The 42,624-nt window shown below is 64.7% G+C and carries 33 protein-coding genes and 3 pseudogenes; 10 read left to right on the top strand and 26 right to left on the bottom strand.

From position 1 onward, the window contains the following. Positions 1-706, top strand: a pseudogene (locus ACFPZ3_RS39885) (ISKra4 family transposase); the annotation flags it as partial. Between the two features lie 232 nt (positions 707-938). On the opposite strand, the gene ACFPZ3_RS39880 reads toward ACFPZ3_RS39885, so the two are convergent. From ACFPZ3_RS39880 to ACFPZ3_RS39825, 12 genes are read right to left on the bottom strand one after another with little or no spacing between them, the layout of a single operon-like run. Further along, positions 939-3,545, bottom strand: coding sequence for a LysM peptidoglycan-binding domain-containing protein (locus tag ACFPZ3_RS39880; protein WP_379519548.1), 2,607 nt, complete (start codon positions 3,543-3,545; stop codon positions 939-941). Next, the gene (locus ACFPZ3_RS39875; protein WP_379519547.1) at positions 3,542-3,964 is read right to left on the bottom strand and encodes a pilus assembly protein TadG-related protein; all 423 of its coding nucleotides are present in this window, start codon (positions 3,962-3,964) and stop codon (positions 3,542-3,544) included. Before ACFPZ3_RS39875 ends, ACFPZ3_RS39880 begins: the two co-directional genes overlap by 4 nt. After that, positions 3,961-4,365, bottom strand: a complete 405-nt coding sequence (locus ACFPZ3_RS39870) for a TadE/TadG family type IV pilus assembly protein (protein ID WP_379519546.1) — start codon at positions 4,363-4,365, stop codon at positions 3,961-3,963. The genes ACFPZ3_RS39875 and ACFPZ3_RS39870 overlap by 4 nt, the downstream gene beginning before the upstream one ends. 10 nt (positions 4,366-4,375) lie before the next feature. Beyond that, the gene (locus ACFPZ3_RS39865) at positions 4,376-4,756 is read right to left on the bottom strand and encodes a TadE/TadG family type IV pilus assembly protein (protein WP_379519545.1); all 381 of its coding nucleotides are present in this window, start codon (positions 4,754-4,756) and stop codon (positions 4,376-4,378) included. Continuing rightward, complete coding sequence (locus ACFPZ3_RS39860; RefSeq protein ID WP_379519544.1) at positions 4,753-4,974, bottom strand: hypothetical protein; 222 nt, start codon at positions 4,972-4,974, stop codon at positions 4,753-4,755. The genes ACFPZ3_RS39865 and ACFPZ3_RS39860 overlap by 4 nt, the downstream gene beginning before the upstream one ends. Then, on the bottom strand, positions 4,971-5,828 hold the full coding sequence (locus ACFPZ3_RS39855) for a type II secretion system F family protein (RefSeq protein WP_379519543.1): 858 nt from the start codon (positions 5,826-5,828) through the stop codon (positions 4,971-4,973). Before ACFPZ3_RS39855 ends, ACFPZ3_RS39860 begins: the two co-directional genes overlap by 4 nt. After that, positions 5,825-6,658, bottom strand: a complete 834-nt coding sequence (locus tag ACFPZ3_RS39850) for a type II secretion system F family protein (RefSeq protein ID WP_379519542.1) — start codon at positions 6,656-6,658, stop codon at positions 5,825-5,827. The genes ACFPZ3_RS39855 and ACFPZ3_RS39850 overlap by 4 nt, the downstream gene beginning before the upstream one ends. Continuing rightward, positions 6,655-7,968: a CpaF family protein gene (locus tag ACFPZ3_RS39845; protein ID WP_379519541.1), complete on the bottom strand. Its 1,314-nt coding sequence runs from the start codon at positions 7,966-7,968 to the stop codon at positions 6,655-6,657. Before ACFPZ3_RS39845 ends, ACFPZ3_RS39850 begins: the two co-directional genes overlap by 4 nt. Then, the gene (locus ACFPZ3_RS39840; protein ID WP_379519540.1) at positions 7,965-8,708 is read right to left on the bottom strand and encodes a MinD/ParA family ATP-binding protein; all 744 of its coding nucleotides are present in this window, start codon (positions 8,706-8,708) and stop codon (positions 7,965-7,967) included. Before ACFPZ3_RS39840 ends, ACFPZ3_RS39845 begins: the two co-directional genes overlap by 4 nt. 5 nt (positions 8,709-8,713) lie before the next feature. After that, complete coding sequence (locus tag ACFPZ3_RS39835) at positions 8,714-9,355, bottom strand: SAF domain-containing protein (RefSeq protein ID WP_379519539.1); 642 nt, start codon at positions 9,353-9,355, stop codon at positions 8,714-8,716. Positions 9,356-9,361: 6 nt separating this feature from the next. Further along, the gene (locus tag ACFPZ3_RS39830) at positions 9,362-10,174 is read right to left on the bottom strand and encodes a hypothetical protein (RefSeq protein ID WP_379519538.1); all 813 of its coding nucleotides are present in this window, start codon (positions 10,172-10,174) and stop codon (positions 9,362-9,364) included. Next, a complete protein-coding gene (locus ACFPZ3_RS39825) occupies positions 10,156-10,566 on the bottom strand; it encodes a hypothetical protein (protein WP_379519537.1) in 411 nt (136 codons plus the stop codon). Before ACFPZ3_RS39825 ends, ACFPZ3_RS39830 begins: the two co-directional genes overlap by 19 nt. Positions 10,567-11,441: 875 nt before the next feature. Here ACFPZ3_RS39825 and ACFPZ3_RS39820 point away from each other — a divergent pair. Continuing rightward, the gene (locus ACFPZ3_RS39820) at positions 11,442-11,684 is read left to right on the top strand and encodes a GntR family transcriptional regulator (RefSeq protein WP_379519536.1); all 243 of its coding nucleotides are present in this window, start codon (positions 11,442-11,444) and stop codon (positions 11,682-11,684) included. A 405-nt stretch (positions 11,685-12,089) separates the two neighbouring features. Then, entirely contained in the window at positions 12,090-12,584 is a 495-nt protein-coding gene (locus ACFPZ3_RS39815) for a hypothetical protein (protein WP_379519535.1), read from the top strand. Positions 12,585-12,886: 302 nt separating this feature from the next. Here ACFPZ3_RS39815 and ACFPZ3_RS39810 read toward each other — a convergent pair whose 3' ends face one another. The 8 genes and pseudogenes from ACFPZ3_RS39810 to darT form a co-directional block, all read right to left on the bottom strand. Further along, positions 12,887-14,695, bottom strand: coding sequence for a hypothetical protein (locus tag ACFPZ3_RS39810; protein ID WP_379519534.1), 1,809 nt, complete (start codon positions 14,693-14,695; stop codon positions 12,887-12,889). Between the two features lie 283 nt (positions 14,696-14,978). Beyond that, positions 14,979-15,230 (bottom strand): hypothetical protein, encoded by a 252-nt coding sequence (locus ACFPZ3_RS39805; RefSeq protein ID WP_379519533.1) that lies wholly within the window; start codon positions 15,228-15,230, stop codon positions 14,979-14,981. Beyond that, positions 15,230-15,730 (bottom strand): DUF2306 domain-containing protein, encoded by a 501-nt coding sequence (locus tag ACFPZ3_RS39800; RefSeq protein WP_379519532.1) that lies wholly within the window; start codon positions 15,728-15,730, stop codon positions 15,230-15,232. Before ACFPZ3_RS39800 ends, ACFPZ3_RS39805 begins: the two co-directional genes overlap by 1 nt. A 182-nt stretch (positions 15,731-15,912) precedes the next feature. Next, positions 15,913-16,602 carry a hypothetical protein gene (locus tag ACFPZ3_RS39795; protein WP_379519531.1) on the bottom strand — a complete coding sequence of 230 codons (690 nt, stop codon included), beginning with the start codon at positions 16,600-16,602 and terminating at the stop codon, positions 15,913-15,915. A gap of 123 nt (positions 16,603-16,725) precedes the next feature. Then, complete coding sequence (locus ACFPZ3_RS39790) at positions 16,726-19,350, bottom strand: winged helix-turn-helix domain-containing protein (RefSeq protein ID WP_379519530.1); 2,625 nt, start codon at positions 19,348-19,350, stop codon at positions 16,726-16,728. A 224-nt stretch (positions 19,351-19,574) separates the two neighbouring features. Next, a pseudogene (locus ACFPZ3_RS39785) lies at positions 19,575-19,694 on the bottom strand (transposase); the annotation flags it as partial. 350 nt (positions 19,695-20,044) lie between these two features. Then, positions 20,045-21,130, bottom strand: coding sequence for a type II toxin-antitoxin system antitoxin DNA ADP-ribosyl glycohydrolase DarG (gene darG, locus ACFPZ3_RS39780; protein ID WP_379519529.1), 1,086 nt, complete (start codon positions 21,128-21,130; stop codon positions 20,045-20,047). Positions 21,131-21,180: 50 nt separating this feature from the next. Next, positions 21,181-21,831 (bottom strand): type II toxin-antitoxin system toxin DNA ADP-ribosyl transferase DarT, encoded by a 651-nt coding sequence (darT, locus tag ACFPZ3_RS39775; protein ID WP_379519528.1) that lies wholly within the window; start codon positions 21,829-21,831, stop codon positions 21,181-21,183. A gap of 953 nt (positions 21,832-22,784) precedes the next feature. Between darT and ACFPZ3_RS39770 the strand changes: the two genes are divergently transcribed. Genes ACFPZ3_RS39770 through ACFPZ3_RS39760 form a run of 3 tightly spaced genes read left to right on the top strand, consistent with a single transcriptional unit; the run spans position 22,785 to position 29,283 of the window. Beyond that, positions 22,785-26,300, top strand: a complete 3,516-nt coding sequence (locus ACFPZ3_RS39770) for a DEAD/DEAH box helicase family protein (protein ID WP_379519527.1) — start codon at positions 22,785-22,787, stop codon at positions 26,298-26,300. After that, entirely contained in the window at positions 26,297-27,718 is a 1,422-nt protein-coding gene (locus tag ACFPZ3_RS39765) for a restriction endonuclease subunit S (RefSeq protein ID WP_379519526.1), read from the top strand. The genes ACFPZ3_RS39770 and ACFPZ3_RS39765 overlap by 4 nt, the downstream gene beginning before the upstream one ends. Continuing rightward, entirely contained in the window at positions 27,715-29,283 is a 1,569-nt protein-coding gene (locus tag ACFPZ3_RS39760; protein ID WP_379519525.1) for a class I SAM-dependent DNA methyltransferase, read from the top strand. The genes ACFPZ3_RS39765 and ACFPZ3_RS39760 overlap by 4 nt, the downstream gene beginning before the upstream one ends. Positions 29,284-29,804: 521 nt before the next feature. Here the strand turns inward: ACFPZ3_RS39760 and ACFPZ3_RS39755 are convergent. After that, positions 29,805-32,357 (bottom strand): AIPR family protein, encoded by a 2,553-nt coding sequence (locus ACFPZ3_RS39755; RefSeq protein WP_379519524.1) that lies wholly within the window; start codon positions 32,355-32,357, stop codon positions 29,805-29,807. A gap of 1,114 nt (positions 32,358-33,471) precedes the next feature. Here ACFPZ3_RS39755 and ACFPZ3_RS39750 point away from each other — a divergent pair. Continuing rightward, positions 33,472-34,083: an RNA polymerase sigma factor gene (locus tag ACFPZ3_RS39750; protein WP_379519523.1), complete on the top strand. Its 612-nt coding sequence runs from the start codon at positions 33,472-33,474 to the stop codon at positions 34,081-34,083. Between the two features lie 166 nt (positions 34,084-34,249). Here the strand turns inward: ACFPZ3_RS39750 and ACFPZ3_RS39745 are convergent, their stop codons facing one another. The 3 genes and pseudogenes from ACFPZ3_RS39745 to ACFPZ3_RS39735 form a co-directional block, all read right to left on the bottom strand. Further along, positions 34,250-38,137, bottom strand: coding sequence for an NACHT and WD repeat domain-containing protein (locus ACFPZ3_RS39745; RefSeq protein ID WP_379519522.1), 3,888 nt, complete (start codon positions 38,135-38,137; stop codon positions 34,250-34,252). A gap of 135 nt (positions 38,138-38,272) precedes the next feature. After that, positions 38,273-38,686 (bottom strand): hypothetical protein, encoded by a 414-nt coding sequence (locus ACFPZ3_RS39740; protein ID WP_379519521.1) that lies wholly within the window; start codon positions 38,684-38,686, stop codon positions 38,273-38,275. 183 nt (positions 38,687-38,869) lie between these two features. After that, positions 38,870-39,303: pseudogene (locus tag ACFPZ3_RS39735) on the bottom strand (cytochrome P450); the annotation flags it as partial. Between the two features lie 162 nt (positions 39,304-39,465). Between ACFPZ3_RS39735 and ACFPZ3_RS39730 the strand changes: the two are divergent. Next, on the top strand, positions 39,466-39,924 hold the full coding sequence (locus tag ACFPZ3_RS39730; protein WP_379519520.1) for a hypothetical protein: 459 nt from the start codon (positions 39,466-39,468) through the stop codon (positions 39,922-39,924). Between the two features lie 44 nt (positions 39,925-39,968). Beyond that, positions 39,969-40,316: a hypothetical protein gene (locus tag ACFPZ3_RS39725; protein ID WP_379519519.1), complete on the top strand. Its 348-nt coding sequence runs from the start codon at positions 39,969-39,971 to the stop codon at positions 40,314-40,316. Here the strand turns inward: ACFPZ3_RS39725 and ACFPZ3_RS39720 are convergent. After that, on the bottom strand, positions 40,282-40,599 hold the full coding sequence (locus ACFPZ3_RS39720; RefSeq protein ID WP_379519518.1) for an ATP-binding protein: 318 nt from the start codon (positions 40,597-40,599) through the stop codon (positions 40,282-40,284). The two genes, ACFPZ3_RS39725 and ACFPZ3_RS39720, sit on opposite strands and share 35 nt — an antisense overlap. A gap of 88 nt (positions 40,600-40,687) precedes the next feature. Continuing rightward, on the bottom strand, positions 40,688-41,746 hold the full coding sequence (locus tag ACFPZ3_RS39715; protein ID WP_379519517.1) for a DUF6461 domain-containing protein: 1,059 nt from the start codon (positions 41,744-41,746) through the stop codon (positions 40,688-40,690). 139 nt (positions 41,747-41,885) lie between these two features. Here ACFPZ3_RS39715 and ACFPZ3_RS39710 point away from each other — a divergent pair, with 139 nt between their 5' ends. Further along, complete coding sequence (locus tag ACFPZ3_RS39710; RefSeq protein WP_379519516.1) at positions 41,886-42,272, top strand: transposase; 387 nt, start codon at positions 41,886-41,888, stop codon at positions 42,270-42,272. Positions 42,273-42,624: the final 352 nt, after the last annotated feature.

Raw genomic sequence — 42,624 nt, 5'->3', positions numbered from 1 at the left:
CGAACGCAGCGGCGCCCGCCGGGTGCGGGCCGGGCCGCGCGCGTCCGGCAAGTGGATCTATGCCTCGGTCATCTGCCCGGCCGAGCAGGTGATCGCGGTGCTGTTCGACCAGGCCGAGGCCCGCGACAGCCTGCACGCGCGCACCTGGGTGGTGCTGGCCGACGGCGATCACCACCAGATCCAGCTGCTGCAGGCCGAGGCCGAACGCCGCCACACCCGCATCCATATCGTCTGCGATCTGATCCACGTGCTGGAATACCTCTGGCGCGCGGCTCGCTGCCTGCACACCGCCGACGACCCGGCCGCCGAGCAACGCGTCGCCGGCTGGGCGCTCGCCCTGCTGGCCGGCCGCCCCGAGGAGGTGATCGCCGATCTGACGGCCCGGACGACCAGCCGAGGCGACGCTCTGTCCGTCGCAGCCCGCTACCTGACCAGCCACCAAGCGTTCCTGCACTATGACCACGCGCTGGAGCAGGGCTGGCCGATCGCCACCGGCGTCGTGGAGGGAAGCGCCCGCTACCTGATCGGCGACCGCCTGGACATCACCGGAGCCCGGTGGGGACTGGCCGGAGCCGAGGCCATTCTGAAGCTCCGCGCCCTGATCGCCAACAGCGACCTCGACCAGTACTGGACCTTCCACGTCGACCGCGAGAACCAGCGCGTCCACCACAGCCGCCACCCGGACGAATACACCCTCAGCGCTTGATCGAACCAGTCACTGCAAAAGAGCTACACCCATCGGCTTTGGGTGATGAGCGACAACCGCCACATCGCCCTGGACTCTCGCTCTCACCGCGCTGACCCCGGGCAGGGCACCATCGCGGTCTCCGACCTAAGTGGTGTGGTGAATCCGTCGGCGCAATAGCCCCTGTGCCTCGAGGAGTTGCTCGCCCGCGGTTACCGAAGCCCGGGCCTTTCCTTGCTTTCCTCTCGGAGAATCACCTCTGATGACTGAGCCTCGCCTGTGATTCGGCGCACGGTGTAACTCCCAGGGCGTCTAGACGTTTCTGCACGTGGCGCGCTCTCAGATGTGCCTCATCATGGCGGCCGAGTTGGTGAAGGAGCCGGACTACACCCGTGCCCGCGGATTCCACGTCCGCGTCCAGGGCGCACACCTGCTCCAAGACCTCGAGAGCTCGTTCAAGCCGCCCGTTCCGCTCATGGATGGCACCGAGCTGGAGCAGCGCCCGGATGCTCGTGACGCTCAGGGGCCAACGGTGGTCCTGCTCGATCCACTCGTAATCAGTTCCTTGCACCAGGTGCCCCCGGCAGAGCGCCGCAACGCCTTCCAAAGCGACCATCTTGGTCTCCTCGTCGGTGGCGGCGCGGGCAGCGTTCAGGCTGCGCCGATAGGTCCACAGATCGACCGCCACGGTCCGCCTTTCAATCCGGTAGACCTTGTTCTCGGCCTCCACGAAAGCGACGTCCTTGTCGGTCCTTCCGGTCGCGTCTCGCAGTGCCGCCCGAAGGTCCTTGAGCGCAGCGTGGAAGCGATAGCCGGCCTGCGGCTCCTCCACGTCTGGCCAGAGGTGCGCGCAGATCTTCTCCCGGTCGAGGCCATGAGGATGCAGAGCCAGGAGAACGAACAGTTCCAGGGACTTGGTCCGTCCCGAGATGTCCACTACCTTGCCGTCGATCTGAATGAGCGGTTCGCCCACGATGCCGAAACGAACCAGGGCTTCCATGGTGTCCGGTGGCGGGACAGTCAGGTCGATTTCTTTCTGTGGTTGGTTCTCGACGTAGCCGTTCGCGGCGGCGAGCTTCTGCAGCAGAGTGCTGGCGGCTGCTTTGGGCACGTGGAACAACTCGGCATCCGCCAGCTCGTCGGCGGCGTTCAGCACGACCGCATCGACGCTCACCTCATAGGTAGTTCCGGACGCCCGTTCTCCGCTCAGTAGTGCGCCGATGCCGAATCGCGGTGCCAGGCCCATGAGCGTTTCGAGGTAGGCGTGGTCTCCGCCGTTGTCCGTCCGAGCGATCAGCAGGAGCGCGGGCAGCGGTTCGTCCGGCTCAGTGCCGCGGAGCTCGGGAATGTCCTCAGCGTCGGAGTCGCGCAGGATTCGTCGCCTGCCCACGAACTGTTCCTCGAGGTAGTCGACGGCATCGTTCATTCCGACTACCAGCCGGAGCCCTGGCAAGAACTCTGACAGATGTCGTACCTGCTCTCCGAGGAGGAGCACGGCGTCGTCGTACGGCATGACGATCTCGACACGGTGCTGGTCCGACTGGGTCAGGAGGTCGAGCACGATCGCCCTGATGACGTCGTCGGCCACCGGTCCGGTCAGCCCCACGTTCATACCGGAAAGATCGAGTGAGACCGGATCGGAGCCTCGCTTGCCCACTTTCACCGCAACCGGCGGGTCGGTCGAGAACGCGGATCGCACCAGCTCGAAGTCGTCCGGCGGCGGCTCTCCAGAGTCTGCGTACTCGCGTCGATGCGCCTGCTCCAGGACCCGCGCGGAGGGCGACTCCTCTTCGGGCACGGGAAATCGGACAGGCTCCGCCGCTTGACGGGCGGTAAGCCGTCGCCGCAGGTAGAGCCGTGCGGAGGCCAGTGCCACGGCGATGCCGGTGGCGAAGGAGAGCGCCACCATTCCGCCGTCCGGAAGGGCGACCGACGGCTGCGGTGTCTGGGCGGCAGGTGCTGTGGCTTGGGGCGTGGGATCTTCGATCGGATGGCGCTGAGCGGGTGCCCGTTCTGGCGCGCGATCCGGCAGTATCAGGCGCCAGCCGGGTTCGATGACGGAGGGGTCGATGAGCCGTCCGCGGTCCGGCTGCGGTCGTCCCTTGTTGAGTTTGTAGAGCTCCTTGTACCGGTGGCCGTCTCCGAGTCGCTTCTCGGCGATGTCCCACAGGCTCTCGCCGGCTGTGACCGTGTGCACTCGCCCGGACTCCCTGCGGCTGCCATCCAAGCCCGTGGCGTCAAGGGGCATGCGAAGTTTCCAGCCTGGCCGTAGCCAGTCCTGGCTGGTGAAGGTCTGGCCGTCGTTCATCGTCCGGCCTTGGTTCAGCCGTACGATCTCCCGGTACCGCGCTGGGTCGCCCAGGTGTCGTCTGGCGATCGCCCAGAGGGTGTCGCGCGGCTTGACCGTATAGGCCTTGTACGGCTTGGCGGTCTCGACCGCCAAGGGCTCAGCAGCTGCGAGCGGCAAAGCGTCCGGAATGGCGACAGGCGCGACAGCCGCAGGGATCATTCCGCGTGCGGCTGCGACCGGCGTGGTGGCGGCAAGGGTGATCGTGGTGAGCAGCCGTGCGGCCAGGTGCTGGAAAGGTACGCGAAAGCGGATATTGCCGACCAGAAGTAGGTTGATCAACTCGGCTAGAACACCCCATACGAACATGCTCCAGCACGTCCACACGACGACGAACAACAACGGCTTGATGACCTGCGGCTCTGTCGGCGTTGTGAGCTCGTCGAGACGGGGTAGCTCCATTGGCCGGAAGAAGGCCAGCAGGACGACAGGTATGCCGACCACGAGGACGGCGAGTACCAGCGCGGCCGTCACCCTGGCGAGCGTGGGGAACCGCATGGCGTACGTGGTCATGGTCGTCCTTGATCGCTTCCCTGGAGCATCTGCGCAGAGGCGGATGCGGTGGTACTGACGTTGCTGATGCCGATCAGCGACAGGAGCACGGTCGGCTTGGCCACGGTGACGGTCACCTTGATCGTGCGCGCTCCCGCCATGGCCGCGCTGCCTGGATGTCCTGCCACCCCGAGGTAGTCCCGTGCTGCCGCCAGCGCCTTCGCCGTGTCGACTTCGAAGCGCCCGCCCGTGGTGTACGCGCGGTCGATGTCGACCTGTCCGGCCCCGGCACGTGCCGCCTCCTCGGCGACCGCGTACGCCTCCCGGTGTGCCTGGATCTTGGCCCCGCCGTCAACGACGAGCCCGGCGCAAATCAGCAGGGCCAGGGCGAACACCACCGTGAACGCCGTGACGGAGCCCCGTTCGTCCCGAAGGTTCATGTCTGATCCCCACGGGCTCTAAATGGATCAAGAGGGCTGGTGAAGTCGCTGGTCAGGGCCTTCGAACCCGGGATTCCCGGCAACGCGATATCGCTGATCTCGACCTCACAGGTGACCGTCGCGGACACGACGGCAGGCGTACCTACCGGCTTTGCGAAGCCCCTCGTGTCCACCGTGACCGACGGCGAACACTTCAGTCCCTCACGCCCAAGGGTGTCCTCCGCGCTCGCCAGCGCCGCGGCGCGAGCCGTTCCGGGATCGCGGGCGATGGACGCCTGTCGCGCCGCGTCCCGCGCCGCGGCGTCGATCGAGCCCTGCGCGATGGCGACACGACCGGCCGCGATCACCAACACCAGCAATGCCATCAACGCAGGCGCGACGATCGCGGTCTCCAGGGCCATGGATCCTCGTTCATGGTCCATCGTCAGTCCATTTCTCCACTGGCGCCTGGGCCACCTGATCGACGGAGACAGTGAGTGCAGGGATCAGGCTGATCGCCTGCCCGCGTACCGTCACTGACACCGCGTCGCCCCCGCGCCGCGCCTCCACCTCCGGAGACAGCAGGAACGACGCACCCACCTCACGCGCGAACCGTTCCGCAGCCCCCTTCCCCGCTTCGAGGCTGGAGCCGTACGCCCGCCCGACCCGCAGCCCTTCCTGAGCAGCCGACAGTGCGAGATTCCGCGCGTGGAACCAGAGTGCGACGTTGACGGCGAGCAGGACCAGCAGCAGCACTACGGGATAGACGACGGCGGCCTCCAGCGTTGCCGAGCCTCGTTCGCGGTCCGTCATCCGATCTTGCCCAGTTGTTCGTTGACCACCTCCGTGATCTTCGCCCCGGCGGCGATGGCCAGGAGGAACACGATCGCCGCGATGACCACCCACTCCAGGGTGCTGGCACCCTGTTCGGGGTCGACCCCGCGTCGTTCGGCGAGCCGGTTGAGCGACAACCACTCGCGGGCCCACAGCAGTGCTCGGTAGACCTGCACGTTGTACCTCCCGATGTTCAACCTCCGGCCATACGAGCGAAGGCGGGATAACCGAGCAGCATGAGGAACCCGATGACCGACAAGGCCATGGGTACCGTCATGGTCTCGGTGTGGGACTTGGCTTTGGCCACTTCGGTGGACAGCGCCACCTCGCGCAGGGATTGGGCCTTGGCCATGAGGGTGTCGAGGATGCCGGCGCCTCGGGTTCCGGCGAGTCCGGCGATCGATGCCAGATCGGCGAGTTCGGGGACGTCGATCTCGTCGGACAGCCGGGCGAGTTCGTCCCAGGCGCTTCCCGTACTGCGGCGGGCGGGGTCGAGCGCTACGGCCATCCGGCGGAACGTCCACCCGTCACCTACCCTGGCGGCGGTCTCCAGCGCGTCGGCGGGTCCCGAGCCGGCGGCCCTGGCGAGCGCGACGAGGTCGAGGTACGCCACGATCGCCTGGCGGAACGCCTTGCGAGCGTCGGCGGCCTGGCCGCGCAGAGCGGCGTCCGGGGCGAGGAACACCGCGACCGCGAAGGCCACACACGAGCCTAGGGAGATCATCCACGGGAGCGTGACGCCGAGCAGTCCGCACCAGGCCCAGAGCACGGCTGGCCCCACCAGCGCGATCGCGAGCATCGTGGCTTTGCGGAGCAGGTAGTCATCGGTGGTCTTTCCCAGCAGCGCGAGGTTGGTCTTCGGGACGCGGGCGCCGACGACCGTTCGCGCCAGGCGTGCGCGCCAGTCGGGTTGTGCCTCGATGCGGTTGGCGCCCGGCCGGAGTCGTTCCATCGCCGGCGCGAGAGCTGGGGGTGCTGGGAAGAGCGTGGCGATCGCGAGCGAGACGCCAAGGCCCGCCGTCGCCCCGCAAAGGAGAACGAGTGCGATCATGACGGGCCGCCGGAGGCATTGAGGAATCGGTGCCCCTTGGCGGGCCGGGACAGTCGATACAGCCATCCGAACGCCCCGGCATAGATCAACACGACGACGGCCAGCATGATCTGCCCGCCGAAGGTGCCGAACGGCTCCACGTACGTCCGGTTGAGCAACGCGAATCCGGTATAGGCGAGCAAGGCGCCGATGACCCAGCGTGCGGTGGTCCGGTGGGTCGCACGCTCGGCATCGATCTCACGCCGCGCCGCCACGTCTTTCGCCACCGTACGCGCCAGCCCTTGCAGGACCTCCCGCAACCCACGGCCACGAGCCCGGCACGCCAGGATCAGGGCGGCGGAGATCATGTCGCCGGTCGGATCGTCCAGGTCATCGGCGAATGCCCTGAGTGCCTGCTCGGTCGGCATGCGGAAGGACAGCCGGCGGGCCAGCCCGCGTACTTCGGCGGCGATCGGCTGCGGAGGATTCTTGGCGCTCGACTGCAGGGCCTCTTCAATGCCGGCGCTACCGCCGAGGACGTCGGCAAGGTGGCGTGTCCACGCTTCCAGTGCCTCAAGTCGGGCGATCTGCTGGAGGGCCTCGCGGTTGGTGAGCATGCGGGGCAACACCCATACCGCGACCGCCGTTCCCAATGCCGCCACTGGCCATTCGGTCAGCCAGAACATCGCGGCTGCCGCTCCGAGGGCCGAGAGGACCTTCAGCACGGGCACCTTCGGCAGTTTCCGGCTGGGGTGGGGCGGGCGTATCGGAACCTTGCGGAGACCGGCGATGACCAGGAGCGTCCCCGTGGTGAGGAGGGCCCCGGACAGAGCAGCAAGCCACTGGGTCATCTGGGCCCTCCCTGCCAAGCGTGCCCGGCGAACAGGGCCGGATCGAATCCGACCGCCACCAGCTCGTCTATGCACTGGGGAATCGTGTTAGGTATGGCTCGGCCCTCCGGTCCCGGGACGTAGACGCGGTTGACGGCGGGTTCCACGGTGTCGCCTGGAGGAAGGACCTCGTTGATCTGCGCGACGTAGCGCCGGTTGACCGGCCCGTCGAGGTTGTGCCGGAGGTCATGGCCCAGGTGGACGACGAAGTCGACGGCCATGCCGATCGTGCGGAACAGGGTGTCGGTGGCGATGTTCAGGCCGCCGGAGCCGGCCAGGATGAGCATGCGGGCGAAGACCTGGTCTGCGGAGTCGGCGTGCAGGGTGCAGATGGAGCCGTTGCCGCCGGTGTTCATGGCTTGCAGCATCGGGATGAGTTCGTCACCGCGTACCTCGCCGACGATGATCCGGCGTGCGTTGAATCTGAGGGCGTCCTCGATGAGGTGATGAAGGGTGATCGCGCCGAGGCCCTCGGTGTTGCCTTCGCGGGCTTCCATGGCGAGTACGTCGCGGTGCCGGTCCTTCTGGAGGTGGAGGAAGAGTTCGTACTCTTTCTCGATGGTGGCGACGCGTTCGTCGGGGTCGATCTCGGCGGCGAGGGCGCGGGCGAAGGTGGTCTTTCCGTCGCCCATGCCGCCGGTGATGACGATGTCCTTGTGCGCTCGTACGGCGGCGCTGAGGAACTCTCGGAGCCCCTTGTCGATCGTGCCGTTGGCGATCAGGTCGTCGAGGTCGGCGTTGAGCTTGCCGTGGCTGCGGATCGACAGGCAGGGTCGGGGTACGACGCCCATCAGCGCGCCCATCCTGGTGTTGCTTCCGAGGGACAGGTGGAGCCGTGGGCGTGCGATCGAGAAGTCGCGGGCGGTCTGCCCCTGATAGGCCGCCCATCTGCGTACGTCCTCGACCAGCTCATCGTCGCTGTCCGCGATGGGTGCGCCGAGCTCCTTGCGGCCGTCGGTGTAGGTGATCCAGACCTGGTCGCAGCCGTTGACGTCGATGTTCTCCACGGTCGGGTCGTTGACCAGCTCCTGGAGGCGGCCCATGCGGAACACCTGGTTGAAGACGGCTTCGGCGAGGCTTCGTTCCTGGTCCAGGTTGGGGACGCTCTGTCCGGCGAGTGCGCGGCCGTCCACGTGCTCCCGTACGAGGTCGGTGATGATTGCCCTGCCGTACTCCTCGACCGCGTCGTCGGAGACGGACTCCATGGCGTCGATGGCCTCGGTGACCTTGGGCAGAATCGCTCGTACGGCGCGAGCCTGGTCGAAGCTCATCGGGCCATCACCTCGTCTTCCACAGCCTGTGCACAGAACCCTTCGGCGAAGTCTCTGGCTGCTCTGATCAGTAGGGATCTGGAGACGTAGCGGTCGTTGCCGGTTCCATGGGAGAGGACGTTCGCGGCGCGGGGGTCGTACGGGAAGTGGGCGGCGACGTCCGTGGACAGTGTCCGGGTCACTTCGCTGCGGCTGTACGGACCGTTGCCGACGAGCAGGATCACTGGACCCGGTCGGGAGCCGCGAAGATGCTTGATCTCCTGCAGACGGGGTGCCGCCGCGGTGAGGTCGACGAGATTGGGACGGGCGATCAGGAGGACCGTGTCGGCGTCGCGGAGCAGTTCCGTCGAGGTGTCCGGACCGCCGGCGCGGCCGACGTCGGCTATGACGTCGATGGGCAGAGTTGCGAAAGTGGCGGTGATGGTTGGCCAGAGCGGCTGTATCGAGGTCGCTTGGGCAGGCTCGGCGAGGCCGGGGAGGATCAGCTTGTTCTCAAAGCCGGTCAAACAGTACGTCTGCTCGTGTAGGGACCTCGCGGGATCGGCGCCACGACGGAGCTGGACCGCCCATTCGCCGAGGCCCCGCTCTCTCGGCTGGCCGAGGAGGTAGCCGGCATGCAGGCTACCTCCTGCCCGGTCACATTCGGCGTACAACACTTCGCGGGGCCAGGCCATGGTCAGCGCGAGGCCGGCGGTGGTGACTCCGGGGCTGTGGCCGCCGGAGCACAGGGCGATGAGCATCGGACTTACCCGGCTCTCGACTGCAGGACGATGGCGACTTTGCCGACGGCGGCTTGTTGCGCGAGGGCCGGGCCATCAGCGGCCGGGACCACGAGGTCCACGACGACGAGACCATCGGCGTCGGGCTGGCCGACGCGATCGACTCTGCCCGGGTGGATGGCCGGGGTCCTGGTGCCGTCGGTCGGTACGGTGACCGCGAGCACAGGATCGCCCGGCTGTATCCCTCGCGCGGGAAGTTGGCTGGTCTTGACCGCGATCGGGACGACCTGCTCGCCGGGCGCGGGCGCGAAGCCGTCGGTGACCTGGCTCGGCGCGAGCAGCCCGTTGGCCTTCAGTTCCACCGCGGCCCGCTTGCCGATGACGGCGCCCTTGTCGTGGGCGTTGAAGGACGGTACGCCGGGGTCCATGCCCATGGCGACCGTACGCAGATCCTGGGCCTGGAGTTGCTGGCCGATGGGGACATCGCGAGCCACGACCAGGACCGGCGTGTGGTCGCTGGCGATGCCGTACACCTCCCAGGCTGCCAAGGCGCCGAGGGCAGTCAGCGCCACGCTGACGGCGAGCATGACGGGGCGGCGTTTGCTGGGAAGCGGCCGTGCGGGCGGCGGCTGTCCAGGGTTCTGCTGCGGTGCGACGCGCTGGAGCATAGGGAGCTATCCCTTCGTGACGAGCGCCTGCGCTTCGGCGACGCGGATCGGGAAGGTGACCGTTCGTGTGATCGGCGGGAGCGTTCCTCCGGTGCCGCCCGAGCCGCGCCATGTTCCGTTCCAGGTCACGGTCACGCTGGCCTGGTAGGCGCTGTTGGGGTGGAGGTATCGGTGAGAGCACGAGGACTGCTGCTGGTCGGCGCGCTTGGAGGAGTCATAGGTGGTGCCGGGGCCCTCACAGGTGACCGTCTTACCGTCGCCGGTGTTGACGGTCAGCTTCCGTGGCGTCGCCGTGGCCTCTGCCCAGACCGCACCGACCTCGAGGCGCTTCGACTTGGCCTGCCACTCCTCTTTGGCCAGGTAGAACCATTGAGGCAAGCCGACCAGACCCTCTGAGCCCCGGGGTGGTGCCGTGAGCACCTTGGGTGGGCTGATGGGGATGAACTCGTACGCCTGGCGGGCGAGTTGCTCAGGGGTGACCGTCTGGCCGATGTCGCCTGGGATCCAGAGGACGTCGCGGTAGCCGTCGCTGCACTCGATCAGGTAGTGAGCCCCGTCGCGGGTCGGCTTGCTGTTGGGGTTGCTGCCCGGGTCGACGAACTCGAGGCCGCCCTCCCGGGTGCCGTCGACATGCCATGGCTTGTAGGAGCAGGTAACGCCGGGTCCCCCACCGCTCGCCCCTTTGGCACCAGGGCGCGGACCTTCTCGGCCCATGATGAGGTAGCCCCAGGATTGGGTCGTCACCTCGGTGCCTTCCCCGCTTCTGGGGCCGACCGGCGCCGTGGCCAGGAGCAGGAGGCTCAGTCCGTAGGCGAGCATGGGTCGTCCACCTGCTTCAGGGTCGAGGCACGCCAGATCCCGTCCTTGCCCTTTTGATAGGTGACGACCAGGTGGGTGCCGGTCGTGCCGTGAGTGAGGCGCTCCCCTGTCTTCGCGTCTGCCTGGCCCGTCTTGGTGTCGTCCTGGCAGTCGTGCAGGGTGGCCGTGTCGTCATCCACCTTCACGTCGAAGGTGTTCAGGACAGGGGTACCCCAGGTGACGCGGCCGGTTGCCTGGAGTGCCGCGATACCGCGGAGCATCCGGTTCAGGAGAGGATCGGCGGCAACGTCCGCCAGGATGAGGCGGCGCTGGTCGGCCGGCGTCTTCTCGGCTTGCTGTCCCGCCGTGTACAGGTTCTGGTAGGCGGTACGAATGAGCTGTTCGTTCGGCAAGGAGGGGTTTGAAGGGGAGGGTGAAGCGGTCCTCTTCATCGTCGCAGGCGGTGTATCGCTTGACTGGCACGCCGTGACTGCTGTCGTTGCCACGACCAGGAGCAATCCAACGGGCGACGCCAGTTTCAGACACTGCGTGGAGACCATCACTGACCTGCAACCTTCACCGAGAGCCATCGCTCAGATGCGTGGAGCTGTCAGATTAGGTTTGCTGTCTGAACTGGTCACCTAGCGGCCACGCCACAGATCACTTACTCAATAACGAGCTTCTGACGTGGGGAAACACGCAAAGGCGATCAATTCCGTTGATCGAACGTATGGCGACCACTCTGAAAACCGCATCGATCGGACGATCAGAAAGATCACGACAGAACGCCCCGGCAGCGACCCGCCGCAACCGACACGGTCATCGAGCGCGACCGTCCAAGAGGGCCTTCCACAACCGCGCGGCCGCTGCGGACCGAAGCCAGTGACTCTCAGTGGTTCGGTTGCTGCCGTCGGGCAGGCTCTCCGTACGACGGATGTGCCCTTGCCCGCCCGCAGCGCACAGCTCGTAACGAGTGTCCATGCATTGGCATGTGTGGCTGCGGACCCTGACGTTCCGGCACCGGTTCACCGGATCCACCCATGCGATCAGGACGTGCCGCTCTTGCAGCGGAGCCACATGCATGCCGTGGAAGTCCCCTGGGATCACACCAACCTCCGGACCCGATCGCGGAGCACGCAGGCCATCGTCTTCCTGGCAGTCCCAGGCTGGGCAGCAGTGCGTTGGACCTCCATGCTGGCATACCTATGATGGCCTGTAAAGGTCGATAAGCATAGGAGCATATAGACCCTTCTATGTCTGCCACGAAGGGTCTATCTAGAGTTGGGACGTGATCGAATACAACCCGCGGATTCCGAAGTGGCGTCAGGTCGCCGACGAGATCCAGCGCAGGATCGAGGCAGGTGAGATCGGCTACAACGACGTCATATCCGAGGTTCGGCTCGAGCTGGAACTCGAGGTTTCCCGGCCCACGATCCGTCAAGCCATCGCTTACCTGCGAGACGAGCTCAAGCTGATAGAAACCATCCCAGGCCGGGGCTCATTTGTTCGCGAGAACAAGCCAGCCCCGTGAGGAGATGCAGCCGGAGAACGGGTGCCACGAGCTCCAGAATCGTGTTTGTCGGACGGCGAGCGCGATCAGATCGCTGCGCAGCTGCGGATGGCCCTCGACGAGGGACCGACTGACGCCGGAGGAGTTCGAGCAGCGTCTGAGCGCCGTTCCCGATGGTTCACACTTACGGGGAGCCCATCGTACCGTCGGCCAAGCCGGAACTCATCGGTGCACGCGTGCGAGGAACGCTCCCCAACCGACGAGAGCTTCCGACAGTAGACAGTCCGGAGGGCGCGGCTCTGCTGTCCGACCTGTCGCTCCCCATGAGACAGCGCTCACGGCGGCAGATTAACCCCTCTATCGAAGCTCGCTATGGCTGGGACGAATCGGATGTACGAGCGGAGTCTGCTCGGATAGGGTCCGATCGTGCGCCTTGGTGCGTCTTCGAGGGTAGTTGCCGCGGCACTGGTCTGTTTCGCGGTCCTGACAGGCTGTTCCGGCGAACCGGAACCACCGCCGCTGGCGGAGGCAACCAAGAAGCTCGTGAGTGATGGGGATGCGGTGGCGTCCTGGCTCGAGGCACGCATGACTGAGCTGACGAAGGAACGAGCGGACGGCCCGGACCGGAACTCATCCTGTGGCCCCGATAAAGAGCGGCGTTTTTACATTGCCAAAGGCGATTTTGCGGACTCATCCAAGGAAAGCCCGGTTAACCTTGTCGGGTTATTGAAAACTGAACTTGTCAGCAGAGGCTATCACAACGAGGTTGTCGATAATCTCGATCTTTGGGAGGACGACACAAGCGTTGCCGTGCTGGTCAATTCGGAGTCTCGATTGACGTTCATACTTTTCGCCCGCTTGGAGCCCAAGCCCAACGTCGCAATCATCGGTAAGACCGAATGCTACTCTCGCTCTGACTGAACCTGGTCACGCCAAATCAGGTAAAAGCGCAGCGGTCTTACGGAACTGCTCGGCTCGGCGCCGCAGAGCCTCGGCAGTCGCCAGGCACGATCCCTCGAGATCAGCTATCTCGCGCTTGAGACGGACAGCATCTGTAAGGTACCGATCTGCAACCACCCCTCTCCAGATGGCTTCACTATCGCCTGGCCGCGATGGGATCCCATCGAACGTCGCGGCAATGCTTCTGGCGAAGCCGGCAAACGTTGAGGCAAGCAACTCCTTCTCGGCTGCCTCACGGAGCAGGTGTTCCCTGGTAGGCATGATCAACCGCCCCTCATCTTCAGAGCGTTGGTCACGGCCCCAAGCATGCCGCCCATCGTGGCCTTTCTCAACTCGTTCTGTTCGAGCGCTGTCGGCAAACTCTGCCCGTTTGCCCTCAGCGAGTCAACCATCATGTCTACTTGTGCATTCACCAGGTCTTCGGCGACCGTCTCCGCAGTAGCCGGAGTTTCTCCGTCCAAGTAATCCGTAATCATCTTCTTCAACCGGTCCTTGACCTCGTCGAGTACTTTGGCCTTGCCAGTGCCCGGGATCTTGCCTGTCACCGGCACAAACTGATCCATGAAGTCGACGGGCATCAAAATGCTCCCAGCGAGCCACTCCGCATACTGGTCGTCGCTCCACTCAGCGTAGGTCGACCCAGATAGCATCAGACTCGCCAGTGCTCCCGCCCGCTCGGCGTAGTTGTGAAACGCCGCCGCACTGTAGTCGCCCGCGCCGAAGGGTTGGAAGCGACCCATGTCCATTTCCTCGACGTAGTCCTTGCCCGCCTTCCTCAAGGTTTCAGACGCAACGGGGTCTTGTGCGAGGGCGCCGAAGAACCGGGCGGTCACCGCAGGGTCGAGTGTGTTCCATGGAGGTCGCGGCGCCAAGTAGGGAAGCGGTACCGGGGGATACTTCGCCTTCTTGGCCTTGGCCCTTTCGTAGGCATCGCGAGCTGCTTGGTCAGCCTGGCCTCGTGCGAGCTTGTCTAGGATGGGGCCGATGTTCTTGGCCAGCACACGGCTGACCGGCGAATCGGGGAAGGTGCCGAGGCTGCCGCCGATCCAGAGAGAGTGCTCGGACCCGATGCTGTTGATGACGTTGATCCAGGCGCGCTCTCGCACGTCATCCGCCCCGAACCTTGGCTTCAACGCCCCGTCCAACGCCTCTGCCAGCGCTGGTTCATAAGCAGGGACGCCGCTCGATTTGATGGTGTAGGCGTCGAGCATGATCCCTGCCTCTTTCGGATGCTCGGCCAGGAATCGCTGGAACGCCTCTGGATTCGCCGCGAACGCCTTGGCCAGGTTGTACAAGTTCCAGTTGGGATCCGTGGGGAACGTGTCAGAGTTCGGCGGGCGGTTCAGGAGGTTGATCGCCACCTGGGTGAGGAACGTCCTGGACTGCGGAGCCAACTTGACGAGAGCCGTCAGAACGTCCGAAGGCGCGGTCTCGATCATCTTTTTCCATTCGGCCCCGAGCCGCCCGGAGCTCTGGGCACTGGCGAAGGCTTTGGCAAGCAGGCCCGGCAAACCGTCGCCGGCTCGCTTACCCGACTCTGGGGTCAGACCTCTGCGATCCCCGGCGGCTTGTGTGTTCATCCAGTCGCGGAACAACTTCTGGAACGTTTTGGGGCCGAGTGCCGCCAGCAGCGCCGCAGCGTAGGCGGGGTCGTCGACGCGTCCCTTGAGTGCCGCCGCGGCCTTCTCCACCTCGGCCCAACTCTGCTGAGAAAGCTGCTTATCGTGGTGCTTGAGCGCCCCGGTGATCGCCGCCGCGTCGTTCTTGGCTGCCTGCTCTGCCTCGGTCCGGTTGCTGAAGGGCACAGTGGCGGTCAGCATGCCTTTCTGCTGTGTCGGCACCATCCGTTTGAGGGTGTCGATACGCCATTTCAGGTCCTGCTGCGACTCGTGAAAGAACGCCCAGGTACGGTGCATCGCGGCGACGCCCGCACGGCCAGCCCAGTCCGCGCCGGCTTCGGCAATCGCCGCTTCGAGCCCCGGCCGTGTCCTGCCGAGGACTTCCTTCCCCGTCTCCATCTGGCGGATCAGCTTGTCTGCGCCGAGGGGATCGATCCCGACGAACTCCCCCATGGACCCTCCCAGAGGGTGTGGCTTACAAGGCGGAAGTCAAGCACGTCCTGATACGCGAGGTAAACGCGTTATACATTCTCATTAACTATTTGAACCGTCGATATATGGCCAGACACAAAAGCCGCGATGCAACCGAATATCAACCCAATGCCCGCCTTGCTGACCCGCGACGGCGGTCGGCCCCCCGGCAAGATTTACGACAGCAACCCGGCGTGACTGCCCGCAGCCGCCGCGCTTCCTGAGCTGAGGGCCTCCGCTGAGGTCTTCGGAGACGGCATTGGCTTCACTGGTGGTCGATGCTGTCGGAGGGGTCGATGATCGCCACGGATATGAGGGTGACGCCCAGGTCGCGGACCTTCATGAGCAGTCCATGCAGCTCCGCTTGGTCCGAGACGAGTCCGCTGAGGCTGGTCGTGCCGTCGCTTTCGTGGGTCAGGGTGAGGTCACCGAACCAGGCAGACCAGTGGTCGTCAAGGTGCCCGCCGACCCGAAGCTGGTAGCAAGCGGGCGCCTGTCGTCTGGGCGACTGGGCCATCAGGCCGCCACCTTCGTCCTCGCCCTGCTGGTTCGGCGGCTGCTGACATGCCGGCGGATGACGTACTCAGCGACCGCGAGGTTGATGCCCCAGCCCGCACCCAGCATGAGGTCGGTGGTGAGTTCGCTGGTGCCGAAGACCGCGTTCCCGATGCCTTGGGTGAACACCTGGGTGCCGGCGCCGAGGGCCAGGGCGTAGGCGCGGGTCATCCAGGCCCGGTGGCGGGCGACGTCGCCGCGGCGGATCGCGGTGAACCCGAGGATGATGCTGGCGGCCATGCCCGACCCGAACGTGAGCCGGAACACGTACGCCAGCTCCCCGGTGCCGGGCTGGCGGGGGTAGAACTGCGTCATCCACAGCGCCGAGAACGCCACGGCCAAGCCCAGCACCACCAGGACCCGTCCGGCCACCCGGTGCCAGCCGGGCCGACGGCGCCGCAGCGCGGCGGAGAACTGGAAGGCGCCGAGGATGGCGTACACGACGGCGCAAACGATGTGCATGACCACAGGCAAGGGCGAGGCGGTGATGCGCGGGTTAGCGGGCATCACGTGTGGACCACCAGCCAGCTCGACCAGGCGCAGAGAGCCGGTTATGGCGGGGACCAGGACGAGGGCGACCAGTGCGAACGGCACCCACCTGGTCGACCGGGTCGACCGGGTGGGGCGGGCTGCCGCGTGGACGGTCACTTGGCGCCGGCCGGGTCGGGCTGCGAGCTGACCGGGCTGGGCATGGGCCGAGCGGCCGGGGTGCGCTGCTCGCGCCAAAGGGAGTAGCCGAGGCCGACCAGGGCGACGCCGGTGGGCAGGGCGAACAGCCTTTCGTTGATCTGCGGCAGCAGGGGGATCGCGATGGTGGCGAGGGTGCCACCGGCGAGGAGTGCTGCAGCCCACCGGGCGAGGATGTTGGCGCGGAAGAGTGCGATGCCGAAGATGAGGCCGCCGGCCAGGTAGGTGATGCCGGAGACCTGGATGGCGGTCTGCATCAGGCCGATGTCGCCGGTCGCGTGGGCGCCGGCGGCCACGGCGAGGACGTCGTTGACGTAGGCGGGTGAACTGTCAGCGAGGGATGGGAGGACGTACGCAGCGACGAACGCGATGCCCAGCATGACGAGGTAGCCGGCGCCGAACAGGACGTACCCGAGTAGGCCGAGCACTCCGGTCTGCTTCACCTGGCGCAGGTACATACCGGTGATGCCGGTGAGGGCCAGGGCGGCCATGAGCATCTTCAGGGTATTGCGGACCGTCCATTCGGTCGTGGTGACGGAGGTGACGTCCATGTGGGGGTGGTTGATCTGGACGCCGATGAACAGCAGTCCTGCTACGGCGGCGGCAACGCCGGCCGCTCGGGTGAGGGTGGTCGGGGTGATGGTCATGTCCGGCTCCCTTTCGGTGCTCCGTGGCGGGCGCCGCGGGTTGACCCAAAGGTAGGGACGGGGGTGATGACCCGGCATCACCCGACGATGTGAGTGACGGGGTGAGATCTCCGGCAGAGCCGGTTACATCAGCCCGCGTTCCCGGGCGCGCAGCACCGCGGCCCGCCGGCTGGTGACGTCGAGCTTGGAGAAGATGTGCTTGGTGTGGGTACGCAGCGTGTTGTACGAGACGAACAGCTCGCGGGCGATCTGCGGCCCGCTCAGCTCACTGTCGAGCAACCTGAGCACCTGCAGCTCCCGGTCGCTCAACGATTCTGGCGACTCCGGCGACAACGACGCCGGGCGCTGCCCTGGGTCGGGGGCTTCAGCTTCGGCAGATGCGCCGAGGCTGAGCAAGAGCCGCGCGTGGTCGCCGGCGACGCCGTGGTTCGTGGCGTCGCGCAGCAACACCCTCATCGGGGCGCCCTCGTCCAGGAAGAGCCGGACGTAGCCACCTGGTTCGGGTGCCTGCGCCAAGGTCCGGGCAAGAGACTCCACAGCCTGCAGCCGATGTCCCTGCGCGTAGTGTGCCCGAGCCTGCAGCATGCGGATCTCGAGAAGATTTCCGGCGCGACCTGAGGTCTCGGCGGCGCTGAGCAGCCGGTCCAGCAGGCCGGCTGCCTGGTCGAGCGCGCCGGTGTCCGGGTGTTCCCGGTACTGCGCGATGAGCAGACGCACCAAGGTGAGGTGGTCGAACTCGCGCAGATAGCCGGCATCGTCCGTGGCGGACACGCCTCGTTCATGGGCCCAGTCAGCGGCCAGCGAGAGGTCGCCGCGGGTGATCCAGACCCGGGCTTTCAGCGCCGCAACGGGACGCATGTCCGGGAGGAAGAAGCCCGGCCGGTAGAGCTCCTCCGCCTTGCCCAGGAGGGTGATGGCCTCCTCCAGGTCGCCACTTGCAGCGGCGACTCGGCCCATGGCCACGTACCATCGGTAGCGGCTCTCGGTCATCGCAGCACGCTCCCCGAGGGCTGCGGCCGCCTCGAGGTGTCGTTTGGCGGCGTCGAGGTCTCCGGCTTCGCGGTCGATCTCGCTGATGCCCACGTGCAGGTCGGCGGCTGCCTGCGCCACGGGCTCTCCGTACGCCTCGGCGGCGTGCAGTGCCCGCTGGTACAGCTGGCGTGCCTTGCTGGGCCGACCCGCGGCGAGCCACATGTCAGCGAGCACGACCGTGCCGCTCAGCTCGTCGACGAGGGCGCCGGCCGCGTGCAGGCTTGCCACAGCCTGCGTGAACGTCTCCAGCGCGCTCGACACGTTCCCCTGCGCCCACGCGGCGAGGCCGAGGTACCCGGCCGCACCGCCGCGCGCGAGATGGTCAGTGGGGCCGGCCAGGTCGAGTGCGTGCCGAGCGTGTTGCGCCGTACCCGCCGCATCGCCCCGGGCTTGCGCGAGCGAGGCGCGGTAGACGGCGATGGTCGCCGGTAACGTGCTGAGCTCCTCGGTTTCGGCCCACCGTGGAGCCGACCCGTCTGGTACGGCAGCCAGCGCGCGTTCGGCGTCGTCGAGCCGGGGCGAGACCGCGTCGAGGGCGCCGGAGACCATGAGCATGTGCCCGTAGAAGACGCTGAGCACCGGGCTGCGCCGGACGACGTCGTCGGGCAGTGCCTTCAGCCAGCCGAGCAGCATGGCTTCTTGCCGGTTGCGGCGCATCGCCGGGACAGCCAGCTCCATGAGGTAGGCCCCGCGGTCGAAGTCCCGCGCGGCCACTGCGTGCCTGACTGCCTCCTCGGCCAGATCGTGGCGCTCGTACCACTGGCTGGCGCGCTGGTGCAGCAGCGGAACCAGGTCCGGCTGCTCGGCGAGCATGCGCGCCCGCAGCACGTCGGCGAAGAGGTGGTGGTAGCGGTACCATTCCCGCCGGTCGTCCAGGGCCACGAGGAAGAGGTTGGCGCGCTCGAGGACCGTGAGCATGTGGCTTCCGTCGTCGCGGTCGGTGAGGGCGTCACACAGCGGCCCCGTGAGCCGGTCGAGAACCGCTGATTGCAACAGGAAACCGCGCACTGGCTCAGGTTGGTGCTGGAGCACCTCTTCGACGAGGTAGTCGACGATGTACCGGTCGTTCCCGGCGAACCGTGCGATGAAGCTGCTGACGTCCTTGCGCCCCTGCATGGAGAGTGCGGCGAGCTGCAGAGCGGCAATCCACCCCTCCGTGCGTTCCTCCAACGCCGCGACGTCCTCCGAGGCGAGGTCCAGCCCCGCCACCTCGTTGAGGTAGGCGGCCGCCTCGTCGGACGTGAAGCGCAGGTCCGCGGCTCGGACCTCGGCCAGCTCTCCGCGCACCCGCCACCGGGACAGCGGCAGGCCGGGGTCGGCGCGTGTGCTGAGCACGACGTGCACATGGGGCGGAAGGTGCTCCAGGAAGAAGGCCACGCCGTCACTGACATCGTGGCTGTCGACCAGGTGGTAGTCATCGAGCACCAGCCAGACCTCGCCCGGTGCCGCGGCGAGCTCGTTCAGCAGCGTGGTGAGGAGATGTTCGGTCGGCAAGGGCGAGGAGGCGATGAGCTCCAGCGCACTCGAGCCTTCGCCGGGCACCGCCGTATGGAGCGCCGTCACCACGTACGTCCAGAACGACGCAGGATCGCTGTCCTCCGGACCGAGCGAGAGCCACGCCACGGAATGGTCTTCCCCGGCCGTCTCATCCAGCCACTCGGCGAGGAGCGTCGTCTTGCCGAACCCGGCCGGGGCGGACACCAGGGTCAGCCTCAACTCAGCTCCTCGACGCAGACGCTCACGGAGTCGGGGGCGCGTCACCAGACCGGATCGCAGCCTCGGGACATACAGCTTGGTCGCGATCACCGGACGTGCCATGGCATCCCCATTCCAAGCTGCACAACCGTGTCCGAGCGTGTGCCGCGCCCAACGCTAGTACAGCGCCTGTCGGGCAGGACGTCCGCTCATGCCGCGATCCGCGCCTCAGTCGCTGACGGTGAGCGGCGCACCCACGCGTGCACCGACTGCCGTGACACCCCATGCCGCTCGGCGACCTCGACCACCGCACAGCCCGCCTCTACTTCCAGCACAGCGCGATACCGCTGCTCCATGACGCTCAACTCCACCAGCGCCAACCCGGGCCTCCCAGATGATCGCAACCGATCACCCAGGAACGCAGGTCAGCCGAAGGGGTGTAAAGCATCAACCGAAGCTCAGGTGTCAAGCATCAACCGGAACAGGACAAGCACATGGGTCTCGCCGGATGAGAACTTTCTCTACGATCTCAAGGGCAGCCCGCCTGCGGCGGCCTGCCGCGCGTCAGGCGGTCGCTGGCCGCGCTGCGGCTCTTCGGCCGGTCGCGGCCAGCACCGCCAACGCGCTCTAACCCTGAAGTCTAGGAAGAGGCCAATGCGCACACTTGCTGGATTGCACAGAGGCATAGCGCCGCAGTGACCGCTCAGACGTGCGCCTATTGCGGCTTCTCCAGCCAGCCATACTGGACAAGTTGATTATAGGCTCGACGGATGTGAGCGGGGGTGAAAAGCTCTTGCTTCCGCTTGTTCCACGCTTGCACTCCTACAACAACGTCATCTATCACTAGAGTGGAGTGGCCGTGGGGCTGAGTAGCGATCCAATGAACTGTGGCTAGAAGTTCCAGACCATATGGCGATGCGAAGCCGAATATAAGTCCCTCGATCTTGGCAAAGCCCTCTCGAAGGCCCGGAGCATTGTCATCGATCCAACCCTGCGCGGTCGATGCCGCATCAGGCATTAGTCGGATTGGGCGTAGCTTCAAGACCTGCTCGGAGCGATCACCGTAACCCCGAAGGTAGTGCCCCTCAATCCTTTGAAGCACGTGATTGAGATTCTCGGCATACGGGCCATATCGCCCTTGCTCAAACTTGAGTTTGAGATTCTCTCCCCACACTTGAAGCAGGTAAGTCAGCTTCTGAATCTCCAAAAGTGAAACACCATCAGGAGCAACAAAGTTCTCCGCCTGCACTATGCCCATGTAGCGATGCATAAGCTCCAGAAGGGCAGCTCGACCTCGTGTCATATTCGGCGACGAAGTTGCTATTCGCATTGCGGCAGGTGTCGGCGCACCTCCAGGAGGAAACAGTTTGACTGTAACGTCTTCTAGAGGCGAAAGGGCTTTTATAATGATGGGACGAACGGATTCCCACGAGAGCCCGCCATTACCACAGCCCAAAGCCGGAATGGCAATGGAAGTAATCTCGTACTCTCTGATGACTTGCACTAGATCGCCCAGGCCTCGCTCGATGTCTTCAAGACGGGATTTTGAGCGCCAGTGATCCTTCGTGGGGAAGTTTATGATGTAGCGAGGGTTATCAAGCCTGCCATTATCGTGGACGAACATACGGCCAAGTTGAACTTCACCGCTGGCGCATGCAGCTTTGTAGGCGCGATAGTTTTGCGGGAACGCTTGCTTGAATTGCAAGGCAACGCCCTTGCCCATCACGCCAACCGTGTTTACCGTGTTGACCGCAGCCTCGACATCGGCATCGAGCATGTTCCCTCGAACCTCTTCAATCATTGCGGCCTCCACTTGCCGTACGCTCCCGTCATATGCCTGCTAGTCGCCTTCTAATAATACCAATCGCTCCGAGTCCCCACATAAATGGAATCACTTTTCCCGTCGAGGATTTCCTTCACCTCCTTTTCGATTTTCTTAGTTTTGGTTGCAATGCCAAGAAAACAACGCCAGGGAACCCGGTGATGAACTAAGAACTCTGCCATCCGTCTACGCATCCTGTCGGGGTCCTCGGCTGTGTTATTCCATAGCCGAGACTCCATTAGAGGCCAATCCACGGCCTGCTCTAGCTTTGCAAGGTCGTCGAAATATTCGGTGATCCCGCTTGCGCAGTTGCCGTCCGTAAAAACCCAGTCTAGCCGCTCAGATACTATTCGGTCAACCGAGGAAACGAGATAAATTAACGGCCCTTGCCCTTCTTGATACTGTTCTACGCTTCCTTTGCTAATTACGTATAACATTGGTGAGCGTGGCGCAAAATAGAAGGGAACGTAGTCCGCAGGGCATCCACCGGGTGGGCGCATCACCTTCATCGATCGACGTCGATTCTTCACGTCAAGGTCTCCGATTTCTACGGCAAGCTTTTGCCTAGCTTGGACGTGAGAATCGGAGAGAAGGACTCCATCTTTAAGGATTTGCGACAGGTTGTTTACGTGCGTGAAGTGATATATGAACCGATCATGAGGCATTTCGCTATGAGCCATTCAGTTGGTTGTATTGAGCCCACCATGATTGATCAGCACCGATTCGGCACGGTCAAGTAGCTTCGCGATCCTTTAGTGTAACGGCACCCAGTTCGGGCGACTACGCCCATTTGTGATCTACCTCTTGCCCGCTGCACTCCTCGTGCCTCAGACGGGGCATGCCTTCCCTTAACTAGTCAACGCGACCCCCGGTCTGGCACTGCCTGCTTGCCTGGTTTCGGCTAGTTGCTCCCAGCCCCACCGCGCGTCTCCTAGATCGGGATGTCCTCGTACTTCGCGGGACCCGTGACGCCAGGCCATCCGTATTGGCCTTCCGTATTGCCGTGTGGACGCAGCACCCGGTGTAGGCGAGGCAATCGCGATCCGCTGTTTGTCCAGCCTTGGCCATGACTGCACCCGCCAGCACGCGAGGAGGTTGCGCTGCCGCCGGGCATCCGTTCCTCGGGTCTAGTGGCCTGCGGCGTTGTCGAGAGCAACACCGCCTCACGCGATCACACACCAGTGCTCAGCATCTGCCATCTGGCTAGGGTCACGAGATCTCCACGTCGTAACGGGCCCCCGTTTGCAAGTAGGCGGCACTTGGCTACTTGCGCGGGACACGTTGTCGCCAGCCAAGGCCGTGACGATCGCTCACTTCGCGCATCACCGACCGTGGTTGGGGCGATCGACGCCGAGACCCTCCTTCGTCGGGCCCCGGCACCGGGTGACCATGGCTGAAGTGACAGCATCGCTGACAGCAACGTCCCCACACATCAGCTCATCCGCGCCACCGTCCACACGCGCCTGACCACGTTCTCGATCAGCCGAGCAGGGTGATCGCTCCGCCTAAATAGCGAAGGTCGTCAGTTACGTAACGGGGAAGCGTGTAGATCCAGAGTTGCGTATGATGCGAGGCAAGTTTTTGTCACGATGTAGCGGCGGATAAGGGCGACGTGGACATACGTTTGGCTAACTTGGCGCGCTCTTCCGCGAACTTCGGGCGGCTGTACGGCTACAACCCGCTGCTCGCGCTGTACGGAGCCCAGGCCGAAGCGGTGGTGTTCACCGACTCGAATGCCGCGTTAATCCATACTCGGCAGTTTGGGGAGGTGCTGGCCGAAGAGCTGATCACCCGTTCAGGCCTGAGGGTGGCGGGGGATCTTCAGGTTCACCGGATTGCGTCGCTGGCTAACGCGGGGATGTTGACCCCGAAAGTCCGTAGCGCGTTCGACACGCTGCGACGTACGGGCAATCAGGCGACGCACCGGCATATGTTCGACACCGCCCGCGCCCTGGAGGGGATCCGGGTCGCCTGGGAACTGGGCGTGTGGCTGCACCGGGCGCTGTCTGGAGACCGCACGGTAGAGGGCTTTGTTCCCCCGGCCGAGCCGGCGATTGCCGATCCGGCTGAGCTGGCCGCTCTTCGCGAGGCTCTCGACGGGGACCGAGCGGCTCTGGCCGAGTCACAGCTGAAGCTGAGCCAGATCGCCGATCTCACCCAGGAACATGAGCGGGCGCGGGTGGTGGCTGAGTCCCTGATCGCGAACGCCCAGTCCCGGCATGAGGAACTGCGGGCGCAGAACGAGGCGTTACTGGCGGAGTTGGCGCAACTTCAAGCGGTCCAGCAGGCAAACTTCAGTGCGCTCACGGCTCAGCCGAGGAAGGTTTCCTCCGCGGCCCGTGCGGCGATCGTGGAGCGGGCGCTGCGCCCCGCGCCGCTGAACGAGGTTCAGGCTCGGCGGGTGATCGACCAGATGCTGATCGAGGCCGGTTGGCTGGTCCAGGACCGCAAGGACCTCAATCCGATGGCCGGGCGCGGCGTCGCGGTTCGCGAGTTCCGCCTCGCCTCCGGTCCGGCGGACTATGTGCTGTACGTCGACGGGAAAATCGTCGGGGTGATCGAGGCCAAGCGGGAGGGGGAGACCCTGAGCGCGGCCCAAGCGCAGAACGCCCGGTACGCCGGCGGCGCCTCGAAAGAGCATGCTCTTGCGGTGTGGCGCGAGGAAGAGCCGCTCGCCTTCCGATACGCGAGCACCGGCACGGAGACGGTCTTCCTCAACCGCCTGGACCCGCAGGCCCGCACCCGCAGGATCTTCTCCTTCCACCGCCCGGAGACCATCGCCGGGTGGATGCGGGAGGCCGATGAGCGCCCGGATGCCCCCACCTATCGGGCCCGCCTCAAACACCTGCCAGCACTGGAGACCAGTGGGCTGCGCCAGGCGCAGAGCGAGGCGATCACCGGTCTGGAAGCCTCCCTCGCCAACGACCTTCCGCGTGGTCTGATCCAGATGGCGACCGGCGCGGGTAAGACGTTCACCGCCGTGACCGAGACCTACCGGCTGCTCCAGCATGGCAAGGCCCGGCGGGTGCTGTTTCTGGTAGACCGGAACAACCTCGGCCGCCAGGCCCTCGGCGAGTTCCGCAACTACGTCACCCCGGACGACGGCCGGAAGTTCAGCGAGCTGTACAACGTCGAGCGCCTGGCTGGAGAGCGCGTCCAGGATTCCTCCAGCGTACTGATCTGCACGATCCAGAAGATGTACGCGCTGTTGCGCGGCGAAGCCGTGGTCAACGACGATGCGGCGGACGACGCCGCTGACGAGAGCGACGTGTCGTACGAGGCGGATGCTCCGGTCAGCATCGAATACAACCCGCAGGTCCCGCCCGAATCCTTCGATCTGATCGTGGTCGACGAGTGCCACCGCTCGATCTACGGGCTCTGGCGCGGAGTGCTCGACTACTTCGACGCGCACATCGTGGGACTGACCGCGACCCCGACCAAGCAGACTCTGGGGTTCTTCCATCAGAACCTGGTGTCGGAGTACACCTACGAGATGGCGGTCGCCGATGGGGTGAACGTCGACTTCGACGTGGTGCGCCTGTCAACGAGGATCGGCGAACAGGGCTCGCTGATCGACGAGGGCACCACGGTCAAGGTCCGCAACCGCAAGACTCGTGCGCAGCGCCTGGAGCAGCTCGACGACGACTTCGTGTACTCTAACCGGCAGCTCGGCCGCACGGTCATCGCCGAAGACCATATCCGCACTGTGCTCACGACCTACCGCGACAACTGGCGGCGATGGTTCCCCGACCGGGAAGTACTGCCCAAGACGCTCGTTTTCGCTGCCGACGACAACCACGCCGAGGACGTGCTCGACCTCGCCAAGCAGGTCTTCGGTCAGGGCGACGAGTTCGCCACGAAAATTACGTACAAGGTGCGGGCGGCGGGCAAGAACCCTGACAGCCTGATCAACGATCTGCGGCATGACGCCGCCCTGCGCATCGCCGTCACGGTCGACATGATCGCGACCGGTACCGACGTCCGTGCCCTGGAATGCGTCATCTTCCTGCGTGCGGTCCGCAGCGCCGTACTCTTCGAGCAGATGAAAGGCCGCGGCGCGCGGACCTTGGACCCCGAGGAACTCCGCGAGGTCACCCCCGGAGCGAACACGGATATCGCCAAGACCCGGTTCATCCTGCTCGACGCGGTCGGCGTCACCGACTCCCCGCTCGTGGACGCCCAACCGCTGACGGCCGCCACCGATAAGCAGATCAGCCTGGACAAGCTGCTCCAGAAATGCGCCACCAAGGCAATCGATATAAAAGAGGCCGCCACGCTGGCCGGTCGTCTGGCCCGGCTCAACCAGCAGATCACCCCTGAGGAACGCGAGGAACTCACCACCGTCGGAGGCGGGGTCTCTATCTCGGCGCTCTCCCGCGCGATCGTTGCCGCGATCGACCCGGACGTCCAGGAGAAGGTGCACGAAGCGGGCGGTAAGGTCGCCGCTCGCAAACTGGTGGAAGACGCGATCGCGCCGCTGACCGGGAACCCGCCCTACCGGGATCGGATCCTGGAGATTCGCCGTCACCATGACATCACCTACGACGAGACCAGCAAGGACGAGGTACTCAGCCTCGTCGAGATTCCGCGCGAAGAGCGAGCTGGTTCCACGGTCCAGTCCTGGCGCGGTTTTCTGGGGAAGCACCGCGACGAGATCACCGCGATCCAGGTTCTGACCGAGTCCAGGGGCGGTGGGCACGATGCGCTGGCCAAGCTGAAAGACCTCGCCGCCCGGATCCGCCGGCCTCCGCACGTCTGGACTCCTGACATCCTGTGGGACGCATACGAAATCCTCGACAAGACTGCGGCCTCACCCCGAGGGAACGCGGAATTGCCCGATCTTGTCAGCTTGATTCGCTACGAACTCGGGATGGACTCCGAGCTCAAGCCGTATCGCTGCGTGATCGAGGAACGCTTCGTGGGCTGGCTCGCTCGCCAGGAACAAGCCGGAGCACGCTTCACCGCTGATCAGTTATGGTGGCTGGAGCAGATCCGCGACACCGTCGCAATCGGCGTTGGCATCACGGTGGAAGACATCAAGGGCGTACCCTTTACCCAGCGTGGCGGGCAGGCTGGCCTGATCCGGGACTTCGGCGGCCGAGACCGCGCCCGTGCCCTGATCGCCGAGATGGATAGAGAGCTGGCTTGAGCGAGGAACTACCGGATGGGTGGGCAACAGTCCGGCTTGGTGACATCCTGCTCGAAATCGAAGCCGGAAAATCTTACACCTGTGAACCACGTCGCGCCGAACCTGATGAGTGGGGAATCATCAAAGTCAGTGCCATGACGTGGGGCAAGTTCAACGAGGATGAAAACAAGGCCGTCCCCGCATACCGTGCTCCTGATCCCAGATTTGAGATTCAGCCGGGTGACATTCTAGTCAGCCGAGCCAACACTGAAGCATATGTCGGCGCACCTGTTCTGGTTGGGCCGTGCCGTCCACGCTTGCTACTGTCGGACAAGAGCCTCCGCCTAATACCAAGCAAGGAAATCAACCGCCGCTGGCTAGTTCATACACTGGCCTCTCCTTTGGTGCGCGAGCAGATATCAGCGAAATCCACCGGCGCGCAGGAATCCATGCGGAATATCTCGCAGAACGCACTATCCGATATCGAGATTCCCTTCCCACCCCTTGCCGAGCAGTACCGGATCGTCGAATCCCTCGAAGACCACCTGTCCCGACTCGATGCAGGATCACGAGCACTGATTGATAGCTCGCGACGCCTCATCCGTTTGCGCACGCGTCTGATGTCTGCCATTACTAGTCAACCTCATCCAAGCATGACAAGTACCACCCTTGGGGCAATTGCGCGGCAGGTTCGAAATGGAATTTCTATCTCTAGGCCGGGCACAGATCCCATTGGAATCCCGATTCTTCGCATTGGGGCCGTTCGAGCTTTGGCTCTCGATCTCACAGATCTTCGGTACACGGCAATTTCCTCCAGGTCGGATCTGCCATCTCACGCACTTCTAAATCCAGGAGATTTGCTGTTCACGCGCTACAACGGCAATCCAGAATATGTAGGTTCCTGTGCTGTTGTGCCTGATGGAATTGAATCGCTGACATATCCCGACAAGCTTATCCGGGTTGAGGTTAACCAATCATACGCTAATCCACGATATGTGGCGTTGGCGTGTTCGGCAGGTAGATCTCGAGACTTCATCCGACAAGCAGTGAAAACTACCGCGGGTCAGGCCGGCATCTCTGGTCGTGACCTCAAAGCTGTACCACTGGAATTGCCTGATCTCGCGGAACAGCAACGACGGGTTGAGAAATTCGATGAGGCTCACCGAGGACTGCTCCGCCTCGGCTACGCTCTTACTCTCGCATTGCAGCGTTCAGAGAGTCTTCGACGCTCGCTACTTGCCGAGGCTCTCGCCGGGAAACTGGTCCCGCAGGACCTGGCAGACGAGCCAGCGGCAGAGCTGCTCAAGCGGATCGAGATCGAACGCGACAGCCAGCCAAAGACAGCCCGAACTCGGAAGCCCCCTACCGCTAATAAAATGATCGACCCGCCGAAGACCGCAATCGTGCCCACGGGCATCCAGGAAGAGCTTGCGCTGTGACCATCAAAACGCCGTCCAGTACGGCCTCCGCCGTAGCGCAGGCCGAGACCAACTCGCTTGTCGCAAAGCTGTGGAATTACTGCACAGTGCTACGCGACGATGGCCTCTCGACGATCGACTATGTAGAGCAGCTGTCGTACCTACTCTTCCTGAAGATTGCAGACGAGCAGTACAAGAATGATCTAGCCGATGCCCCTAAGCGGCTCGTGGCGGAGCACCTGGACTGGTCCTCCTTGGTCGCGAAGAAGGGCGAGGAGCTTGAGCGGCACTACCGGCACGTTCTGATCGAGCTGGGGAAGAATCCGAACACAAACCTCGGCACGATCTTCGCCAAAGCCCAGAATAAGATCACAGATCCCGCGAAGCTCCAGAAGCTCGCCGTCGATCTGATCGGCAAGCAGGAGTGGGCTGCTGCCGGGGTCGATATCAAGGGCGATGCCTACGAGGGCCTGCTGGCAAAGGGAGCCGAGGACGTCAAGACCGGCGCGGGCCAGTACTTCACCCCGCGCCCGCTGATTGACGCGATGGTCGAGGTCACGCAGCCCACTCCAGATGACACAATTTTGGACCCGGCCTGTGGCACTGGCGGATTCCTGATCTCCGCGCATGCGCACATCGCACGCAAGTACCAGGGTCGGATGACCAAGGCGCAGCAGGATCATCTGTCCTCCGGCGCGATTCGAGGTGTCGAGCTGGTTCCGGGAACCGCGCGTCTGGCCGCGATGAACATGATCCTGCACGGGGTTGGCACGAGCGACGGCCCATCCCTGATTGACGTACGCGACGCGCTGGCCAAGCAACCCAGGGGCGACGAGCGGGTCTCTCTGGTGCTGGCCAATCCGCCGTTCGGCAAGAAGTCCTCGATCACCGTATACGGTTCGGACGGCCGGTTGGACAAGGAGGACATCTCCTACGACCGCACCGACTTCCGCTCCACCACAACGAACAAGCAGCTCAATTTCCTGCAACACATCATGTCGGTGCTGAAGATCGACGGTCGGGCAGCAGTCGTCCTGCCGGACAACGTGCTGTTCGAGGGCGGAGCCGGGGAGGCGATCCGGCGACGACTGCTCAAGGAGTTCGACGTTCACACGCTGCTGCGCCTACCAACCGGGATCTTCTACGCCGGCGGCGTGAAGGCGAACGTGCTCTTCTTCGACAAGAAGAACCCACGAACTGACAACCAGCCATGGACCTCAAAACTGTGGGTCTACGACTGCCGGGTCGGCGAGCACTTCACCCTCAAGACTCGGCCGATGCGCCGCGCCCACCTGGATGCCTTCGTCGCCAAGTACCTGCCGGGCAAGCCCCGCAGTGAGCGGGTTGAGTCCGAGCGGTTCAAGATGTTCGACGTCGAGGAGCTACTCAAGCGCGACAAGGTGAACCTGGACATCACTTGGCTCAAGGACCCGGCGCTGGAGGACACGGACAGCTTGCTCCCACCAGCCGTGATCGCCCGTGAGATCGTCGATGACTTGCAGGCCGCGCTCAAGGAGTTCGCAGCCATCGCCGAGGCTCTGGGTGAGCCGGTGGTGGACGAGCTAGAGGCCGGGCTGCCTCTTTAAGCCCATGATCTGTAGGTGAGGTTGGCGACCGCCGGAAGGGTCTGCGTGATCGGCTGTGGGGTCGGACCGACGTGCGGTGTCGGCCCTGCGGCTGATCCGCTTCTTCGGCCCGCCCCGAACCCGGCCTGTGGTAGGGCGGGTCTCCACAGGTTCATGCCGCTGGGGATGGCTCTGTTTGTCGTGGCCAGGATGTCGGATGTCCAGGCGCCACCGGCGATACCAGGTGACCGGGATTGCAGCCGCGTCCAGTAGGGCGATTCCCTGTGCGAAGATCTCCCAGCCGTCGTTCATGAGCCGGGTCCGCACCTTCTTCCACGACATGCCACCGTGCCGATTACGCAGCCGCCCCGTTTGGACGAGCCGCGCCGGAAGTAGTTGCATCAGCCGTGGATCACCGCGTTCAGGCGGATCAAACGAATCAGAAGGTTGGGGGCTCGCGAGTTCTCCCGGTCGCGCGACTCGTTCATGCCCCCGCAAGGCTTCTGCTCTTCGAGTTTGAGTCGGGCGTTGCAGCGACGCTGTTAGGAGGTGAGGACTTCTTCGATGGCGGCGAAGATGATTTCTTGGGCGTTGGGCACGTCGGCCAGATCCATCAGGAAGAGGCCCGGCCATGCGTTAAAGTTCTTCGCGCGGGCGGCCTTGAGTTGAGGTCGTAGCGGCGGCAGTGCCTCTAGGGCCGTTGCGAACCGTGACACCCGTTCATGGCTTACGTATCGGCTCAGCGCGCCGAGACTAAAGTATAGGTTCGCCTTGTCGACGCCTTCCACACCGATAGTGAACATCGGGCGCGGTGTTCCGGCTACTGGATAGTGCGCCGAAATACTTGGATAACTGGCACTGTTGGAGACAATCCGCGCCTGCGACCGCTCAGCATGTGCTAGGAGCGCAGCGAATATGGCCCGGACCGTCTCCGGCGCTTTGACAAGGGCCGCTTCCAAATGGCGCGCCGTCCACTTCTTCTTACTGCCATGCTGGTCGCTACGCTCGGCCAGCACGTCCAGAGCCAATTCCCAGAGAGTACCCTCGCCAGGGACTACCCACCGTCTTGGTCCTTGGACGGACACCGGAGCCGTCTCCCAGTTGGCTTCTTTCCACATCGTGCTGACTAGGCCGGAGGGAGAATATTGCCGACCGTCTGCGGACCATAGAAGCGGCGCGGAACGGTCGTTAATCCAGGCGGCCTGCGCACGCCGAGGATCGTCAGCGATCCAGTCTGCCAACGCTTCCCTCTCGGTCCGAGAGGGCGCTGTAAAAGCAAGAATTGTTCCTGGCGGAATGCGCTGCGCGTCAACGAGCGTGGGTACGGCGTTAGGCCGTCGCATCCGCGGGTTGGGCTTGCTGCGCCGGTATTCGGGACGGAGGGCAGGGCCGGTGGAGCCGTCGCGGAGGGAGGTCGTCACAAGTGCGGCCAGTTGTGCACTACGTTCCATATCAAGGAACGTGCCGCGCACCGACGAGCCCGTGCCGAAGGATTCGTCGCAATGGTGGACGAGCCAGGCGAGCACCTCGTACGTCAGTGAAGGCACTCGCTCGAGCTCCTTGCTCTCCCAGGGATGATCCGGATCGTCGATGCTGTTGTCGTCGAGTTGCTGAAAGACGATGTGGGTGATGAGGTAGTCGCCGTATTCGCCCACTGCTTGCGCGCGGCCTTCCCGCTCCTTTTGGCCTTCTTGAAGCGCGGCGCCTACCATGCGAAGCACGAGAACGGATCGCCAGATCTGGTAGGCGCTTGGCCGGCTATCGCGAAACAGCAGATTGTACGCCTCTTTCTCGCCCTCCTCCCAGAGCAGATCAATATTCTGCTTGGCTCGTATGGCCAGTTCCGGGTTCCGATGGGCGCACGCCAGGGCGATCGCTGCATGCACGACCGAGCATCCGGCCTCTGGAGCAGGATCTGGTTCTCCTCGCTTGATCGTATAGATCCTCCCGAGATCTATTGCGAAGTCCTGTCGGATGGCCAGCTGCTCGCTGTGCAGCGAGACGAAGTCGCGTTTCTCTACGCGATTTTGAGTGTTTGTCGTGCGAGTGACTCGATCACCGAAGCCCTCCGGGCAGTCCTGCGTCGTTATGATCCTCACTCCGACGTGACCAGCCTCGGTGGCGGCGGGATCACGCTGCATCGCCTCAGCGATCGAAACTACTGTCTGGGCACCGTTCACCACGCTCGCTGCGGAGAGGTGGAGTTCGATGGGTCCCTGGGACGCCTTGCTCCACGTCTCCCGCCGCAGCGACTCGCACAAGATCGTGATGCCGTTGTTGAAATACCAAAAGTCGGTAGGGTCGTGCAGCAGGGTCTCTACCATCTTGTGATTCACCTCTGTAAGGCCTAGCGACTTACGAATGTTCTGCGCGAAGAGCCGATCTCCGTTGTCCTCAAGCCACTGCGCGACCTCGGCCACTGAAACGCGCCCTTGATACGCCTCGAACGGATCCTCCATATGCATCGACTTGTCCAACTTAACGGTCAAGTTAACCGCCGGTTCCGCGAAGTCGTCTCTAACAATTTTCCAGACTTTCCCGGTACCCCAGGTCTCGAAGTTGAGCACGGGGTCGTTGCGATTATATCTTTTCTTCGCATTCAAGAAACGACGTTCCACATCGGGGTGTAGCTCGTCCGATCCGGTCAGCGCAACCACCAGCGTGACCCGCAGCCGGAAATCTCGCCAGACACTCTTGATACGTTCTACAGCGTTCTCCTGGAATGCCCTGTTGAAATGTGAAAAGTTATGATCGTCAATGTGGTCAAGCCCTTCGATAAGCTTTAGCGCCTCCGCGATACCGAAACCTGCGGTTCCGCGATCGCTCCATTTACTCTGGATGAGCCAGACCCGAGCGCTTTCTTCATCGACCACGACGGCGTCGATCCCAAGCTCGTCCCGGCCGTCGATCAACGTCTCCGCCGCTGCATATCTGTCCCAACCAGTCAGCTTTCTGGCGACTAGGCAGGCCAGTGCACGACTGAGAAATTTGCGTTCCAACTCTTCAGGTGACTTCGTCGTGGAGTCGCTCATGTCGATCAGTTCGTCGAACTCCCGGTGGAGGGCATCCTTGATTTGACGGATTTCACGCGGCATCCTCGACGGCATCTTCGACCCCATTGATCCTTACCTCATCCTTATCTAACTCGCCAAATCTGTCATACGAGCTTAGGCTGCCCAAGCGTGGTGCTATCAGTGGCGCGCCACCCCATGCCTGCCCCAAACCCACTTTCATCAGTCTGCATGATCAGGCTGACGGCTTTCCTAGCATTCGGGACATCGTTTGACGACCACTAACGACACAATCTGGTCACGAAGATCACTGAAGGTATGGAGAGGGAACCCTGGGCTCGCCTCGAGTCGGTCGCGTTCGCGTGGACTGCCAGAAAGTAGATGATGGTATACAGGTTGAATTCGTAGGCCACCGCGGCGGACCTGGGCGGCATCGCTCACATGTTCGCCTGGCAGGTCGGGTATGGGGCCAGCAGGAGCGCGCCGAATACCGGAAGCTCCCCAACCGGCCTCCCATGCCTTGCGGGGCGAGGCGGGGCACATGGTCGTCGCCCTTGCACACGTGTATGCGAGTTCGCGACCCGCCCTCCAGTGGGAGGCGACGACCCGGCGGTCGAACCCGGGATACTGACCCTGAGTGGAGATTCCGCAGAACTAGCAGAACGCCATTGATCGGTGACGAGACGCTCACCGTGGTCGTTAAGGCTCCTGCCGGAGCGCCCACACGGGCTCATATCTCCGTAGCGACCACAGTGAGGCACCGGCACCTAGGGGTTATCCCCCATCGTGCTGAGATGCCTCCTGCACTCCGGACAATTGACCCCCGAGCACGGTGAAGCCCGCGCCCTTCAGGCGTTGGGACATGCCGGGGCTGATCTTGCAAGGCTTGCCAGCACTCCAGGGCATCTGCCCAGGTCAGAGTACATGGCCGACTCGTATCGCTAGCGCTCTCCTAAAGCAGGTGCCGCAGTTTCTAATCGTGCTTACGAGGAACGCGGCGGGTGGGTCCGCGGCAGCGACTCAGCGCTCAATTTGCTCGGCCTCACCGTCACCATCGCCGCGGTGTTCTGGGGAGAAGGCCGCCCTAGCGCTCGGCTCGACCCCGCGCGCCTACTGGCTGTTCCCTACGCTAGCAGGCGGTGTAGGAGCATTGATTGCCGCCATGTGGCCCTCTTGAGGGTCGTGTTCTTGCTCCGCAGTGGCAGTAAAGCGTCTGCTGCGGACGGATCTGTGCCTGGAGGCGGTTCGACTGGCCAGGGCGCTGGCCGAGCTGATGCCAGACGAGCCGGAGGTGATCGGGCTGCTGGCGCTGCTCCTGCTCACCGAGGCCCGGCGGCCGGCGCGGGTGGGGCCTTCGGGTGAGCTGGTGGTGCTCGCCGAGCAGGACCGGTCGTTGTGGAACCGGGAGCTGATCGCCGAAGGACATGATCTGGTACGCCGGTGCCTGCGCCGTGCTCAGCCGGGGCCGTACCAGTTGCAGGCCGCGATCAACGCCGTGCACACCGACGGACCGGCGACCGACTGGGCGCAGGTGCTGGCGCTATACGACCAGCTGCTGCAGCACGCCCCGACCCCGATCGTGGCGCTCAACCGCGCGGTCGCCGTCGCCGAGGTGCACGGACCGGCGCCGGCGCTGGCCGCCGTCGACGAGCTGGACCTGCCGGGCTACCACCTGCTGCCCGCCACCCGCGCGGACCTGCTCACCCGCCTCGGCCGTACCGCCGAGGCCGTCGCCGCCTACGACGAGGCGATCACCCTGGCCACGAACGACACCGAACGAACCTTCCTGCAGACACGACGGGCGCGATGAGATCGGTGTGGTGACCCGGTCGAACCGAACGACGACCAACCAATAAAGGGGAACCACGATCATGTAACTGACGACCACCACGCAAGTCTCCGTCGACGGAGTCATGCAGGGAAACGGCCCGTCGGAGGAGAACCATATGGCCGGATGCGAGCGCCCGCTTACGTCCTCATGCGCATGGCGGATCGTAAGGGATGTCTTCTCCGACGTACTGCTGCCAGGCAGCAGGGGTGAGGGTGTTCCTGGCCGCAGCGCAGATGCGCTGTATGACGTGGTCCAGGCGGATTTCCCACAGCCGCACCGTCTGATCGTCGCTGGCGCTGGCGAGGGTTCTGCCGTCCCGGCTGAACGCCACTGAGCGGGCGAAAGCGGTGTGGCCGGTGAGGGGTTGCCCGAGTGCGGCGGGTCTGCTCGGATCGCTCAGGTTCCACAGCCGCACCGTCTGATCCAGGCTGGCGCTGGCCAGGGTTCTGCCGTCCGCACTGAATGCGACCGACTCGACGGAGCTGGTATGGCCGGTGAGGGGTTTTCCGAGCGGGACGGGTTTGCTCGGATCGTTCAGGTTCCACAGGCGCACTGTCTCGTCGTTGCTGGCGCTGGCGAGGAGCTTGCCGTCCGGGCTGAACGCCATCAGGTTGATGCCACTGGTGTGGCCGGTGAGGGGTTTTCCGAGCGGGACGGGTTTGCTCGGATCGCTCAGGTTCCACAGCCGCACCGTCTGATCGAGGCTACCGCTGGCGAGGATTCTGCCGACCGGGCTGAAGGCCACCGCGATGACCGGGTTGGTGTGGCCGGTGAGAGGTTTTCTGAGCGCGGCGGGCTTGGCGGGATCGGCCAGGTCCCACAGCCCCACCGTCTGATTGTCGTTGGCGCTGGCCAGAATCTTGCCGTCTGCGCTGAACGCCACGGACCAAACGCCGTTATTTCGGCTGGTGAGGGGCCGTCCGAGTGCGGCGGCTCTGCTCGGGTCGCTCACGTTCCACAGCCGGACCGTCTCGTCGAGGCCGGCGCTGGCGAGGAGTTTGCCGTCGGGGCTGAACGCCACCGAGCTGACGGCACCGGTGTGGCCGGTGAGGAGCCGTCCGAGTGCGGCGGGTCTGGTGGGATCGGTGAGGTTCCACAGCCGCAGTGTCCTGTCGTCGCTGGCGCTGGCGATGATTCTGCTGTCGGGGCGGTACGCTATCGCGCCGACTGAGCTGGTGTGGCCGATGAGGGTTTGTCCCGGCGTGGTGGGTTTGGTGGGATCGGCCAGCTTCCATAGCCGCACCGTCCGATCGAGACTGGCGCTGGCGAGGTTTCTGCCGTCCGGGCTGAATGCGACCGACCAAACGCTGTTGGTATGGCCGGTGAGGGGTTGCCCGAGTGCGGTGGCTCTGCTCGGGTCGCTCAGGTTCCACAGCCGCACCGTCCCGTCGAGGCTGGCGCTGGCCAGGGTTTTCCCGTCGGGGTTGAACACCACCGCATCAATGCCGCTGGTGTGGCCGATGAGAGGCTGTCCGAGTGCGGCGGGTTTGCTCCGATCGCTTACGTTCCACAGTCGTACCGTCTGATCGTCTCCGACGCTGGCCAGGGTTTTCCCGCGTGGGCTGAACGCCACCGAGTTGACGCTGTCGGTGTGGCCGGTGAGGGGTTGCCCGAGTGCGGTGGCTTTCCTCGGATCGCTCAGGTCCCACAGCCGCACCGTCTCATCGACGCTGGCGCTGGCCAGGGTTCTGCCGTCCGGGCTGAACGCCACCGAGTCGACGGGGCCGCTGTGGCCGGTGAGGGGCTGTCCGAGTGCGGTCGGTTTGCTCGGATCGCTCAGGTCCCACAGCCGCACCGTCCCGTCTTCTCCGGCGCTGGCCAAGGTTCTGCGGTCCCGCCTGAATGCCACTGACCAGACGGGGCCCTCGTGGCCGGTGAGAGGCTGTCCGAGTGGGACGGGCTTGGCGGGATCGGTCAGGTTCCACAGCCGCACTGTCTGATCTTGGCTGGCGCTGGCGAGCATCTTGCCGTCAGGGCTGAACACCACGGACAAGATTGAGCCGGTGTGGCCGGTGAGAGGCTGTCCGAGTGGGACAGGCTTGGCGGGATCGGTCAGGTTCCACAGCCGCACTGTCCGATCTTGGCTGGCGCTGGCGAGGGTCTTGCCGTCCGGGCTGAAGACCACCGACAGGACGGCTCTGGTGTGGCCGGTGAGCGGCTGGCTCAATGGTGTGCTCTGGGTGGAGAGGAGCCGGGTGTAGGTCTCACCGCCTGGCCTCTCGCTCGGCCTCCTTCGGTGGGCGACCAGCGTAAGTTGCGCGGACAAGGAAACATCGATGTTGTGCAGCCGGTCGGCTTCAGCGAGGGTGCGGTGGTAGGTCGCCAGGTCGCGCTGGCGGATCGCCTCGCGCTGCTGGCGCTCGGCTTCGCGTTGTTGTTGGAAGGCGAAGACGGCGGCGCCACTGGCCACCAGGGCCAGTACGGTCAATACGGCGATGGCGCCGGTGCGCAACCTCTGGCTGCGGCGCTGGTAACGGGTGGAGGCGGTCAGGAATGCCTGGGCGGCGGGGCTGAGGTCACGACGCGGCGGGGTGCCGGCCCAGGAACGTGCGCTCCCCAAGCGGTCTCCTCGGAGAAGCAACGAAGAGTCGTGGCGTCTGCTGCGGGTCCAGTCCGTCGCGGCTTCTTCGAGGCTCTGGCGGATCAGCTGGCCGGAGTGGTCATCGTTCATCCAATCGCGTAGCCGTGGCCAGCCGCGCAGGAGCGCCTCATGCGTGATCTCGACGGTGTCGGTTCCCGTGACGGTGTCGTGTTGGCGGGTCAGCAGGCGTTGCTCTGTGTAGACGTCCACGACCGCCGCGGTAGTTCGCGGGTCGGGGCTGGCCTCTACTGCCTCGGCGTGGGTCAGGCGCCTGCGGGCATCGTCGGTCCCGCCGTCGCCGATTTTCACCAGGCGGAGGAACAACCACCGGGCCATGTCCTGTCCGGCGTCGCTCAGGTCGGCGAACTCTTCCTCTGCGGTGTCGGCGATGGCACCGCGGATCCCGCCGACGTCCCGGTAGCCGGCCACGGTGAGCACGGCTCCGTTGCGCTGTTGCCAGGTGCGCCGCAGGGCGTAGGCCAGCAGCGGGAGCCTGCCTGCCTCATAGCCGGGGGCCTGGCTCTCACCGGTGCTGGCTCCCAGATCACTCAGAAGCAGCTCGACTAGGCCGTCCTCGATGTCCAGCCCGACGTCGCACGCCGGGTATATGACCGTCTCCCGCAGCTCATCGGACGACATCGCCCCCACCAGCAGCTGCCGGTCCTCCAGCGCGTCCCGGAGCTGGGGGTAATGGGCACAGTCAGCATAGAAATCCGCCCGTAGCCCGGCCACGACGAACGCGTGGGGAGGTCTCGCCTGCTCAGCGGCATCGACGCGTGGTGCGGCCAGGTCGGCGAGGAGTGTGATGAAGGTGGCCCGCTGGGGCTCGTCGGCGCACTGGGTGAAGAGTTCCTCGAACTGATCCACCACGATCACGACCCGTTTGGCAGCGTCGGGACCGTCGGCTGCCTCCAGGGCGTGCGCCAGCATCGGAACACACCGCCGCGGATCAGCCGCAAGTTCTTCCTGTACGGCGGCAGGGGTGGCAGCGGTCAGCGAGGAGATGACCGGGCCTAGGTAGGCGGCGAGCGCGCTCAGCGGGGTCGCGGTAGGGGTGAACACCGTCTGGGGCCAGTGGGCCGAGTGGTCCAGTGCCCCGTCTTCGAGGCTTGGCAGCAGCCCGGCGTGCAGTAAGGAGGACTTTCCCGCGCCGGAGGGAGCTACCACCATCTGTACGCCGCCGGTCTGGCGCCGCCGGTCCAAGCGGTCGATTAAGGTTCCGATCAGTTTGTCCCGGCCGAAGAACCAGTGTGCCTGGTTTCGGCCGAAGGGATCCAGGCCCGGATAGGGGCAGGCGTCGACCACGGTCCCCGGTTCGGTGCGCCGCCGCTCACGCACGCCGTGGTAGAAGTGTTTGTGCAGGTCGCCGCCGACTTGAGTGATCTCGGCCCGGCCGGAGGCCGTCGCCTGGAAATGGCTGCCCTCGGGGTGATCCGGCCTCGATGCCGACACGTCTGGCTCCTGCTGGGTAGTCCGGAAAGAACCGTGGTCGATCTGCCACCTCGCCCCCGACAAGAATAATCACCCACGGGCCCGGAGGGTCTATCGGCCACTTTGTGGCACATATGGACAAATCGGAGCGCTCGACTACTCGGTTATGCGCATGTCCCCGCCGGACTGATAGATCCGGCTTTCGTCATGAGCCGTAGCGTTCATCACGATCGATTTGATTCGGTCTCGATCGGCTGCCGGCACTGCCGGAGCGAGCACCTCATCCAGCACGCTCCGCAGTTCCACGGCGAGCTGCGGGTCCTGCTTGAGCAGCCGTGCCAGGCGCACCCGCCACTCCCCAGCCAGTGCCTGCTCGGTCTCGGCATCATGGTCACGACGAGCAGCCAAGACCTGGTCGCGGACTTCGGTCAGCTCCACTTCGACGGTCTTTTCCTGGTCGGGGCCGAAGCGGCCCCACAACGCCGCCACTCTTGCCCGTACTTGCTCCCATGCATCGGTGGCCATCGCGGTCACCAGCGCGGTACCGGCTGCCATAACAATCGGATCCATGCCTAGCCCCCCATGCCATCTGGCGCAGCATTTCCCTATTCTACGACAAACACTTGATCTTTCATGGTCAAGCAATAGAAGCGTCTGCAAATCAGTATCGAGGCGCACGGCGGACGCCGAGCCATATATCGCGAATTCGCACATATGCCGCAGAATGCTCATGCGGGTGGAAAAAGTCTCGTACTAGCCAATCGTAACGGGAGTATAAACTGGCAGCTCGTGGTCACAGGTGTCCGGGGGACTCTTGACCCCGTAGATGTCGGCGGTCTCCGGCGCCAGGCGCAGGGCGAAGCGGTTGATGAGCGCGGGGAAGGCGATCGCATTTCGGCGCGGGCCAGTTGCTGGCCGAGGCATTGGTGGATGCCGTGGCCGAAGGCCAGATGGCCGCCGTCTAGCCGGTGAAGGTCGAGCGTGGGGGTCGTGGAAGCGCTGCGGGTCGCGGTTGGCGGTGTTGTACGACAGATGACCATGGTGCTGGCCTTGATGGTCCGGCTGGCCAGCTCGACGTCCTCCAGTGCCGTTCTTATGAACGGTCTTGGCGACAGTCAGATAGAGCACATCAGGTCTTCCACAGCCCGGTCGGTGAGCGCAGGGTCGGCGCGCAGCGCGGCCAACTCGCGCTGGTAGCCGGGTGCACTTAGCGGACCGTGACCGTCTACGCGATCAACGATTTATCCCGGCTGGCAGGCCAACCCCGCCGACCTGGCCACCCCCATGCGTGAATTGATCTGGGCATCGCCTGGCCGGAGGCCACATACCCGCTGACCACATGCCGCTCAATGAAGTCGTCCTGGCTCGACCGCTACGGCCACAAAGACGGCCACTTCCCCGAGGTCGCCGATCACCGCGAGCTGTTCGACATGCAACCCGACGCCGCCGCGGACTGGGAGGTCAGTTTCTACCGCTCGATCCTCGTCGCCGACGGGGTGCTCCTTCTCGGTGGTGGCCGGTCGACGCTCATCGCCGGACTAATCACTCTGTCGCGGCGCATCCCAATCGTGGCCGTCGCCCATTTCGGTGGCGGCGGAGAGAAAATCTGGGCGTACGCGAACCGGGAACCCAACTACACCACTTCCGCCGAGCTAGCCACCATGGCGGAGCCCTGGCACCCCGGAGCGGCCACAGCGATCACCGGTTCTCTGATCGATCAGCACGCCCGCCGCCTGTCCGCCCATCGACTCGCCGACAGGGAGCGCAAGCGTGCGCACCAGCGCACCAGCGCACCAGCCAAAGTCTGATCATCGCCTTCGGGCTGCTTCTGCTGGCCCTGGGGACGATTCCCTTGTCGTATTCGTGGATGCCAGGCAGCGGGCCCGGGCTCGCCGCCCTCTTCATAGCACCGCTGTTCGCCGCCACCTGCGGAGCGGTCTTCCGTAACGCCTCAGACCAAGCCGACGACTGGATCAGGACCACCGTGCTCGGTGCCACCGCCGGTGTTATCGCATTCGTGCTGTTTGTGGCCGCGCAACTGGCGACGACTCCCGACTTGCTGGAGGGAACCGGTGCGCGCCGCCTGCTGTTCTTCATTATCCTGGTCGCCTTCACTGCGGGGCTCACATTCGACGCGGTGTACAGCAAGCTCCGGTCGCAGGACGTCACGAGCACCTCGCCTCTCGACGGCACGCGCTGACTTGCGGCGATCGAGGTCCTAGGACATCCCAACTGAAACTTGTGGCAGGCCGGGGATTCATTCTGTCCTCGATGGTCAGCGTGCCCTCGTGGGCGATGGCGATCTCCCGCGCGATCGCCATTCCCAGGCCTGTTCCACTGGCGTCACGGGCGTAGGCAGCGTCCAGCCGGGTGAAGCGGTCGAAGACCACCTTTCTGTCCTGGGCGGCGATCTCGGCGCCGTCGTCGACGACTCGGATCAGCCGCAGCACCTTCAGCCCGACCTGCGCCAACGTGCCGATCAACCGAGACACTGTCGAGTCGAAGGCAACCGGTTCGAACAGCTCCGGTGAGCACCTGCGCATGGCCACTTCCACCAGGTAGTCCCCGCCCTCATCCCTGCCGCTCGATCTCGTCGTAACCGGATCGCAGGAGATTGAGGCGGATGCGGTCCGGACTGTCCCACCGGAGCATCTCCGCGTACCACAAGGCTTCCCAAAGCGCTCTCGCGGGATCCTCGTTCAGAGCCGCGGCCATGACCCTGACCCCGCGGCTCTCGACAATCAGCCGATGCGCCGGCGAACCCGGCTCCACAAGCCCGGAATCGTGCAGAGCCGCGGACTGGGCGAGGAGATCGCGCTCGACATCTTCCAATCGCGCCCTCACCCGTTGAGCCACCTCGCCCTGCGCTCTCAACGCTGCGAGAGCCTCTCCGATCAGCGAGCTGGGCAATTCGGCCCGATTGCCCGCCAGTTCCGCGGTATACGCGGCCATGTCTCTGAGTCTCTCCCGTGCAGGGTGCTCGGCCAGCGCCGCCAATCGCGGGTCCTCGGCCAGAAGGGCGCGTTGTTCCCGCAGGTACAATTCCTGCTCATCATCGGTGCCGGTACCGCCAGGATCCGGAGGCGCCTGGACGATCGCGCTGAGCCGAGGCTCGCCGAACCAGTCCGCGCCGAGGCGTTGCCCCACGACGGTCTCGGCAAGCATCAGCGCGCCAACCCGCCAATCCCCGTCCTGCTCCGCGACGCCCTCCCAACGCTGGAGGAATTTCTCCTCGCCATCCCCCTCCTCGGGATCGAACGGGTCGATGACGGCGATGATCCGCCCGCGCTCGGCGTAGGCGATCTGAGCGTCGCCGTTCACGTTCCAGAAGATGCTCATCGCTCGGCCGTCGCTCGACAGATCGGCCAGCAGCGGCAGGCGTGAACCTTGGAACCCGTTGGGTTCGACGATGAGCGTCCACTGCCCCAGCTTTCCGGCGAGGGCGGCGCCGGAAAGCTGCGGCAGCGCGTCATAGGCCGCCGCGACCGTTTCGAGGAAATCACGCCGGGCGATCGTGTCGGGCAGCCCGCCGATCAGGAGCAGCACCTCCTCGTCGTCGAGGCCATCGCACCAGGTCAGACACAGGGGGTGGGTCATGTACGAATCGAGCGACTGGTGGCCTTCGGTCATTTCGACGGCTCCGCACCTGTGTGGTCGGCGGGTGGAGGGACACCAGTGACGGACGGCTCACCGGGCCGCCCGCCACCGATTCTCCGCAGACTACTTCGTGATCATGGTGCTTCTGAGTCGGGGACGAAACATCGGCCGTATGTGGGGCATCGCCGACTCCCACCACCCGCAATGGCTGGACGCCCTGGCCCGCGCCCATGCCGTCGTGGAGGACCGGGTGCGCGTCGGCAAGGCGATGGGCCTGCGCAACCTGCCCAGCAAGGACTGGTCCGTCAACTCCGGATGGATCCTGGCCGCAAACCTGGGCCACGACCTGGACTGCTGGCTGCGCCTGCTGACCCTGCACGACCAGGACGGCTTGGCACACGCCGAACCCGACACCATGCGCTACCGGCTCTACCACCTGCCCGCCCGCCTGGCCGCCCACGCCCGCCGACGCCATCTGCGCATCGAGCGGACCTGGCCCTGGGCTCAAGCATTCGTCCTGGCCTGGCACCGCCTCACCGATCTGCCCGCTCTCACCTGAGAGCCGGACCCCACCGCGACGATCCAGGAAGGAACCTCATCCGGGCCCGTGGAACCCGGCGCCCCCGCAGCGTCATGCGACGGCCCGCCCCAACCGCGTCAGGGACATTACGGGCGAACCGCGGAGCCGCTCACACAACCCAGCCCGCTGAAGAATCGAGGCTAATGCGGCCTTGTTTCTGTGCTCGGCCGCCTTCGCAGGCAACCGCCAGGCCAAGTGACCGCCCAACGCCAACCAAGAATGGTTTCGATGCCCGGTGGCTCTTTAATGGGCCACCGATGATGTCGGGCCCTGTCAACGGCCAAGTGCGTGTCGCCGCTGGTGGCCAGATAGAAGTCCCCAACTCTTCGAA

Source organism: Nonomuraea insulae (genome assembly GCF_042656245.1).
Note: the sequence above shows the minus strand (reverse complement) of the source record. Positions and strands in the feature narration are given on the sequence as shown.

What these genes read in the sequence shown, in the direction of transcription:
- ACFPZ3_RS39880 (WP_379519548.1), bottom strand. Translation starts at nt 3,545, where the DNA reads ATGACCACGTACGCCATGCGGTTCCCCACGCTCGCCAGGGTGACGGCC.
- ACFPZ3_RS39875 (WP_379519547.1), bottom strand. Translation starts at nt 3,964, where the DNA reads ATGAACCTTCGGGACGAACGGGGCTCCGTCACGGCGTTCACGGTGGTG.
- ACFPZ3_RS39870 (WP_379519546.1), bottom strand. Translation starts at nt 4,365, where the DNA reads ATGGCCCTGGAGACCGCGATCGTCGCGCCTGCGTTGATGGCATTGCTG.
- ACFPZ3_RS39865 (WP_379519545.1), bottom strand. Translation starts at nt 4,756, where the DNA reads ATGACGGACCGCGAACGAGGCTCGGCAACGCTGGAGGCCGCCGTCGTC.
- ACFPZ3_RS39855 (WP_379519543.1), bottom strand. Translation starts at nt 5,828, where the DNA reads ATGATCGCACTCGTTCTCCTTTGCGGGGCGACGGCGGGCCTTGGCGTC.
- ACFPZ3_RS39850 (WP_379519542.1), bottom strand. Translation starts at nt 6,658, where the DNA reads ATGACCCAGTGGCTTGCTGCTCTGTCCGGGGCCCTCCTCACCACGGGG.
- ACFPZ3_RS39845 (WP_379519541.1), bottom strand. Translation starts at nt 7,968, where the DNA reads ATGAGCTTCGACCAGGCTCGCGCCGTACGAGCGATTCTGCCCAAGGTC.
- ACFPZ3_RS39840 (WP_379519540.1), bottom strand. Translation starts at nt 8,708, where the DNA reads ATGCTCATCGCCCTGTGCTCCGGCGGCCACAGCCCCGGAGTCACCACC.
- ACFPZ3_RS39835 (WP_379519539.1), bottom strand. Translation starts at nt 9,355, where the DNA reads ATGCTCCAGCGCGTCGCACCGCAGCAGAACCCTGGACAGCCGCCGCCC.
- ACFPZ3_RS39830 (WP_379519538.1), bottom strand. Translation starts at nt 10,174, where the DNA reads ATGCTCGCCTACGGACTGAGCCTCCTGCTCCTGGCCACGGCGCCGGTC.
- ACFPZ3_RS39810 (WP_379519534.1), bottom strand. Translation starts at nt 14,695, where the DNA reads ATGGGGGAGTTCGTCGGGATCGATCCCCTCGGCGCAGACAAGCTGATC.
- ACFPZ3_RS39805 (WP_379519533.1), bottom strand. Translation starts at nt 15,230, where the DNA reads ATGGCCCAGTCGCCCAGACGACAGGCGCCCGCTTGCTACCAGCTTCGG.
- ACFPZ3_RS39800 (WP_379519532.1), bottom strand. Translation starts at nt 15,730, where the DNA reads ATGCACATCGTTTGCGCCGTCGTGTACGCCATCCTCGGCGCCTTCCAG.
- ACFPZ3_RS39795 (WP_379519531.1), bottom strand. Translation starts at nt 16,602, where the DNA reads ATGACCATCACCCCGACCACCCTCACCCGAGCGGCCGGCGTTGCCGCC.
- darG (WP_379519529.1), bottom strand. Translation starts at nt 21,130, where the DNA reads ATGATTGAAGAGGTTCGAGGGAACATGCTCGATGCCGATGTCGAGGCT.
- darT (WP_379519528.1), bottom strand. Translation starts at nt 21,831, where the DNA reads ATGGCTCATAGCGAAATGCCTCATGATCGGTTCATATATCACTTCACG.
- ACFPZ3_RS39755 (WP_379519524.1), bottom strand. Translation starts at nt 32,357, where the DNA reads ATGCCGCGTGAAATCCGTCAAATCAAGGATGCCCTCCACCGGGAGTTC.
- ACFPZ3_RS39740 (WP_379519521.1), bottom strand. Translation starts at nt 38,686, where the DNA reads ATGGATCCGATTGTTATGGCAGCCGGTACCGCGCTGGTGACCGCGATG.
- ACFPZ3_RS39730 (WP_379519520.1), top strand. Translation starts at nt 39,466, where the DNA reads ATGAAGTCGTCCTGGCTCGACCGCTACGGCCACAAAGACGGCCACTTC.
- ACFPZ3_RS39715 (WP_379519517.1), bottom strand. Translation starts at nt 41,746, where the DNA reads ATGACCGAAGGCCACCAGTCGCTCGATTCGTACATGACCCACCCCCTG.
- ACFPZ3_RS39710 (WP_379519516.1), top strand. Translation starts at nt 41,886, where the DNA reads ATGTGGGGCATCGCCGACTCCCACCACCCGCAATGGCTGGACGCCCTG.